This window comes from Glutamicibacter halophytocola (assembly GCF_001302565.1).
Taxonomy (GTDB): Bacteria; Actinomycetota; Actinomycetes; order Actinomycetales; family Micrococcaceae; genus Glutamicibacter; species Glutamicibacter halophytocola.
This window is the reverse complement of record NZ_CP012750.1, coordinates 3,143,197-3,197,830: the sequence shown is the minus strand read 5'-3', so window position 1 is coordinate 3,197,830 and position 54,634 is coordinate 3,143,197. Positions and strand designations below refer to the sequence as shown.

The 54,634-nt window shown below is 61.9% G+C and carries 55 protein-coding genes and 1 pseudogene (2 of these 56 running past the window's edge); 21 read left to right on the top strand and 35 right to left on the bottom strand.

The genetic code is table 11. The annotated features are described in order from the left end of the window. The 4 genes in view from AOZ07_RS14835 to AOZ07_RS14820 are tightly spaced (at most 60 nt apart) and all read right to left on the bottom strand, a layout consistent with a single transcriptional unit that may run on beyond the window. Positions 1–369, bottom strand: the 5' end (the start) of a protein-coding gene (locus tag AOZ07_RS14835) for an alcohol dehydrogenase catalytic domain-containing protein (protein ID WP_060702683.1). Its footprint begins 675 nt before the window's first position; only the first 369 of its 1,044 coding nucleotides appear in the window; it begins with the start codon at positions 367–369; its stop codon lies off the left edge, out of view. A 41-nt stretch (positions 370–410) separates the two neighbouring features. Continuing rightward, a complete protein-coding gene (locus AOZ07_RS14830; RefSeq protein WP_060702682.1) occupies positions 411–1,715 on the bottom strand; it encodes a four-carbon acid sugar kinase family protein in 1,305 nt (434 codons plus the stop codon). A 2-nt stretch (positions 1,716–1,717) separates the two neighbouring features. After that, positions 1,718–2,983, bottom strand: a complete 1,266-nt coding sequence (locus tag AOZ07_RS14825) for a RuBisCO large subunit C-terminal-like domain-containing protein (RefSeq protein WP_060702681.1) — start codon at positions 2,981–2,983, stop codon at positions 1,718–1,720. Positions 2,984–3,043: 60 nt separating this feature from the next. Continuing rightward, the gene (locus AOZ07_RS14820) at positions 3,044–4,108 is read right to left on the bottom strand and encodes a 2-keto-3-deoxygluconate permease (protein ID WP_207758454.1); all 1,065 of its coding nucleotides are present in this window, start codon (positions 4,106–4,108) and stop codon (positions 3,044–3,046) included. Positions 4,109–4,523: 415 nt separating this feature from the next. Between AOZ07_RS14820 and AOZ07_RS14815 the strand changes: the two genes are divergently transcribed. Next, a complete protein-coding gene (locus tag AOZ07_RS14815; protein ID WP_060702679.1) occupies positions 4,524–5,366 on the top strand; it encodes a GntR family transcriptional regulator in 843 nt (280 codons plus the stop codon). A 72-nt stretch (positions 5,367–5,438) separates the two neighbouring features. Here AOZ07_RS14815 and AOZ07_RS14810 read toward each other — a convergent pair whose 3' ends face one another. From AOZ07_RS14810 to AOZ07_RS14795, 4 genes are all read right to left on the bottom strand, one after another. Continuing rightward, positions 5,439–5,876, bottom strand: a complete 438-nt coding sequence (locus tag AOZ07_RS14810) for an SRPBCC family protein (protein ID WP_060702678.1) — start codon at positions 5,874–5,876, stop codon at positions 5,439–5,441. 9 nt (positions 5,877–5,885) lie between these two features. Further along, positions 5,886–6,866, bottom strand: coding sequence for a TIGR03086 family metal-binding protein (locus AOZ07_RS14805; protein WP_060702677.1), 981 nt, complete (start codon positions 6,864–6,866; stop codon positions 5,886–5,888). Further along, complete coding sequence (locus AOZ07_RS18960; protein WP_060702676.1) at positions 6,863–7,210, bottom strand: ArsR/SmtB family transcription factor; 348 nt, start codon at positions 7,208–7,210, stop codon at positions 6,863–6,865. The genes AOZ07_RS14805 and AOZ07_RS18960 overlap by 4 nt, the downstream gene beginning before the upstream one ends. Before the next feature lie 139 nt (positions 7,211–7,349). Continuing rightward, positions 7,350–8,300, bottom strand: a complete 951-nt coding sequence (locus AOZ07_RS14795) for a beta-ketoacyl-ACP synthase III (protein WP_060702675.1) — start codon at positions 8,298–8,300, stop codon at positions 7,350–7,352. Positions 8,301–8,572: 272 nt separating this feature from the next. On the opposite strand from AOZ07_RS14795, the gene AOZ07_RS14790 reads away from it, so the two are divergent. Both AOZ07_RS14790 and AOZ07_RS14785 read left to right on the top strand, forming a co-directional pair. Further along, on the top strand, positions 8,573–9,379 hold the full coding sequence (locus AOZ07_RS14790) for a metallophosphoesterase (protein WP_236995200.1): 807 nt from the start codon (positions 8,573–8,575) through the stop codon (positions 9,377–9,379). Between the two features lie 63 nt (positions 9,380–9,442). Further along, the gene (locus AOZ07_RS14785; RefSeq protein ID WP_060702673.1) at positions 9,443–10,003 is read left to right on the top strand and encodes a histidine phosphatase family protein; all 561 of its coding nucleotides are present in this window, start codon (positions 9,443–9,445) and stop codon (positions 10,001–10,003) included. Between the two features lie 64 nt (positions 10,004–10,067). Here AOZ07_RS14785 and AOZ07_RS14780 read toward each other — a convergent pair whose 3' ends face one another. The 4 genes from AOZ07_RS14780 to AOZ07_RS14765 form a co-directional block, all read right to left on the bottom strand. Then, positions 10,068–11,237, bottom strand: coding sequence for an acetyl-CoA C-acyltransferase (locus AOZ07_RS14780; RefSeq protein ID WP_060702672.1), 1,170 nt, complete (start codon positions 11,235–11,237; stop codon positions 10,068–10,070). Beyond that, positions 11,234–11,884 carry a CoA transferase subunit B gene (locus AOZ07_RS14775; protein ID WP_060702671.1) on the bottom strand — a complete coding sequence of 217 codons (651 nt, stop codon included), beginning with the start codon at positions 11,882–11,884 and terminating at the stop codon, positions 11,234–11,236. The genes AOZ07_RS14780 and AOZ07_RS14775 overlap by 4 nt, the downstream gene beginning before the upstream one ends. 2 nt (positions 11,885–11,886) lie before the next feature. After that, complete coding sequence (locus AOZ07_RS14770; protein WP_060702670.1) at positions 11,887–12,591, bottom strand: CoA transferase subunit A; 705 nt, start codon at positions 12,589–12,591, stop codon at positions 11,887–11,889. A 164-nt stretch (positions 12,592–12,755) separates the two neighbouring features. Then, positions 12,756–13,211, bottom strand: coding sequence for a VOC family protein (locus tag AOZ07_RS14765; protein WP_060703500.1), 456 nt, complete (start codon positions 13,209–13,211; stop codon positions 12,756–12,758). 68 nt (positions 13,212–13,279) lie between these two features. Here AOZ07_RS14765 and AOZ07_RS14760 point away from each other — a divergent pair, with 68 nt between their 5' ends. Together AOZ07_RS14760 and AOZ07_RS14755 are read left to right on the top strand one after the other, a co-directional pair. Beyond that, positions 13,280–14,071: an IclR family transcriptional regulator gene (locus AOZ07_RS14760; protein ID WP_060703499.1), complete on the top strand. Its 792-nt coding sequence runs from the start codon at positions 13,280–13,282 to the stop codon at positions 14,069–14,071. A 107-nt stretch (positions 14,072–14,178) separates the two neighbouring features. Further along, positions 14,179–15,279, top strand: a complete 1,101-nt coding sequence (locus tag AOZ07_RS14755) for an alanine racemase (RefSeq protein WP_098945517.1) — start codon at positions 14,179–14,181, stop codon at positions 15,277–15,279. Here the strand turns inward: AOZ07_RS14755 and AOZ07_RS14750 are convergent. Further along, entirely contained in the window at positions 15,276–16,973 is a 1,698-nt protein-coding gene (locus AOZ07_RS14750; RefSeq protein ID WP_060702669.1) for a nuclease-related domain-containing DEAD/DEAH box helicase, read from the bottom strand. The two genes, AOZ07_RS14755 and AOZ07_RS14750, sit on opposite strands and share 4 nt — an antisense overlap. A gap of 152 nt (positions 16,974–17,125) precedes the next feature. Here AOZ07_RS14750 and AOZ07_RS14745 point away from each other — a divergent pair. The 3 genes and pseudogenes from AOZ07_RS14745 to AOZ07_RS18280 all read left to right on the top strand — a co-directional run bounded on the left by AOZ07_RS14745 (position 17,126) and on the right by AOZ07_RS18280 (position 19,804). Then, a pseudogene (locus tag AOZ07_RS14745) lies at positions 17,126–18,815 on the top strand (long-chain-fatty-acid--CoA ligase). A gap of 262 nt (positions 18,816–19,077) precedes the next feature. Next, on the top strand, positions 19,078–19,434 hold the full coding sequence (locus AOZ07_RS14740; RefSeq protein WP_060702668.1) for a hypothetical protein: 357 nt from the start codon (positions 19,078–19,080) through the stop codon (positions 19,432–19,434). Positions 19,435–19,486: 52 nt separating this feature from the next. Further along, the gene (locus tag AOZ07_RS18280; protein WP_084793287.1) at positions 19,487–19,804 is read left to right on the top strand and encodes a helix-turn-helix transcriptional regulator; all 318 of its coding nucleotides are present in this window, start codon (positions 19,487–19,489) and stop codon (positions 19,802–19,804) included. A 68-nt stretch (positions 19,805–19,872) separates the two neighbouring features. On the opposite strand, the gene AOZ07_RS14735 is transcribed toward AOZ07_RS18280, so the two are convergent. The 5 genes from AOZ07_RS14735 to AOZ07_RS14715 all read right to left on the bottom strand — a co-directional run bounded on the left by AOZ07_RS14735 (position 19,873) and on the right by AOZ07_RS14715 (position 25,599). Further along, a complete protein-coding gene (locus AOZ07_RS14735; protein ID WP_060702667.1) occupies positions 19,873–21,468 on the bottom strand; it encodes a dipeptide ABC transporter ATP-binding protein in 1,596 nt (531 codons plus the stop codon). Next, complete coding sequence (locus AOZ07_RS14730) at positions 21,465–22,262, bottom strand: ABC transporter permease (protein WP_060702666.1); 798 nt, start codon at positions 22,260–22,262, stop codon at positions 21,465–21,467. Before AOZ07_RS14730 ends, AOZ07_RS14735 begins: the two co-directional genes overlap by 4 nt. Beyond that, complete coding sequence (locus AOZ07_RS14725; protein WP_060702665.1) at positions 22,259–23,191, bottom strand: ABC transporter permease; 933 nt, start codon at positions 23,189–23,191, stop codon at positions 22,259–22,261. The genes AOZ07_RS14730 and AOZ07_RS14725 overlap by 4 nt, the downstream gene beginning before the upstream one ends. A 6-nt stretch (positions 23,192–23,197) precedes the next feature. Beyond that, the gene (locus tag AOZ07_RS14720; RefSeq protein ID WP_075972513.1) at positions 23,198–24,859 is read right to left on the bottom strand and encodes an ABC transporter substrate-binding protein; all 1,662 of its coding nucleotides are present in this window, start codon (positions 24,857–24,859) and stop codon (positions 23,198–23,200) included. Positions 24,860–24,990: 131 nt separating this feature from the next. Continuing rightward, a complete protein-coding gene (locus AOZ07_RS14715) occupies positions 24,991–25,599 on the bottom strand; it encodes an NAD(P)-dependent oxidoreductase (protein WP_060702663.1) in 609 nt (202 codons plus the stop codon). 83 nt (positions 25,600–25,682) lie between these two features. On the opposite strand from AOZ07_RS14715, the gene AOZ07_RS14710 reads away from it, so the two are divergent. Beyond that, positions 25,683–26,051 carry a winged helix-turn-helix transcriptional regulator gene (locus tag AOZ07_RS14710; RefSeq protein ID WP_060702662.1) on the top strand — a complete coding sequence of 123 codons (369 nt, stop codon included), beginning with the start codon at positions 25,683–25,685 and terminating at the stop codon, positions 26,049–26,051. A gap of 107 nt (positions 26,052–26,158) precedes the next feature. Here the strand turns inward: AOZ07_RS14710 and AOZ07_RS14705 are convergent, their stop codons facing one another. Further along, the gene (locus tag AOZ07_RS14705) at positions 26,159–27,475 is read right to left on the bottom strand and encodes an MFS transporter (RefSeq protein WP_060702661.1); all 1,317 of its coding nucleotides are present in this window, start codon (positions 27,473–27,475) and stop codon (positions 26,159–26,161) included. 9 nt (positions 27,476–27,484) lie between these two features. Further along, positions 27,485–28,702, bottom strand: coding sequence for a M20 metallopeptidase family protein (locus AOZ07_RS14700; protein ID WP_060703497.1), 1,218 nt, complete (start codon positions 28,700–28,702; stop codon positions 27,485–27,487). Between the two features lie 144 nt (positions 28,703–28,846). Here AOZ07_RS14700 and AOZ07_RS14695 point away from each other — a divergent pair, with 144 nt between their 5' ends. Further along, the gene (locus AOZ07_RS14695; RefSeq protein WP_060702660.1) at positions 28,847–29,845 is read left to right on the top strand and encodes an Lrp/AsnC family transcriptional regulator; all 999 of its coding nucleotides are present in this window, start codon (positions 28,847–28,849) and stop codon (positions 29,843–29,845) included. On the opposite strand, the gene AOZ07_RS14690 is transcribed toward AOZ07_RS14695, so the two are convergent. Next, positions 29,842–30,330: a GNAT family N-acetyltransferase gene (locus AOZ07_RS14690; protein WP_060702659.1), complete on the bottom strand. Its 489-nt coding sequence runs from the start codon at positions 30,328–30,330 to the stop codon at positions 29,842–29,844. The two genes, AOZ07_RS14695 and AOZ07_RS14690, sit on opposite strands and share 4 nt — an antisense overlap. A gap of 116 nt (positions 30,331–30,446) precedes the next feature. Between AOZ07_RS14690 and AOZ07_RS14685 the strand changes: the two genes are divergently transcribed. Further along, complete coding sequence (locus AOZ07_RS14685) at positions 30,447–31,583, top strand: acyl-CoA dehydrogenase family protein (RefSeq protein ID WP_060702658.1); 1,137 nt, start codon at positions 30,447–30,449, stop codon at positions 31,581–31,583. Positions 31,584–31,590: 7 nt separating this feature from the next. Here the strand turns inward: AOZ07_RS14685 and AOZ07_RS14680 are convergent, their stop codons facing one another. Genes AOZ07_RS14680 through AOZ07_RS14660 form a run of 5 tightly spaced genes read right to left on the bottom strand, consistent with a single transcriptional unit; the run spans position 31,591 to position 35,247 of the window. After that, positions 31,591–32,295 (bottom strand): NUDIX hydrolase, encoded by a 705-nt coding sequence (locus tag AOZ07_RS14680; RefSeq protein ID WP_084793286.1) that lies wholly within the window; start codon positions 32,293–32,295, stop codon positions 31,591–31,593. 19 nt (positions 32,296–32,314) lie between these two features. Beyond that, positions 32,315–32,563: a ferredoxin gene (locus AOZ07_RS14675; protein ID WP_060702656.1), complete on the bottom strand. Its 249-nt coding sequence runs from the start codon at positions 32,561–32,563 to the stop codon at positions 32,315–32,317. Next, entirely contained in the window at positions 32,560–33,798 is a 1,239-nt protein-coding gene (locus tag AOZ07_RS14670; RefSeq protein WP_060702655.1) for an NADH-ubiquinone oxidoreductase-F iron-sulfur binding region domain-containing protein, read from the bottom strand. Before AOZ07_RS14670 ends, AOZ07_RS14675 begins: the two co-directional genes overlap by 4 nt. Then, complete coding sequence (locus AOZ07_RS14665) at positions 33,795–34,364, bottom strand: ferric reductase-like transmembrane domain-containing protein (protein WP_060702654.1); 570 nt, start codon at positions 34,362–34,364, stop codon at positions 33,795–33,797. The genes AOZ07_RS14670 and AOZ07_RS14665 overlap by 4 nt, the downstream gene beginning before the upstream one ends. Continuing rightward, positions 34,357–35,247, bottom strand: a complete 891-nt coding sequence (locus tag AOZ07_RS14660; RefSeq protein WP_060702653.1) for an FAD:protein FMN transferase — start codon at positions 35,245–35,247, stop codon at positions 34,357–34,359. The genes AOZ07_RS14665 and AOZ07_RS14660 overlap by 8 nt, the downstream gene beginning before the upstream one ends. On the opposite strand from AOZ07_RS14660, the gene AOZ07_RS14655 reads away from it, so the two are divergent. Together AOZ07_RS14655 and AOZ07_RS14650 are read left to right on the top strand one after the other, a co-directional pair. Further along, the gene (locus tag AOZ07_RS14655) at positions 35,227–35,823 is read left to right on the top strand and encodes a hypothetical protein (RefSeq protein WP_171918690.1); all 597 of its coding nucleotides are present in this window, start codon (positions 35,227–35,229) and stop codon (positions 35,821–35,823) included. The two genes, AOZ07_RS14660 and AOZ07_RS14655, sit on opposite strands and share 21 nt — an antisense overlap. Before the next feature lie 90 nt (positions 35,824–35,913). Further along, entirely contained in the window at positions 35,914–36,693 is a 780-nt protein-coding gene (locus AOZ07_RS14650) for a 3-hydroxybutyrate dehydrogenase (RefSeq protein ID WP_060702651.1), read from the top strand. A gap of 13 nt (positions 36,694–36,706) precedes the next feature. Here the strand turns inward: AOZ07_RS14650 and AOZ07_RS14645 are convergent, their stop codons facing one another. Beyond that, positions 36,707–37,768, bottom strand: coding sequence for a YeiH family protein (locus tag AOZ07_RS14645; RefSeq protein ID WP_060703496.1), 1,062 nt, complete (start codon positions 37,766–37,768; stop codon positions 36,707–36,709). Positions 37,769–37,840: 72 nt separating this feature from the next. On the opposite strand from AOZ07_RS14645, the gene AOZ07_RS14640 reads away from it, so the two are divergent. Beyond that, on the top strand, positions 37,841–38,770 hold the full coding sequence (locus tag AOZ07_RS14640; protein WP_060702650.1) for a LysR family transcriptional regulator: 930 nt from the start codon (positions 37,841–37,843) through the stop codon (positions 38,768–38,770). 113 nt (positions 38,771–38,883) lie between these two features. On the opposite strand, the gene AOZ07_RS14635 is transcribed toward AOZ07_RS14640, so the two are convergent. Beyond that, entirely contained in the window at positions 38,884–40,221 is a 1,338-nt protein-coding gene (locus AOZ07_RS14635) for an MFS transporter (RefSeq protein ID WP_060702649.1), read from the bottom strand. A gap of 153 nt (positions 40,222–40,374) precedes the next feature. Between AOZ07_RS14635 and AOZ07_RS14630 the strand changes: the two genes are divergently transcribed. From AOZ07_RS14630 to AOZ07_RS14620, 3 genes are read left to right on the top strand one after another with little or no spacing between them, the layout of a single operon-like run. Continuing rightward, complete coding sequence (locus AOZ07_RS14630; protein ID WP_060702648.1) at positions 40,375–41,247, top strand: shikimate dehydrogenase; 873 nt, start codon at positions 40,375–40,377, stop codon at positions 41,245–41,247. Continuing rightward, the gene (locus AOZ07_RS14625; RefSeq protein ID WP_060702647.1) at positions 41,247–43,100 is read left to right on the top strand and encodes a bifunctional sugar phosphate isomerase/epimerase/4-hydroxyphenylpyruvate dioxygenase family protein; all 1,854 of its coding nucleotides are present in this window, start codon (positions 41,247–41,249) and stop codon (positions 43,098–43,100) included. The genes AOZ07_RS14630 and AOZ07_RS14625 overlap by 1 nt, the downstream gene beginning before the upstream one ends. 17 nt (positions 43,101–43,117) lie before the next feature. Then, positions 43,118–43,888, top strand: a complete 771-nt coding sequence (locus AOZ07_RS14620) for an IclR family transcriptional regulator domain-containing protein (RefSeq protein WP_060702646.1) — start codon at positions 43,118–43,120, stop codon at positions 43,886–43,888. A gap of 15 nt (positions 43,889–43,903) precedes the next feature. Here the strand turns inward: AOZ07_RS14620 and AOZ07_RS14615 are convergent, their stop codons facing one another. From AOZ07_RS14615 to AOZ07_RS14605, 3 genes are all read right to left on the bottom strand, one after another. Next, positions 43,904–45,145 carry an aminotransferase-like domain-containing protein gene (locus AOZ07_RS14615; protein ID WP_060702645.1) on the bottom strand — a complete coding sequence of 414 codons (1,242 nt, stop codon included), beginning with the start codon at positions 45,143–45,145 and terminating at the stop codon, positions 43,904–43,906. Positions 45,146–45,286: 141 nt separating this feature from the next. Then, positions 45,287–46,144: a hypothetical protein gene (locus AOZ07_RS14610; protein WP_060702644.1), complete on the bottom strand. Its 858-nt coding sequence runs from the start codon at positions 46,142–46,144 to the stop codon at positions 45,287–45,289. Between the two features lie 11 nt (positions 46,145–46,155). Further along, the gene (locus tag AOZ07_RS14605) at positions 46,156–46,542 is read right to left on the bottom strand and encodes a helix-turn-helix domain-containing protein (protein ID WP_060702643.1); all 387 of its coding nucleotides are present in this window, start codon (positions 46,540–46,542) and stop codon (positions 46,156–46,158) included. Between the two features lie 379 nt (positions 46,543–46,921). Between AOZ07_RS14605 and AOZ07_RS14600 the strand changes: the two genes are divergently transcribed. The 3 genes from AOZ07_RS14600 to AOZ07_RS14590 all read left to right on the top strand — a co-directional run bounded on the left by AOZ07_RS14600 (position 46,922) and on the right by AOZ07_RS14590 (position 49,196). Beyond that, positions 46,922–48,097: an NAD(P)-dependent malic enzyme gene (locus AOZ07_RS14600; protein WP_060702642.1), complete on the top strand. Its 1,176-nt coding sequence runs from the start codon at positions 46,922–46,924 to the stop codon at positions 48,095–48,097. A gap of 165 nt (positions 48,098–48,262) precedes the next feature. Continuing rightward, on the top strand, positions 48,263–48,727 hold the full coding sequence (locus AOZ07_RS14595; RefSeq protein ID WP_060702641.1) for a hypothetical protein: 465 nt from the start codon (positions 48,263–48,265) through the stop codon (positions 48,725–48,727). Between the two features lie 40 nt (positions 48,728–48,767). After that, positions 48,768–49,196: a DUF4262 domain-containing protein gene (locus AOZ07_RS14590; protein ID WP_060702640.1), complete on the top strand. Its 429-nt coding sequence runs from the start codon at positions 48,768–48,770 to the stop codon at positions 49,194–49,196. An 85-nt stretch (positions 49,197–49,281) separates the two neighbouring features. Here AOZ07_RS14590 and AOZ07_RS14585 read toward each other — a convergent pair whose 3' ends face one another. Continuing rightward, positions 49,282–50,829, bottom strand: coding sequence for an amino acid permease (locus AOZ07_RS14585; RefSeq protein ID WP_084793284.1), 1,548 nt, complete (start codon positions 50,827–50,829; stop codon positions 49,282–49,284). Positions 50,830–50,962: 133 nt separating this feature from the next. On the opposite strand from AOZ07_RS14585, the gene AOZ07_RS14580 reads away from it, so the two are divergent. Further along, a complete protein-coding gene (locus AOZ07_RS14580; RefSeq protein ID WP_060702638.1) occupies positions 50,963–51,808 on the top strand; it encodes an HpcH/HpaI aldolase/citrate lyase family protein in 846 nt (281 codons plus the stop codon). Between the two features lie 107 nt (positions 51,809–51,915). Here AOZ07_RS14580 and AOZ07_RS14575 read toward each other — a convergent pair whose 3' ends face one another. The 3 genes from AOZ07_RS14575 to AOZ07_RS14565 all read right to left on the bottom strand — a co-directional run. Beyond that, positions 51,916–53,391: an alanine/glycine:cation symporter family protein gene (locus AOZ07_RS14575; RefSeq protein WP_060702637.1), complete on the bottom strand. Its 1,476-nt coding sequence runs from the start codon at positions 53,389–53,391 to the stop codon at positions 51,916–51,918. Positions 53,392–53,567: 176 nt separating this feature from the next. Then, entirely contained in the window at positions 53,568–53,690 is a 123-nt protein-coding gene (gene ykgO, locus AOZ07_RS14570) for a type B 50S ribosomal protein L36 (RefSeq protein WP_060702636.1), read from the bottom strand. 1 nt (position 53,691) lies between these two features. Beyond that, on the bottom strand, positions 53,692–54,634 hold the 3' portion of the coding sequence (locus tag AOZ07_RS14565) for a GTP-binding protein (protein ID WP_060702635.1). Its footprint extends 134 nt past the window's final position; 943 of the gene's 1,077 nt are visible here — the last part of the coding sequence; its start codon lies off the right edge, out of view; it ends in the stop codon at positions 53,692–53,694.

Below are 54,634 nucleotides of genomic sequence, written 5' to 3'. Positions count from 1 at the left end.
GAAGACGCCATTAAAGTGCATGCCCAGGATCTTGGTCTTTTCACAGGTGTGGGCGCTGGAAGTACGGCAGGCGAAGCACTGGCCGCAGGCCAGGTGGCTCTCCAGGGCCACCCGGTCGCCAACCTTCAGGTTGCTGACTCCACTGCCGACTTCCACCACGGTTCCCGCGCCTTCATGGCCCAGAACCACCGGCAGGTCCAGGTTGAAGGCCTGGGCCGAGGGGGTCCACTCGTAGAGCTCGCGGTCGGTTCCGCACAGGGATGCGGCGCCGATTTCGAGTACCACCATACCGGGCAGGGCCTTGGGGTGTTCGGCGTTGGCGGTGAAGGTGGCTCCGCGTTCGGCGGAGGTCTTGAGGATTGCGCGCATGGCTGGTCCTTTCCAGTAATGATGCGAAGAGCTGTTGTTTTCTAGTGCCCGGTGAGCTGGGCAAAGCGTTGAAGTATGTCCATTGGCCCCACCTGGCCGCCCTTGAGCAGCATGTTGCACCCTGCGACCCTCGAAGGGCCGTGGGATTGCACAATGGGCCCGGCAGTGACAAATTGCCCCGCCACGCGAAGCTGCTTGACACCCATGGCGATCAGTGCGTGGCTTGAGGTGTCGCCGCCGAACACCGCGATGTCCCGGGTGAGCTGCGCTTGGGCCATCTGCGCGGCCAGATCCCCGATCAGGGCACCGAGATGGCCCGGATCGACCGCGGCGGACGCGGCAAATCGTGGATCAGCCGAACCCCTGGTGGAATGCACCACCACGTGCTGGCCACTGCGCAGGGCCTGCGCGACCTGTGCCGACAGCTGCTGGCGCAATGCTTCATCGGAGCCGTGCAGCAATTCTGCGGGCAGTGGAATTTCCACCCAGCCATGGCTGGCCGCCTCGGCGATCTGCTGGGCCGTAGTGCTGGAGGCGGAGGCGCTGACTGCCAGCACCGGGAGCTGCGGATGGGTGATGACCGTAGTGCCTGCAGGGCTGGTGGCGCTGCCCGGATTGCGGGTCAGCGCGGCCATGATGCCGCCGGAGCCAACCACCACCGCGGGTTGCCGCGCGGTGCCTTCGGCCAGCAGTTCTTCAGCCGCCGCATCCAGATGGGCTTCGGTGCAGGCATCGACGACGAAGGCCTCGTGGCCCGGGGTTTGGCGTGCGGCTTTCCACTGCCGGGCAAAGTCCCCGGTCTCATGGGCGGGAAGCGCGATGAGTGCAGGCTCGTTGCCGGAGGAGAGCTGCTGGGCCAGGATGGCCGAGAGCCCGCTGTCATCCATGGGTGTTGCCGGATGCTTGGACATCACCGGGTGCAGGTCCAAGCGGTACACCTGATCCTTGTAGCTGGCAAAGTGGTGGCCGAAAGCGGTGTAGCGTCCGAAAGCGGGCTGGGCCGGCACAACCGGCACCGGGCCATGGCCTTCGAAACGCTCATGGAGCAACTCGATGCCGCGCCCGATGCTGCCGACAGCGGGGGAGCTGTCAAAGGTGGAGCACACCTTGTAGAGCAGCACTTCTGGAGACCAGCCGGCAATTTTTGCCACATCGCGGCGTACCAGGGCATCAAATTCCTGGCCGCCCAGGGAGCGTGCCGGTCCGGCAACGCCGAGGACCTGGACATCTTCGGGCAGCGGCGCATCCCCGATGACCAGGGCTGCATTGATGCCGTTGGCGTGGGCCTGGGCGAGCACATCCGCGGCGCCGGTGAGGTCGTCTGCGACAAATCCAATGCGTGGCATGATCAGCTGTCCTTCATGAATTTCTTGACCGCGTGCAACAAGTCGGTGTCGCCGCTATCGGAGTATTCCGCGGCGGCCTGTCTCAGCTCGGTGCCATTGACCGCTGCCTCCCAGGCCTGGCGCAGGCTGCGCACTCCTGCACCTGGACCATCGGGGTGGGCTGCGACGCCGCCCCCGGCGAGCATCATCAGGTCGGTGGAGCCGATGGCCTGGAAGGTCGGGGCTGGCGTAGCTACATTCTGCCCTGAAGAGAGCACCGGCACTACCGCTTCGGTGCTGCCCAGCGGGGCCAGCAGGCTGCGAATATTGGCCGATACTTCTTCATCGGTTTCGTAGAACTTGCTTCCCAGTCCGCTGGCATGCAGCTGGTCTGCACCGGCCAGGCGGGCCAGCTGTTGCCACACCTTGTAGTCGACACCGAGTCCCGGATGGCGCATGGAGGCAGCCAGGCCGGCGCGGTGTCCATGAATGGCGACCTCGCTGAATTCGCGCAGCATGGCCAGGGCAGGAAGGCCCATCACGGGGATATTGAGCATCACGCAGGTACCGCCAGCCTTGACCACCAGGTCGTGGCGCCGGCGCAGGCCGGCGAGGTCTCCGGTGATGTTGAAGGCATACATCGTGTGGTGCCCGGTGACTTCCCGGGCAGCAATGATTTCCTCCATGGCCACGGCTACTCGGCGCTCCAAAGGAAGGTAGGCCGGGTCGGTCATCAGCTCATCGTCCTTGATCAGGTCGATGGAAGCCAGCGCGAGTTCGCGAACCACGAGGCGGAATTCGTCTTCCGACAAGCCGACGTTGGGCTTGATGATGGTGCCAACCATCGCGCCTTCAACTCCGCCCATGAGCTTGCGGGTTCCGGCAATGCCGAATGCGGGCCCCTGATGGGCCGCGATGAAGTCCTCTGGCAATTCAATATCCTGCAAGCGGCAGGCATAGAGCTCACCGAGCTCAAAGAGATTGCCCGCCACGGTGGTTTGCAGGGTCGCCAGATCGGTGCCGATATTCTCCATCGGGAAATCGACGGTGGCCAGGGCCGCGCGCACCTGCTCAGGGGTAGTGCGCGAGGGCAGCGATGGCTTGCGACGCCCGAGTTCCTGGATCCTGGTCACGTGAGCTGCGTGCCGGATGCGAATTCTTTCGGACTCGCCCGGCACAGGAAGGAACGTGCCGCTGGATTGTTCGCCGGCAAGAAGCGCGGCGGCCTTCTCAGGCTCGATGCTTGATTCGATGTAATAGGTGCAGCGCACAATCCGATGGTCGCGCATGGGGTACTCCAGACATAAATGTTGTTCTAGTGAAATCGTGGGGTCGGCCCGGGAAGAGACTTAGCTGGAAACAGCTGCAGGGGCTTGATTTTTCTTGGAGAGCCGTTCGTAGTATTCGAGCTCCCACTGTGGAGAGACCCCTCGTCGTTGCTGCCATTTGGCCACCAGTGCTACCGCAAAGGGGATCAGGATGGAGGTGGTCACGACGGCGGCGGCAATCTGTGCGGTGGCCACCGACTCGATAGCTTGGTAGGCCGGATCTGCCAGTGCCAACGCGGCAGGTGTGGCGATGGCGTTTCCTGCGGTGGTTCCTTCGGCCATGCCGGCAATGAGGTTGCGAGTTTTACGTGGACGGCGATGCAGCGCATGGAAGCACCAGAGCACCAGCATCGAGGCCGGGCCGGAGATGAGCACGGTGGCCAGGCCCAGCAAGATGCCCTGCATGCCGCTGGTGACCAATGTGGAAAAATCAATGCTTCGTCCAACAACAAAACCAAGGAACGGGATGAGCAGGGACTCGCCGACGCTCAGGAATTCACGGGCGGTTCGCGAAAGGTTTCCAAGGATGAAGCCCAGAGCCAGCGGCAGCACCAGGCCGATGAGATCCTGTAGCGGGAAGCTGGCTAGGCCTGCAGTGCCCAAGGCGATCATGGTGATGAAGGGACCGTCGTTCAGGGCGATGACAGCCACCGTTGCGCGGTCGGTCTTGTTGCCGTACTGGCCGGTCAACGCGGCGAAGAGCGCGCCGTTGGAATTGGTCATGGCTGCGATGATGGCCAGAGGAGTCAATCCCAACAGGGAGCCCCCTGGAGCCAAGAAGGCGACTGCCAGTCCGGCGGCGATGCCGATGCCGACTTTGCCGATGAGAATCGCAACGCCCTTTTCCAAGGTGGGACCGGTGGTGCGGACATCCAGCTGGGAACCGAGGCAAAAGAAAAAGAGACCCAACAGAGCCGCAGTGCCGTCGCGGAATAGCGCGGTGGTGAAGCTGCCTACCTCAAGAACCTGCGGGAAAAAAGTATTGATGGTGGCCCCGAGGAACAGCGGGATGAGCATGAGCGCACCGGGGATCACGGACATCTTTGTCAGCCAATCCTGCTTGCTGCTCTGATTGCTAATAGCCATGAGCTTAGTCTTTCTGCCGAATTGCCCCTGTGCTCTCGTCGCGGGGGCTTGCTTTAGGGAGAAGCTGAAATTCGTCATTCAGATGCGCTGGAGCTTTCCACCGCATCGGCTGTCCTGGCTGGCGTTGGCGAGAAGGACAAGGAAAGAATCTCTTGCTTCAAGTTGTCCGTACTTTTTGTACGTACAACAAGTTATAGTTAATACCAGGATGTGATCCGAGTCAAGCGAAATTTGTGACCTGGACAATATTTTCCTCATGTCCCAAGTCATCCTCCGGTGGCGGTTGCGGCGCCTTGAGCCCTTGCCAACACCGAAGGTGCGAGGGCGGAGACTAGACTGAAACGAAATAGATGCCAGTGATCTGGCATGAGGCCAAGGTGCTGTACTGGCGGTTGCCAGTGAAACGAGGAGGGGCATGAACTTCGCGCCGCAGGAGAGTTTGCTGAGCCGTTCTTCTGGCCAGCCGCTTCACGCGCAGATCCGGGACATCCTGCATCAGCACATCGTCGATCAAAGCCTGGTCGCCGGCACGCCGTTGCCTACCGAAGAGGAGCTGCAGAAAAACTTCGGGGTCTCACGCAGCGTGGTACGCCAAGCGCTCGCCGGGCTCGCTGAAGAGGGGCTGATTCATCGGCAACGTGGCAGGGGCAGCGTCGTTGCGGCCGCACCTGTGTTGCGCCGGCATATCCAGCAGGCCGGTGGCTTGGACCAGCAAGCTGCGGCCAGCGGCCAAAGGATGGCCACCCACATTCATTCCATTCAGCGTTGCACTCCTCCGAGGGAAGCGGCTAAGGCCTTGGGCGTTGCCGACGCTTGGCAGATCGAGCGTGTGCGGTCCCTGGATTCAGTGGCTGTAGCTTTCATGCGGACGTGGGTTCCCTATGGGGCATTTAGCGATTTCTCCGCTGATCTCCTGGAGAACGCTTCCCTGCTGTCGGTGATGCGCGAGCGTGGATTCGAGCCGGTGGGCGGTCCGCGCAGCGTCCAAGCAGTTGCATCAGACCGGATGCTGGCCGGAGTGCTTCAAGCATCGGTGGGCGAACCGCTGCTTCTGCTTCGTGGGGTAACCCGGGACGCCAGCGGCATGGGGCTTGAATGGTTCAATGTCTGGCATAGCCCGAATACCATCTTTGACGTGGACGCCCAAGTTGCCCCGGCGCCATCGATGACTGCTGGCCGGATCTCCCGGTTGCGCCAGTTGGCCAGTGAGCTGGAAGCGGAACTTTCGCAGATTGATGTCGAAACGGGCGGCCAGTAGCAATCCTCAAAAGCCATAGACAGGGGGAATGGGTATCGGAGAATTCTCCGATACCCATTCCCTTGTGGCTTGTTATCGAGTTTCCAGGATCTTCTTCAAGGCTCGCAGATCAGCCATATTGGCACGGCGCATCATGGGTTCCATCAGCGGGGCGACGAGCTTGCTGAAACCCGCGGGCTGTCCATCATTGCGCAGCTGGACCCGGGTTGCCGTTGGGCCCACTGCTTCGAATCGATAAGTGGTGCGCATGGGAAACGGGCCCTGGGCGGTGGCCATGACCAGTTCCTCGTCCTCCAGCATCGACGTGACTTCGTAGGTGTAAGAGAGGTCCCGGCCGAGGAAGCGGGCTTCAAAGGCGGTGCGGGAACCGACCCCAAAATCGTTCTGGTCCAGCCGGCGCACCGAGCGGATATTCCGATACCACGCCGGTGCGTTCAACGGATTCATCGTGTAGCCGGCCACCATGGACAGCGGCCGGTCGATCACGATGCTGGTGGAGACATCAACCATCAGCGGTCCTCAGGCCCCTGCTGGAACGCGGCCGGTGAAGGCAATCAAGCGATCCAGGCTGCTGGCGGATTCGGCAATGACGGCTTCTTCCGCGAAGGAGCCTGAAGCACGCTGTTCTGGACCGATGGTCTTGCGGGCCAGGCCGAGAACGTACTCGGCATGGCCCGGATGGATCTCAAAGCCCTGCCCCGTGGCCTGGGCGAAGTCCCACCCGTGAACCAACAATTCGAGATTCAGGATGCTGGCGACAACTTTTGCCGGCATTGCAGTAAAACCGAGATCGACTTCGCCTTCCAGGCCATGAGCCGCGAAGGCTTCCAGGGTCGGCTGTGCCAAGTTGGCGATGCGAACTTCGGCAGCGAGCGCAGGGTCGTCAGAAATCGCTGCGCCCAAGCCCTTGCCGATCGAGGAGATCGAACCAGCAAGGTGATCCAGCAGCTGGCTCACCGAGAACTCGGCGCAGGGGGTGGGGCTGCCAAGGTCTGCTTCTGAAATGCTGTTCAGGGCAAATTGCAATGCCGCCAATGATCCCTCGGCAGAAATGATCGGGTCCTGGGGTTCGGGAACGGCGTTCCACTCGTCGATCACTGGCTCGCCGGACTGGGCAAAGCTCGTGAGGCGATCCAGGAAGTGGTTCCATCCCTCTGCATGGCCCGAAGACTGTTCTGCGTTCAGGCCTTCATGGCGCAAGGTGACTGCGGTGCCATTCTCCCAGGGTTCCAAGGTGATGAAGACCGTTGAGTCGCCCGGCGGAACGGCGTCGGAGCCTTCCCAGCCCCATGTGAACACCAGGCGCTTGCCAGGCTCGATTTCGGTGAAGGTGCCCGTGGCCTGATGGCCTGGTCCCATGGTGAAGCGGAAGCTCCCGCCCATTCGAAGATCAACGCGGTTGGCAACGGTTTGCCAGCGGCGAAGGCGTTCGGGGTTGGTGACAAGGTCAAAGGCGGTGTCGGCGTCAACTGGGAGGAGGACGGTTCGTTCAAAGCTCATGGCGTTTCTCCTGGTGGCTTCTGTGGCGAATTCGGCAGTGTGCCGAGCGCTGCCAAATCGGCGGCTTCGGCGACAAGCAGATCAAGTTCGGTGTTCCAAAACGAGTCAAGGAGGACCTTGAGCTTCGCGATGCCTGCCGGGTTCAGCGAGTAGTAGCGGCTGCGTCCATCCTTGCGCGCTTGCAGCAGTCCCACGTCAATCAAAAGCAGCAGGTGTTGTGAGATGGCGGAACGGGAGACCGTGAAATTTGCCGCCAGTTCCGTCACCGTGCGTTCTCCGGAACCCAGCAACTGAATCAAGCGCCTTCGCGTTGGTTCGGATGCGACTTCCAGCAGATCAAGCATAAAAGATACGTTAGCAGTGACTAACGCATTTGGGCAAGGGGATTGCGGGAATGATCTTGGATCTCCCGTGAAACGCTGTTAAAGCACTAGTGGGCGCCCTGGCAAGAATGCCGGGGCGCCCACTAGTGGTGGTCAATGCTTACGGGATGGTGATGATCTGGCCGGCGTAAGCCAGGCCGCCACCGAAGGCAAAGAGCAAAGCCTTGGAACCTGAAGGCAGTGGCTCATCCGAGGCCATCATCTTCGACAGGGCCAGCGGAACCGATGCTGCCGAGGTGTTGCCCGAATAGACCACGTCGGTGGCCACGCGTGCGTTCGGAGCGCCGATCTTCTCAGCCAGCGGCTCGATGATGCGAAGGTTGGCCTGGTGCAGGACAATCGCGTCCAGCTCTTCTGGCTTCATGCCTGCGCGGTCGATAATTTGCGAAGCAATCTTTGGAAGCTGCGTAACGGTCCAGCGGTAAACGCTTTGGCCATTCTGCGCGAACTTCATGTTGTTTTCAGTTTCAATGCGAACAGCGTCTGACAGCGATGGAACCGAGCCCCACACGACCGGCGAGATTCCGTTATCCTCCGAAGCGGTGATGATGAATGCTCCAGCCCCATCAGCGGTCAAAACGCACGTGGTGCGATCGCTGAAGTCGGTGTAATCGGTGAGCATTTCCGAGCCGATGACCAGTGCATTCTTCGCGGAGCCTGCGGCGATGGCTCCCTGGGCGATGCCGACTGCATGGGCGAAGCCCGAGCAAGCCACGTTGACATCCATGGTGGCAGGACCCTGCTCCATATTCAGTGCGCTGGCAACGCGGGCAGCCATATTAGGCGAGCGGTCAGTTGCGGTGCAGGTAGCAACAACAATCAGATCGATATCAGCTGCCGTGATGTCCGCCGAATTGCCCAAAGCCATCTCTGCGGCTTTGATGGCCATGGAGTCCACGGTCTCAACACCGGTGCCCCAGCGGCGTTCCTCGATACCGACGCGGCGAGTAATCCATTCGTCGCTGGTTTCCACCAGCTTTTCCAGCTCGGTGTTTGGGACGATGCGCTCTGGCTGGAAGTGGCCAAAGGCGACGACTTTGCTGCCCGTCATGGATGTAGCTCCTAGGTGGATTCAAATCTGCTCTTCTAAGGGTAGTCGTTTTGGGTGCTACTCGCTGTTCATATACCGCAGATCGCATGTATTGCGGGGAATATCCCATGATTTCGGCAAATTTTGTTCGGTAATCGAAAAACAGGGATTCGCTAGGACTTCACATCTCGTCGGTTCCTTGTTCACCTAATCGTCAGAACCAAAAAGTTCAATGGAGTGAACGGCAGCAGGACGCGGGGGAGGGATCGATGAAGCCACTGACAATCATTCATATGAGCGACACCCATCTTTGCCCTGAAGGCCGGTTGCTTCATGGAAACATTGATTCCTGGCGGCGAACTCGCCATGCCCTGCGGGCCACGCAGCACTTTTCGCCAGACGCAATCGTCGTGACCGGAGACATCGCCGACCGAGGCGCTCCGATCCACCCGGCGGCCGCGGCGATGCTCAATGACATCCAAGAGGAGCTTGGCTGCCCGGTGATCAGTGTTCCGGGCAATCACGATCCACTAGGAAGCGTCGGCACGGAATTCAATACCCAGCGGTTATCGACCGGCCCCTACCCGGCCAATACCGTGCATGAAGTGCTGGGATTGCGGATTATCGGGTTGGACAGCGGCGGATTCCAGCTGGCGCAAGGCGAAGTGGACCAGGCCCAGCTGTCGTGGTTGCAGTCATTGCTCACCGCGCCGGCACCACTTGGTTCGGTGCTGCTATTGCACCACCCGCCGGTGGCAGCCGCGAGTCCAGCGAGAGCCGGGCGTGGATTAAAGGATCCGATGGCTTTGGCCGCGATCACCGCCGGCACCGATATCAGGGCCATCCTCTGCGGGCATTACCACCAGGCGGCAACGAGCCAGCTGATCAATACCCCGGTGTTCATGGCGCCAGCAGTTTCCTACAACATGAATCCTTTTGCCCCAGATGAAATTCTCGCGGAATCCGGATCAGGATTTGGGGTACTTCAAATAGGGCAAGAAGCAGTGAATTGGTTCGTTGCCTACAGCGACCACCTTATGACCGGGCCGCAGGACGCGGCGCCAACCCCGTCGGCGGGCGGCCAGCGGGCCGCCAACTGATATTGGCAAGAACTTCGCACTCAAGATCAGGATCTGGAAGTGCACGCAAGAAAGAAGAAGACGATGAGTGAACAGAAAATTGTATTGATCCGCCATGGCCAGACCGAGTGGAACAAGGCAGGGAGGCTGCACGGACGCAGCGACCTGCCGATGAACGACACCGGAGTGCGCCAAGCGCGGCAGCTGGCAGCCGACCTCGCGATGCAGGGGCCGTGGGCTGCGGTCTATTCCTCCCCGCTGTTCCGGGCGCTGCAGACTGCGCAAATTATCGCCAACGGCGTCGGCACCCGTGCCCTGCACGAAAACCCGGAGCTCATGGAACAGGACTTCGGCGATTGGGAAGGCAAGCTGGTAGGACACCCGGCCGATGAACAGCGCCAAGTGCACATTGGATCTGGCGAAACCGAGCAGCACCTCGTTGAACGCGCGATCAACGCCCTGTTCAAGATCAGCCAGCAGCACCCAGGGGAAAACGTGCTGGTGGTGAGCCATGGAGCGCTGATCAGCTCGGTGCTCAGCGCATTGACCTCGGAAGCCGATCCGCGGGTGGCCAACGGGACCTGCCGTGAACTGGACGCGCGGTTGCTGACCACCTACGTGTCCCGCGAACCGCTCTGGCACTAGAAGCCCAGCTGCGAACAGAAGGCTGCCGGCGATAATTCGCCGGCAGCCTTCTGGGTTGTTCGAGCTACAGCGAGCGAAGCACCACGGCGGTGCCCTGTCCGCCGCCACCGCAGATGCCGATGGCGCCCAGCGAGCCTGCCGGCAATTCCTGCAGCTGGCGGGCCAGCGTTCCGATAATGCGTGCGCCTGAAGCGCCGATAGGGTGGCCCAAGGCGGTGGCCCCGCCATGCTGGTTCACGATCTTTTCGTCCAAGCCCAGAACCTTGGCCGACTGGACTACCACCGCGGCGAAAGCCTCGTTGATTTCAACGGCCTTCAAGTCTGCAGCTTGGGCGCCAGCCTTCTGCAGCGCGGCGGCGATGGCGTTTGATGGCTGTTCGTGCAAGGTGCGGTCCGGTCCGGCGACAAAAGCATGTGAAACGACTTCAGCCATCGGGCTCAGGCCCAGCCGCGCAATGGCAGCGTCGCTGGCCAGCACCACGGCCGCCGCGCCGTCGGTGATTTGCGAGGAGTTGCCTGCGGTAATGCTGCCGTCTTTCGAGAACGCCGGGCGCAAGGTGGACAGCGTTTCAACTGTGGTTGATTCGCGAATGCCGTCATCCTCGGAATAGGTGGTTTCGCCCTTGCGCGTCGTGATGGTGAACGGGGCGATCTCCCCGGCGGCGAAGTCCCGGGAGGCAGCGGCGCGCTGATGCGACGCGGCGGCCACCTTGTCCTGCTCTTCACGGGTTAATGACAGGTTGGCGTTGTGCTCTTCGGTGGAAGCGCCCATCGAGCGCTTTTCTGCGGCATCGGTCAAGCCGTCGTATTCCAGGGTGTCGATCAATTCAATGGCACCGTACTTGGTTCCTGCACGGGCTCGCTGAACGTGAGGTGCCAGGGACATGGATTCCTGGCCGATGGCCAGAACGATATCGGCTTCGCCATTGTTGATGAGGCGAGTGCCGGCAACCACAGCTTCGGCTCCGGAAAGGCAGACTGCGTTGACCGCGATGGCCGGAACATTCAGCGGAATGCCCGCGCCGACGGCCGACTGGCGAGCGGGGTTCTGGCCTGCTCCGCCTTGAAGCACCTGTCCAACGATGACCTGCTCGACTTCGCTGGGGTCAACACCGGCACGCTCCAGCGCCGACTTGGCGGCGTGGGCGCCCAGCTCGGTGGCTGGAACGCTGGCGAAGACGCCATTGAATTTCACAAAGGGGGTGCGGGCGTAGCCCACGATTTTGACGCTCATGCTTTCGGGTCCTCCAGGATGCCGACGGCAAATTCTGCTGCCGTGATCTCTTTAATGGTTTCTGGGCTTTCGCCCGGGGCTACGGCGCGCAAGGTCATTCGCCCTTGCTCGATGTCGAAAACCGCGCGGTCGGTGATGATGCGGTCTACCACGCCAACACCGGTCAGGGGCAAGTCGCAGGATTCCACAATCTTGCTCGTTCCATCTTTGGCGGTGTGGTCGGTCAAGACAATGACACGGGGCGTGCCGGCAACCAGGTCCATGGCACCGCCCATGCCCTTGACGAGCTTGCCCGGGATGGTCCAGTTGGCGAGGTCGCCGTTTGCGGCTACCTGCAATGCACCGAGGATGGCTGTTTGCACGTGGCCGCCTCGAATCATGCCGAAGGATGTTGCCGAGTCGAAGAAGCTTCCACCGGGCAGGATGGTGACTGTCTGCTTGCCGGCGTTGATCAGGTCGGCATCTTCTTCGCCCTCATAGGGGAAGGGGCCCATGCCAAGCAGGCCGTTCTCGCTTTGGAGCTTCACCGAGACGCCCTCGGGAAGGTGATTGGCCACCAGGGTGGGGATGCCGATGCCGAGGTTGACGTATTGCCCGTCGGTCAGTTCGCTGGCGGCAATCGCCGCCATTTCATCACGAGTCCACATGCCTAGGCCTCCTGCCTGCTGCGCACGGTGCGCTGTTCAATGTCCTTGACCTGATCGGCCTGCACCAGGGTCTGCACGAAAATGCCCGGGGTCTCGACCAGGGATGGATCAAGATAGTCATCGAGGATGTGCTCGGCTTCGGCAAACGTATGGCGTCCGGACATGGCAACCAATGGGTTGAAGTTCCGGGAGGTCATCCGATAGCGCAGGTTGCCCTCGGAGTCGGATTGGTAGGCCTTGACCAGCGCGATGTCCGCGAAGATTCCGCGTTCCAGGATCGCTGGCTTGCCGTTGAACTCCATGACTTCCTTGCCTTCGGCCACTGGAGTGCCCACGCCGGTTGGCGTGAAGAAGGCTGGAATGCCTACACCGCCAGCTCGTAAGCGTTCCGCGAGGGTGCCTTGGGGGCAGAATTCCACATCAAGATCCCCGTCGAGGAACTGCTGAGCGAATAGCTTGTTTTCTCCCACGTAGGAGGCCAGGACCTTGGAGACCTGCCGGTTTTCCAAGAGGATGCCCAGGCCCTTTCCATCCACGCCCATATTGTTGGACACGATGGTCAAGTTGGTGGCTTTGGAGTCCCGCAAGGCGGTGATCAGCCTGTTGGGTATTCCCGAGAGGCCAAAGCCTCCCACGGCGATGGTCATGCCATCCCTAACGACGGCGGCTAGTTCAGCGGCCGCGTCTTCTCGAAACTTCGTTGTCATCGATATCTCCCTGCGTCCACTATGTGGAGTGCGGATGTGTCTACTTCCAAAGTTACGTAGTCGCAGATGAGCATTCAATAGCGATCAGGACATTGCCTGCGTATTGATCGGATGGTGAGGAAAAACGGATTCTCTGTCCATAATATGAACGCTTGTGCTGGGAGCTAGACGACATCGAATTCGTTGCCTTCGGGATCAGCCATGCACACTGCAAAATGGTCCATTTCGGGCAGGTCCATCACCTCTCGGATGGTGGCGCCGAGGTCCGCCAACCGCTGCGCCTCGTGGGTTACCCGCTCCTTGCGCGTCTCGAATTCGACGCTGCGTCCGCCGCCGACGAGGAGATCAACATGCAGCCGGTTCTTGATGCTTTTGGCCTCGGGCACCTGCTGGAACCACCAGCGCGGACCGTTGCCTTGCGGGTCGACCAGCGACTCGGGCAGGTCGCCAACCCCGGGGCCCAATTCATCGTCCGGAACGCCCATGGCTTGCCAATGCTCGCGCCAGGTTGCGTGGGGCTCCGGAGGCGCCTCGGGAATGTAGCGCATTGCCTGGGACCAGAATTCCACCATGGTCCGCGGGTCGGTGCAGTCAATGACTAGTTGCCATGAATTCTCCATGCCCCACAGTATGCGCCCCTGCTCCGGCAAATACAGGGCAATGGACAAACATCGTCCATAATATGGCCATGAGCAATTTACCGGCAGGTGCGCAGGTTGTCGGCCGGCTGGCTGCCGTGCTGCGAACCGTGAGCACCTCGATGCCCGCTGGCATTACGACCACCGAGGCGGCCCGCGCCACCTCATTGGCCCGGCCCACCGTGCACCGGCTGCTCTCGGCATTGGTTACCGAAGGATTCTGCGATCACGATCATCGCACCGGCAAATGGCTGCTGGGACCGGAGCTGTACCTCATGGGAGCCGTAGCCGCCGAACGCTACGACATCAGCGAGCTGGCGCGCGAGCACGTCACGGCGCTGGCCGAACAGACCGGAGAGAGCGCCTTCCTCTCCGCGCGGCGCTCCGATGAAACCGTCTGCCTGCTCCGCCAGGACGGAGCCTTCCCGATCCGGTCCTTTGTGCTCTATGAAGGCCGGCGCTTCCCGCTGGGAGTGGCTTCAGCGGGGATGGCAATTTTGGCTTTCCTGCCCGAAGAAAGCATGAAGCGCTACCTGGCCGGCAGCAGCCTGGAAGCCGAATACGGGCCAGCCCACAGCGCCAGGGAACTGCGCAAGAAGATCGCTGAAACCAGGAAACTCGGCTATTCGGTCAATCCGGGACTGATCGTCGAGGGAAGCTGGGGAATGGGCGCGGCGGTCTTCGACAGCTCAGGGCAGCCGGCCTGGGCCTTGAGCCTGACCGGCATCCATACGCGATTCGAGGCCGAACGGAGAAAAGAACTCGGTGAGCTGTTGCTGCATCATGCCCATGAGCTGTCCACCAAGCTGGCTGCGCGTACCGGTCCAGCCCAGCGCCAGTGAGCACTTGGCGTGTTGATAGGTACCTGCGGTAATCTCTCTGTTCGGCGGATTCAACTTCGGGCAGGACCGTCACCGCGATGCACAACAAGCACTAAGGAACGGTAGACGTGGCCACAATCCCGGCTGGAACCAGTACGCCGCACATCATGATCGATGTGGAGCAGCTGGAGAAGAACATCGAAAAAATGGCCCATCGGGTCGCCAGCCAAGGCCTGAAATTGCGTCCTCATGCTAAAACGCACAAGATGCTCGAAGTCGCCGGACGCCAGCTGGAGGCAGGGGCGGTCGGGCTCACCGTGGCCACCGTGGGCGAAGCACTGAGTTTTGCCCTGCAAGGCGTGGCCAAGATCTTCATCGCCTATCCGCTATGGGTCGATGAGTCCCAGGCGCAACGGATCCAGGAATTGATGAAGCGCGCCAAGCTCAGCATTGGCACCGATTCGGTGCAGGCCGTGGAACAAATGGCGCGGATGCTCGGGCCGCAAGCAGCAAAGATCCGCCTCATGATCGAAATCGACAGCGGCCATCATCGCAGTGGCGTCAGCCCGCACGATGCGCTGGCTATCGCCGAGGCCGCGCGTGCCGCAGGCATGCGCGTGCATGGAGTCTTCACCTTCCCGGGGCACAGCTACAACCCTGACGGCATCGACTGCGCCGTCAACGACGAGCACAAGGCGCTGGCCGAAGCGACCAGGATTCTGCGCGAGGCCGGGTTCACCATCAAGCGGATCAGCGGCGGATCAACTCCCACCGCGGCGCTCAGTGATAATTCGGTGCTGACCGAGGTGCGCCCGGGGGTCTATGTTTTCGGCGACGCGCAGCAGTATGAGCTCGGCCGCACCGGCTTCGACGAGATCGCCTTGACCGTGGCCGCGACCGTGGTCAGCCGCCATGAAGGCAATGAGCAGATTCCGCGCCGCCTTGTGCTGGATGCCGGAAGCAAAATACTTGGCAGCGATCGTCCCGCATGGGCTACCGGCTATGGCCGCATTGCCCAGTGCCTTGACGCGCGGATCAGCGCGCTCTCGGAACATCACGCCACGGTGCTGTGGCCTGAAAACCTCGAGCTGCCAGCGCACGGCACGCAGCTGCAGGTGATCCCGAATCACGTGTGCCAGGCGGTGAACCTGGTTGATTCGGTGCTAGCGGTGCATCCCGATGGAAGTTCTGAGCTGTGGGATGTGGCTGCTCGCGGGCTGAATTTCTAGCCTGCCAGGGCTTCTGGCGCGGTCCAGTCGGTGGCATCCTTCAGGGAAATCTGCAGGTTCGCTCCGCTAGCTTCATCCACCAGCTGGCGGTCGCCAACCACCACTAGGAGGCTGCGCGCCCGGGAGAATCCGACATATAGTTGCTCGGTGGCTCGGTTCATGTCGTTGAAGCCATTAACGCAAAGAATGACCACGCTTCTCTCCAGCCCCTTGAACCCAAGCACATGGCCGTAGAATTCCTCCTCGCGAGCATGGAACGCTGGCCAATACTCCGTATCGATCGTTCCGTTGTCATAGTGGTCCTGGTGGATGGGGTGCCGCCGATTGGTGGTCAGCAAGGCAATCTGGTTGTTGGCCCAGCCTTCATCGATCAACCGGTCAACACAATCCGATGCGATGTCCACGGCGTCTTGGGTTGGGCAGTGCACAAACCGAACGGGCAGTCCTTCGCCGCCGCGCAGCTTGACGTTGCTGCCGATGATTTCCTTGAATGTCCGGGCGATGCTCCGGGTGTTGCGCAGGTTGTCATCGACATGGATGGGCACCAGCGGAGTGCCATCGCCGATGTTTTCACCACTCCACCGCTGATAAACGTCTTGCCGGTTGTCCATGAACGCATAGACCTGGCCGTTAAGCGGATCCTTGGTGCAGGAAAGCAGCGCTTCCCACCAGCCCGGAGCAAAATCCTGGGCTTCATCAACGATCACGGCGTCAAACTTCTGCGACTGCGGCAATGATGGTCCCAGCTCCCTGAGCAGCTGGGGCATGGCGACATCGAAATACTCCTGGCCGGTGCCGTCCGGGACCCCGACCGAGCGGGCGTACTCATGGAATTCGCCGGTATGCGAGGGCTTGTTCTGCCGCCACAGATCCACCTGCGACTTGAGATAATGGCCCAGGCCCTTGTTGTAGCAGAACAAGCCGACGCGCAGCCCCTCTTTAGCCAGCTGCCGTGCCTTCTCCAGGGCCATCCACGTTTTTCCGCTGCCTGCACCGCCGATAAAACTCACGCGATTCAAGGAGCGGGTTGAAGAGAGCAAGATCGCTTGCCTGCTGGTGAGGGTTTCTTGCAGGTCTTCGTTGCTCAGTGCATCGCCATGACCGAAGGAATCATTGGTCTCGCCCAATGGGCCGGTGTCCCCTGTGAGGTGCTTGACCATGCGCTGGGCAAACTCGGGACTCAGCCCAGCTAGACCGCCGCCGTGGTCCTCGATGGCGCGGCGCAGCAATGAATCCAGATCCGCCAGCTGGGCACGGTCGATGATGAGTTCACGCGGCACGCCTACAGAGCTGTAATGGCTCGGCCAATCGGTATAGGGAAAGCACACCACATCGGCCATCTTGCTGGTGATCGGGGTTCCCATCAAGGGGGCGAGGGCCTGCTTGAACGCATGGGCGGCGCTTTGCACCTGGGCCATGGGGCTTTGGATGCGATGCTTGCCCTTGCCATCGGATTGGTACCAGGTGCCCTCTTCCACCGTGAGCCGCCCGCCCTTGACTTCGATGACCGCAATGCCAACGTGCGGCCACAACACCAGAAGGTCGATCTCATGTTCCGCACGCTGATTGCGCAACTGTACCGAATGGAAGAGCAGCACCTCATCGGGCAAGGCGCGGCGAAGGATTTCGAAGACTTTCTGTTCTGCTGCAGTCTTCTCGGTAAATTCAGGGTCTTGCGGATAACAGCGTGCCATGGATGCCTCCGGGGCGTGAGCGCGGGTGCTACTCTACTTGGCTCGCAGTCTAGTTGGTGCACCGGACAATTTTGCTGCGTTTTGGCCGGGGGCATGTCCTTGGCGCCCAGTAGAATCGCTTTGCTACCGGCGCGTAGGGCATGATGGGAGCTATGGAGAACAGCGCTGCGCCCGCCTGGGTGGCCAATTACCAGCCCGGCGTCCCTGCAAGTATTGACCTGCCTACCGAAGCGCTCAGCCGCATGTTCGAACGCTCGGTGGCTGAAGCAGGCCAGAGCCCGGCTACAGAATTCTTTGGGCGGCGCACCAGCTATGCGAAGCTCGGCGAACAGGTGGAGCAGGCGGCCGAAGGGCTGCGCAAGCTCGGGGTGCGTGCCGGGGACCGGGTGGCCCTGATCCTGCCCAACTGCCCGCAGCATGTGGTGGCTTTCTACGCTGTCCTGCGGCTGGGGGGCCGTGGTGGTGGAGCACAATCCGCTGTACACCGCCCGAGAGCTGCGCCACCAATTCGAAGACCACCAGGCGCGCGTGGCCATTGCCTGGGACAAGGTCGTGGGCACCTTGCAGGAATTCCCCAAGGACGTGCAGCTGGACGCAGTCATAGCAGTCAACCTGCTGGATGCCTTCCCGCCACTGAAGAAGATGGCGCTGAACCTTCCGGTGAAGAAGCTGCGCGAGACCAAGGCCTCGCTGACCACCGGCACCTCGGGAACCACGGCGTGGAAAGACTTGCTCGGAGGCGGCCGGCTTGATGCCAACCACCCGCACCCCGACGTGGATGACTTGGCCGTCATCCAGTACACCTCCGGCACCACGGGCCACCCCAAGGGCGCCATGCTCACCCACTTCAACCTGTATTCCAATGCCCTGCAGGGCGAGGCCTGGATGCTCGGCGCCAAGGAGCGCGAGGAAATCCTCTACGCGATCCTGCCGATGTTCCATGCCTTCGGCATGACCCTTTACCTGACCTTCGGCGTGAAGAAGCAGGGCCTGCTGGTGCTGTTCCCGAAGTTCGATGCCCAGATGATCCTGGACGCGTGGAGAAAGTCGCCCGCCACGGTGTACTGCGCCGTCCCGCCGATCTACGAACGCACCGCGCTGGCCGCCAAGGAACGCGGCATGTCGCTCAAGAGCGCCAAGTACTGCATTTCCGGGGCCATGAACCTGCCAGAGCATGTCGTGGAACTGTGGGAATCCATGTCCGGCGGGCTGCTGGTCGAAGGGTATGGCATGACCGAATCCTCCCCGGTGGCGCTGGGCAATCCCTTCCACCCCAGCCGGCGCACCGGAACCATCGGCGTGCCTTTCCCCTCGACCTTGATGAAGGTTGTCGAGGTGGATGATCCGTCCAAGGAGGTAGCCCAAGGCGAGGCCGGTGAACTGCTGATCAAGGGTCCCCAGGTGTTCCAGGGCTATTGGAACAACCCCGAAGAGACCGCCAAGGTGAAAACCGGCGATGGCTGGTTGCGTTCGGGCGATGTGGTCACCGTTGACGAGGACGGATTCACCCAGGTCGTGGACCGGGCCAAGGAACTGATCATCACCGGCGGTTTCAACGTCTCGCCGACCGAAGTGGAAATCGCGTTGCGCCAGCACGCCGACGTGGTTGACGCCGCGGCCTTCGGCAAGCCGCTGGCCCGCGGCGGAGAGATGGTGGTTGCCGCGGTGCAGCTGGAACCGGGCGTTGAACTCAACGAGGACGGGCTGCGTGCCCATTGCCGCGAGCTGCTCGCCGCCTACAAGGTGCCCAAGCGCGTGGTCCAGGTCGAAGAGCTGCCGCGTTCATTGCTCGGCAAGATCCTGCGCAAGCAGGTCAAGGACGAGCTGATCGAAAAGATCTAGGGTTCAGTCGACTTCGGTGTCATGCCCCGGCGTCCGCGCAATTCGTGCTGGGCGTCGGGGCATTTGCCGTTTTCAGTCGTCGACTTTTGACGTGCGCCAAGAGGGATTTCCAGAACTCGCGTAGGGGAGCTGCTCGTAGGGGAAACTATTAGCTAGCTTCGGTTTCATGAAATCTCGAAGCGGTGCGGACTCGCGATGCAGCCACCCAGAAAATGCGCCATACAGGTGGGTCTTCAGTTACGACGCCGCAAATAAACGCGTCATGGAGCTGGATGGCTGGCTCAATAGCCTCGATTTCTTCGCCCGAAACCATTGTCTCGGAGAAATTGATGGGCTATTCGAGGACGCAGCAGCTGGGAAATTACTACATGTTGGAAATGCTAAAACACCACTGAAGCCGGTGCGGATGGACCCTGATCTATATGAACTTCGGTTGCAGGTTCTGCAAAGAAAACTACGTTTCTATCACGGTGAACCTTCAAGCTACCCCTCAGTTCTAGTTAGATTGCACAAGCGCATCAAGCGGACCTGGCACGACGGGCAGGCATCGCTGGCGGTCTCGCGGCGGGATCAGGAAGAGCAAATGGGCTTTGCGGTCTCAAGGTACCGGTTCACCTGAAGAAGCAACTTAAAAGTTGCGCAGCGTTAGGAGCGGAATTATCATTTCAGCCATGGCAAATAAAACCAGCTGGCCCCATTTGTCGAATTCCGAAGCAATACGACAACGTGCGAAGAGCTTGTCCCAGTCTCATCGGCAGATGATTTCTGATCTCGTTGACATCCGTGTTGAGCGTGGCATGACGCAGGATGAAGTCGCCATAATACTTGGAGTGACACGCCAAAGGGTATCGAGAATGGAACAGTACGATTCAAATCCGCGCCTGGAAACGATCAGGCGATACGCCAATGCAGTCGGCGCGCGAATCGAATCCAGGGTGACCATTGATGAATCGCATGAAAACCAGCATGGCGCCAAAATTGCCGGCTGACATCGATGATGATCCAGCCCCGCGAAACTCATAAATTTTGTCAACTGTGCCAGCGGGAACTTTAGGACTCAGCGCAGCCGGGGCATCGCCGAGAGCAGCATCCGGGTGTATTCCTGCTGCGGCGAGGCGAAGATCGACGCAGTGTCGCCCTGCTCGATGATTTTGCCCTGGTGCATGACCGCCACGGTATCGCTCATATGCTCGATGACCGACAGATCGTGGCTGATGAACAGGTAGCTGGTTCCGGTCTCGCGCTGAATCCGATCCAGCAGATCCAAAACGGTGGCCTGGATGGAAACATCCAACGCCGACACCGGCTCGTCCAAAACCAGCACCGAAGGCCGTGGCGCCAGGGCGCGAGCGATGGCCAGGCGCTGGCGCTGTCCGCCGGAGAGCTCGCGAGGAGAGCGCGGAAGCAGGCTGGTGGAAAGTTCCACTTGTTCCAGCAATCCAGCCACCTCGTTGCGGTAGCCAGCGGTCCGCTTGGTCTTGCCGCCGCTGAGCGCATCGGCCAGCAGCTGGCCGACGGAATAGCGCGGATCAAAGGAGCCCAAGGGGTTCTGGTAGATCGCGCCCATCTGCTCGCGTAGCTTTCGGCGTTGCCCCTCGGCCAGGGGCGCGAAGCGCTCGCCGAGCAGGTCAACGGTGCCGGAATCCGGTTTCTGCAAACCCAGCACCATGCGCGCGGTGGTGGTTTTCCCGGACCCGGATTCACCCACTATGCCCAGGGTTTTCCCCCGCGGCAATTCGAAGCTCACCGCGTCCACAGCCGCGTGCTTTCCAAAGCTCTTCGACAGGTTATTGGCCGAGAGGGCCGGCGGGCCGGCAATAATTTTCGGGGCAAGTACTGGCGGCAGCACAGCGCCAGCTGCAGAAAGCGGCGCGAAGCGCGGGACGCCCGAGGGCACCGCTTGCAGGAGCTTGCGGGTGTAGTCGTGCTGTGGGTGATTCAAGACCTGTTCGGCCGGTCCAGCTTCGACGATTTCGCCGTGGCGCATCACCGCGATGTCATCGGCCAGGTGGGCCACCTGCGCCAGATCATGGCTGATCATCAGCACGCCGCGGCCCTGCTCCTTGAGCTTGCGCAGCTGCGAAAGGACCAGTGCCGTCAGTGCCGAATCCAGCGCGGTGGTTGCCTCATCGGCGATCACCACCTGCGGGTTGCCGGCCAGCGCCTGGGCAATGAGGGCGCGCTGGCGCATGCCGCCGGAAAGCTCGGGGGAGCGCTGCTTGGCGCGCAGCCCGGGCTCGGGCATGCCTACCGACGTGAGCACCTCGTGCACCCGCTGCTCACGCTCTGGCTTGGACAGCGAGCCATGATCCTTGAGCCCGTCAGCGATTTCCCGGCCCACCGGTCGCAGCGGGTCCAAGGCCATCAGCGCATCTTGCAGAATCATCGAAATCGAATTGCCGCGGATCTTCTGCCACGCCCGGTCATCCAGGCCCAGCGCGTCCCGCCCGCAAATGGTAAGCTCGCCGGCGCTGACACTCCCGCCGGAAAGGCCCAAAAGGCTGCGCGCTGTCACGGATTTGCCGGATCCGGATTCGCCGACCAGCGCCAGCACCCGGCCAGCGCGGATAGCCAGGGAGATGTTCTTCACCGCGGGTGCTCCGTTGAAGCTGACCGACAGGTCCTTGACGGTGATGAGCTCCTGTTCACTCATAGCGACTTCACCTTTCCGCCCAGGGCGCGGCCGATCAGGGTTGCGGACACCGCGACGGCCACGATGGCAAGGCCTGGGAAGAGGCTCATCCACCAGGCAAGGTGCAGGTAGGTGCGGCCGGCCGAGAGCATGGCACCCCATTCCGGAGCGGGCGGGGCGGCGCCCAGGCCGAGGAAGGAGAGGGCCGCGGCCCAAATGACGGCCTGGCCGATGCCCAGGGTCACCAGCGCCAGCAGCGGCTTGAGCGCATTGGGCACCAGATGGTTGCGGACCTTGAGCCAGCTGCCGCGGCCGAGCACGGTGGCGGCCTCCAGCATTTCGGAGTTCTTCAGGCTGCGGATTTGGCTGCGCACCAGCCGGGCATAGCCGGGAGCCGTGGATAGGCCGACGGCCACGATGGCCGGGCCCACGCCCGGACCGGTGAAGGCAATGATCAGCAGTGCCATCAGCAAGGAGGGAATGGCATAGAGCGCTTCGAGCACGCGCAGGATGATGTCATCGATCAAGCGCGGGGAGAGCGCGGCAACGGTGCCCAGGATGATGGCCAGCCCCATGCCCAGGGCCGTGGCGGCCAGGCCGATGGATAGCGAGTCCGAGGCGCCATGGATGACGCGGGTGTAGATATCGCGGCCCGATTCGTCGGTGCCGAAGAAGTTCGCCGCCCCTGGTTTCTGGAAGGCTTGCACCGGGTTGATGGCCAGCGGATCCCCGGGAGCCAGGACCGAGGGCGCCAGGGCCATCAGCAGCCAGAGGCCGATGACGATGGCGGAGAGGATTTTTGCGGTGCGGCTCATCGCTGATCACCCGCCGGGTTGATGAGCCGTTCGAGCCCTTCGGCCAAGGCCATGACCACGATGTAGACCAGCGCGGAGAACAAGGCGATGCCGGTAACCATCGGAATATCGCGGGCCAAGACCGCGGAGAGCAGGGAGCGGCCAAGGCCCGGGCGGGCGAAAATTGCTTCGACCACCACGGCTCCGGAGAGCAGCGAAGAAAACGCCCAGCCGGTCAGGCCCAGCGCAGGCAGGGCCGCATGGCGCAGGCCATGGCGCCAGAAGAGCTTGAGCCGGCTTTCGCCGCGGGCCCGGGCGGCCAGGGCGAACTGGCTGCCCATCGCCTCGCCCAGGGAATCGCGCATCAATTGGGTGAGGAATCCAGCCAGCGGCAGCGCCAGGGTCAGCACCGGGAGCACCAGGCCTTGGGCGGAGCCGTTGTCCACGGCAGGCAGCCAGCCCAATGCGGAGGAGAAGAGCATGATCAGCACCGCGCCGAGCCAGAAATGCGGGACGGCGGCGGCGATGATTTCCATCAGGCTGCCCAGCTGGCTGGCAAAGCGGCTGGACCGGGTGGCTGCCGCGGCGAAGCACAGGGCCATCAGCCAGGCGGCGGCCAGGGCCAGCAGCGAGAGCCACAGGGTATTGGGCAGAACCTCGCCCATGACCTGGGCGACCGGCTGTTTCAGGGAGTAGGAGGTGCCGAAGTCCAGCACCAGCAGCTTGCCCAGATACAGCAGGTATTGCGCGAAGAGCGGCTGGTCCAACGCGTACTCTGCCCGGGCGGCGGCCAGGGCTTCGGCCGAAGCCTGGGAGCCCGGTCCGCCCATGATTGCTTCGGCCGGGTCGCCGGGGATCAGCCGGATGGCGATGAAGATGGCCGTGGCCACCAGCCATAGCACCACCAGGGCGCCGCCGATCTTGCGCCCAGCCCAAGCAACCGTGCCCATCAGGGGCTACTGGTCCAGGAAGGTGTCGAAGTAGATCGGGGAGGACACCGCCGTGGTGGTTCCGACGCCGTGCACGTTCTTGCCGTAGAGGAAATGATTCTGCTGGTCATACAGCGGCAGCACGTAGTAGCCCTCGAGCACGATCTTCTGCGCCTGCTCGTAGAGCGAGGCGCGCTGCGCGCCATCCTCGGTCTCTTCGGCCTTGTTCAGCAGCTGGTCGAGCTTCTTGTTCTTCACCTGGGCGTTATTGGCGAAGTAGCCCGAAGGGGCAGGAACCGTGGAGTCGGAGTGGTAGAGCACGCGCAGCACCGAGGGGCCGACCTTGGTGTATGGAGCGGAGACCAGGTTGTACTCGTGCTTGGCTAGCGCGCCATACCAGCTGGACAGATCCAGCAGGTCGATCTTCACCTCGAAGCCCACGGCCTTGGCCTGGGCCTGGAACTGCTCGAAGAGGGACTGCTCGGCCGGGACCGACTGGTTGGTGGAGACCGGGAAGGCCAAGCTCAAGCGCTTGCCATTCTTCACGCGGTAGCCCTGGGCATCGCGTTCGCTCCAGCCGGCATCATCGAGCAGCTGGTTGGCCTTGGCGGTATCGGTGGTGAACAGCGATTCGTCCGAGTATCCCAGTGGCTCCACGGAGGATAGCAGCGAATTGCTGCGCTGGGCGGTGCCGAAGAACAACGCGGAGACTCCGGTGTTCGCATCGACCGCGCGGATGAAGGCTTCGCGGACTCGCTGGTCGTCAAATGGCGCCTTGGAGCTGTTGAGCTCGATGCGGTTCGAGGCACCGGGGCGCGGCGCATCGAGGTGGCCCAATCCGGCATCGGAGGCCGAGGCAATGGTGTCAGGCTGGGCGTTATCGATCACGTCGACTTCGCCGGATTGCAACGCCGCATAGCGGGTGGCGGCTTCCGGGATGAAACGCCAGGTAATGCCATCCAGGTAGGCGGTGCTGCTGGTGCGCTTTTCATCAGCGACCGGCAGGACATAGCCATCGTTGCGGACCAGGTTCACGGCCTTCTGATGCTCCCAGGATTCGACCTTGAACGGTCCGGTGCCCACCGGGGCAGCGCAGTTCGTGGCCTGGTCGCGTTCCAGGGCCTTGGGGGATTCGATGGCGGTCCACGGCATCGCTAGGGATTCGAGCAGCGCGTTATCCGGAGCGGACAGCTTGAGGACTGCGGTCAGCTCATCTTTGGCCTCAACACTGACCACTTTGCCCACGGCGAGGTATCCGGTGGAGGAAGCGGTATTGGGGTCCTTGAGGTGCTTGACGTTGGCCTTGATGGCGTTCGCGGTGAGCTTGGTCCCATCGGTGAACTTGATGCCCTCGCGCAGCTTGATGGTGCGGGTCAATCCGTCCTTGGAGACTTCCGTGCTCTCGGCCAGCCATGGGATGATCTCGCCGTTGGCATCCTTGGTGAACAGGGATTCCAGATATTGGCTGGCCACCAGTGCCTGCGGGTAGTTGCCGCCAACGTGCGGGTCCAGGCAGCTTGGCTCTGCGTCCCCCGAGGCATAGACCATGGTGCCGCCGGTGACCGGTTCTTTGCCTTGCGCCGTGGAATCGGAGCTGCCCGTTGAAGAGCAGCCGGCCAAGAGGGCGCCGATTAATGGCAGTGCGAAGGCGCCGGCCAGAATACGCGAAGAGCGCGAGTTGCGTTGCATGGGAAGTAACTTACCTCGGGGTGCTAGTGGAATGACCACTCCAACTTTAGCCATGTACGTTGCATTCGTCAGATCGGCGCCCTGCGGCGCGGATCCGACGAATGCACTGCACGGCTTCGGGCGTCGGGTATCTACTTTTCGCTGGCTACGGTCAGCCGGCGGTTTTCGTGTGCCGGGGTTTCGATTTCGTCGAGGATTGCCACCGCGAAGTCCTGGCTGGAAACGAAGTCGCCGGCTGGCGAATCGGTGCCCTTGGCGTAGCTTCCGGTGCGGCGGCCCGGTGCGATGACCGGGGCTGGTGCAACGACGGTCCAGGTGATTCCGGAGACGGAGGTGAACATGTCGTAGACGGCAGCTGCGGTAAGCGCTTCGGCTTTGTACGCCTCGGGGAAATCCGGGCTGTCGACCAGGCGGACACCGTTGATTTCGGTGGCGCCCGCGCCGCCAACGACGATCAGGCGCGCTGGGGTGAGGGTTTCGGTGATTTCCTCGAAAGCGTCCAGGTATTCCTGGTGGTCTCCGCCGGTGCGCGATGGCGGAACGGAGATGACGATGACGTCATTGTTCTTGCCGAGTTCGCGGTAGGTTGCAGCGTCGTCCAGTTCGGCTGCGACGGCGGTGGTGCCGGCGACTTCGGTGCCGGAGCGGGTTACCGCGGTGACTTCGTGGCCGCGGGAAATGGCTTCGGCAACAACTTCAGTGCCGACCATGCCGGTGGCTCCGTAGACTGCGATCTTCATGGTGATTCTCCTGTTGATTGGTTGTCGTACAACACGATGATATCCTTTAGATACTGACTACTACAACGAAACTAGGTTTCCTAATGGATAGCCATGAGTCATTCAATGTCTTCGTGCAGAACTGTCCTTCACGTGAAATTATGCAGCGCCTCGGGGATAAATGGACACCGCTGGTCCTGCTTGGCCTAGCTGGCGGGCCGCAACGTTTCTCCGAGTTACGCCAGCGCATCGGCAGCGTCACTCCAAAAGTGCTCACCAGCACCCTGCGCACCCTTGAGCGCGACGGGCTGGTGCAGCGCACCGTCTTCGCCCAGGTCCCGGTCCGCGTGGACTATGAGCTCACCGAGGTTGGCCACAGCCTGCTGGGCCCCATGGAAACGCTGCGCAAGTGGTCCGAGAACCATGCATCCAAGGTGCTCAAAGCCCGCGACGAGTTCGACGCCCGCGGCTAGCGGCCAGCTGCACGGGCGGGGAACGCAGCGAAACGGCCGAGCGGATGCGGTTCCGCTCGGCCGTTGCGCGGCTGGTTCAGCGCTGGTGAGCCAGCTGCGGGATTTTCCTAGCTGGACAGGTCCTTGCCGCGGGTTTCCTTCAGGGTCAGGATGGTGATCACCGTGAACAGCAGCATGGCGATGGCGTAGAACCCGAAGTAGCTGCGGCCGGCATCGCCGAACCAGGTTTCGAACCCGGCCTGCAGGTAGGCCGCCGTGCCGCCGAAGGCCGCAACGCAGATCGCGTATGGCACCGCGACGCCAATGGTGCGCACCGAGGTGGGGAAGAGCTCGGCGTAGACCGCCGGGCCGATGGATGCGAATCCTCCGATGAACACCAGCATCAGCGACATGGACACCGCCAGCTGGAGGGCTGAATCCTGCAGCAGGGCGCTGGCCGGGAAGTAGCAGGCGATCGCACCGGCGGAGCTGATCAGCAGCACCGGGCGCCGCCCGATCTTATCCGAGAGCCGGCCCCACAGCGGCAGTACCAGGATGAAGACGATATTCGCGGCCACACCGGCCCACAGAGCGCCCTTGGCATCCACGCCCAGCACGTTGATGGCATAGGCCGGGGTGGAGACGCCCCAGACGTAGTAGACCACGGTCAGGCCCACAGTCAGGCCGATGACCTGCAATGCCTGGCGCCAATGCCGGGCCATGTCCGCCAGCAGCCGCGGCTTGCCGGCCTGCGTGCTTCCCGGGTTCTGCTGGCCGCTTTCAAAGACGGCCGATTCCTCCATGCGCGAGCGCATGAGCAGGGCGACAAAGCCGAACAGCGCGCCGAGGGCGAAGGGGATGCGCCAGCCGAAGCCCTGCATCTGCTCCACCGTGAGCACGGTGGAGAGCACCGCGCCGAGCAGCGTTCCGAACAGGATGCCGGTGGTGCCCGAAACGTAGATCAGCGAGGACCACAGGCCGCGGCGCTCGGCCGGAGCCATTTCCGAAAGGTAGGTCTGCGCGCTGGGCAGCTCGCCGCCGTGGGCCAGGCCCTGCACCAGGCGGGCGGTCACCAGCAGGGCCGAGGCGCCGGCGCCGATGGTGGCGTAGCTCGGGGTCAGCGCGATGGCCAGGGAGCCGAGCGAAGCCAGGGCCACCGACAGGGTCATCGAGGCCTTGCGGCCGAACTTGTCGCCGATCATGCCGAAGAGGAAACCGCCGACTGGGCGGGCGACGAATCCGACGGCGAAGATGGCCAGGGTCATCAAGAAGGCGCTGGAGGGATCGGCAGGGCTGAACAGCTGAGTGGAGATGAACGAGGCGAAGGTCGCATAGACCGCCCAGTCATACCATTCGACGGCGTTGCCGGCACCGGTGCCGAAGAGGGTGCGGGCCACGCTGCGATGCCCGGCCGCGGGCTTGGCGGCATTGGTGGTGGTTGTCATGGCGGATCCTTAGTTCGAAGCGGCGAGGTTCAGGCGGTCGATGGCCAGCCGTGCGTAGGTGGCGGCGCCGTCGGGCAGCACGGCATCGTCGAAGATGGCGTAGGGGGAGTGGTTGTAGGCGGCCTGCTCGTGGTCGGAGCCTTCGGGCACCGCGGAGAGGAACAGGAAGGAGCCGGGCACCTGCTCCAGCACCCGGGAGAAGTCCTCGGAACCGGCCAGCGGGTTGGCCAGCACCTGGTGGCGCTGCTGCCCGAAAAGCTCCTGCACGCTGGACTGGGCGAAGGAGGTCTCGGCGGCATCTGAAACGGTCAGCGGGTATTCCTCGATGTATTCGGCGGTGGCCCACAGCCCGTGGGCGGCGGCGATGGATTCGACCAGGGTGGGGATCGAGGCCTTGAGCTTCCGCTTGGCGGCCGCCGAGAAGGAGCGGATGGTGGCCTCCAGATGGGCGCTCTCCGGGATCACATTGCGCTTGGTGCCCGCCCGCAGCACCCCGACGGTGAGCACCACCGGGTCGAAGACATCGAATTGGCGGGTCACCATGGCCTGCAGTGCCGTGACGATCTCTGCGGCCACCGGCACCGGGTCCTTGGCCGCGTAGGGGGCCGAGCCGTGGCCGCCTGCGCCGTGGATGGTCACGACCAGGGCATCCGAGGAGCTCATGGTGGCCCCGGCTCTCGAAAGGAAGGTGCCGCCCTGGGCCATGGCGCTCATGACGTGCAGTCCGTAGGCGGCCTGCGGGTGGCTTCCGGAGGCCTGGAGCACCCCTTCGCGCAGCATCACGCCGGCTCCGTCGAAGCCTTCCTCGCCGGGCTGGAACATGAACAGCACGTCGCCGGGCAGCTGGTCGCGGCGGGCGGCGAGCAGCTGGGCGCCGCCGACCAGCATTGCGGTGTGCAGGTCGTGGCCACAGGCATGCATGGCCCCGTCGATCTGCGAAGCGAAGGGTACGCCGGTCTTCTCCTGCACCGGCAGGCCATCCATGTCCCCGCGCAGCAGCACGGTGGGCCGCGGGCCTGAACCCTGCGCGGCGGTGCCGCGCAGCACTGCGGTCACCGAGGTGGTGTCGGTGCCGGTGGTGATTTCCAGGCCCAGGCCTTCCAGGGCGGCCAGCACCTTTTCCTGGGTGCGCGGCAGGTCGAGCCCGATCTCCGGTTCCTGGTGGAGGCGGTGGCGCAGGTCGGTGATGTCCGGGGCCAAGGCGCTCGCGTCATCGCGAAGCGATATGGTCAGATCTGCGGATGAGGCGGTGCCTGTCATCGTGGTCCCTTCGTTGCTGAGGTGGTCTACCCAGCGTGATGTGATCCACTTCACCGCATGCCGTAAACTTAGAAAATAGTTAATTGGCATGCCAAAACCGAAGGATCGTGCATGGAACTGCCCCAGGCGGACCTGGAGATGGTGCACGCGCTGCAGATCTTCCCGCGCGTTTCCTGGGCCCAACTCGGCCCCATCCTGGATCAGCACCCCACCACGCTGGCCGCGCGGTGGGAGCGCCTGCACAGCGAAGGCAAGGTCTGGGTCACCGGGCACCAGGGGTCCATCGCGGCCAGCGGGACCGTCGCCTTTGTCAGCATCCAGTGCTATCCGCAGGCCCGCAACGAGGTTTTGGCCCGCATGTGCGCCATCCCGGAGGTGGGCAATGTGGAGGAATCGACGCGCTCATGGGATGCCCGGCTGACCGTGCTGACCGGGGACTGGGCGCAGCTGACCGGGCAGATCCTGCCGCTGGTCCGCGAAGACCCGGGGATCGCCCGGCTCCATGTCTCGGTGATGACCGGGCTCTACGCCACCGGCAGCAACTGGCGCCTCGATGTCCTCTCCCCGGCCCAGCAGCAGCGGCTGCGCGAGCTGAATCCGGTCAACGCGGCCCCGGCCGGCTCCCCGGTGCCCCAGCAGAACCAGCTGCGCCGGCTGCTTTCCGTGGACGGGCGGATGCCCGCCGCGCAGATCGCCGCGGAGCTGGGCATCCACCCGAGCACCGCGGCCCGCCACCTGCGCCAGCTGCTGGACTCCAGGGCGGTGCTGCTGCGCTGCGAGCTGGCCCAGAACTACTCGGGGCATCCGGTCTTCTGCCATTGGCATGCGCGCATTCCCCCGACGCAGCTTGAGGCCGCGGTGCGGCAGCTGCGTTCCCTGCGCACCCTGCGGCTGTGCGCGACGATCACCGGGGATTCGAATTTCACCTTCGCCCTGTGGCTGCGCAACCCGGGGGAGATTGCCGAGGTGGAGCGCGTCCTGCAGCAGGTGGCCCCGGGGATGCAGATCATCGATTCCGATGTGGGGGTGCGCACGCATAAGCGCATGGGATGGATGCTGCGGGCGGACACCACGGCCACCGGGCAGGTCATCACCCACAAGGCCGGCTAGGCCAGCTCCTTGAACATGAGGTGCAGGCCCACCATGCCGTGCACCCGGTGGTTATAGGCACCGGGCACGGTGCCCAGGATCCTGAATCCCAGCGATTGCCACAGGTGCACCGCGGCGTAATTCGTTTCAACCACGGCGTTGAACTGGATGCCGCGATACTGCTGTTCCCTGGCCCAGGCGATCACATGCTCGCCCAGCAGCCGGCCGGCGCCGAGGTTCCGGTAGCCGGGGTCCACCAGGAAGGACGCCGTGGCAAGATGCGCCCCACGCCCGGGCCTATTGGGCCCCATCTTGGCCGAACCGATAATTCTCCCGCCATCCACCGCGACCACGCTCTGCCCCGGCAGGCATTCCATCCACCAGGGTTCGGCCTCGTCCATGCTCTGGTCCTCGGGGAAGGCGTAGCTCTGCCCATCGGCCATGATTTCGCGGTAGAACGGGTAGATGGCCGGCCAGTCGTCGGCGGTGGCTGTTCGGATCTGCATACCGGCCAGCCTAGTTGCTGGCGGTGATGATGCGGGGCAAGCGGCGGAACTTGAGTTGTAGCGCGGGTCACATAGACTGTGCTCACATGGAGCAATAACGGGCAAAGGAGCCGGTGGTGTTTGAAATAAGCGAAGACCAGAAGTCGCTGATCGGCATGGTCCACGATTTCGCGGAAACGAAGATCGCACCGATGGCCCAAAAATGGGATGAGGAACAGCATTTCCCCATTGATGTGCTCGCCCAAGCCGGCCAACTGGGCATGGGAGGCATCTACGCCTCGGAGGAGCACGGCGGCTCGGCGCTCACCCGCAGCGACGCGGTACTCGTCTTTGAAGAGCTGGCCAAGGCGGACCCCACGCTGGCCGCCTACATATCCATTCACAACATGGTGGTGTGGATGGTGGACAGCTTCGGCAATGAAAAGCAGCGGGCCGCCTGGCTGCCGGAATTGATCAGCATGGAACAGCTGGGCTCCTATTGCCTGACCGAACCGGGCATCGGCTCCGACGCCGCGGCACTGAGCACCCGCGCCCGCAGGGATGGCGACGAATATGTGCTCAGCGGCGTCAAGCAATTCATCTCCGGGGCCGGAAGCTCGGGACTGTATATCGTCATGGCCCGCACCGCCGATACCGGAGCCCGGGGGATCAGCGCATTCCTGGTCCCCGCCGATCTGCCGGGACTGGGCTTTGGCGCCAATGAAAAGAAGATGGGGTGGAAAGCCCAGCCCACCCGCCAGGTCATCATGGAAGGCGTGCGCATTCCCGCCGAAAACCTGCTGGGCGAGGAAGGCCAGGGATTCTCCATGGCCATGAAGGCGCTCAATGGCGGACGGCTGAATATTGCCGCCTGCTCGCTGGGCGGCGGCCAGCTGGCTTTGGACAAATCGGCCGCCTACCTCAAGGAGCGCCAGGCCTTCGGCGGGCCCCTGGCCAAGCAGGAAGCCCTGGTTTTCAAGCTGGCCGACATGGACATGGAGCTGGAAGCGGCCCGTTCTTTGCTGCGCCGCGCGGCCAGTGCCCTGGATGCAAAGAGCCCGGATACGGTGCGGCTTTGTGCCATGGCCAAAAAGGTCGCCACCGATGCCGGTTTCAACGTCGCCAACAGCGCCATCCAGCTGCACGGAGGCTACGGCTACCTGGCGGACTACGGCATGGAGAAGATCTTCCGCGACCTGCGGGTGCATCAGATCCTGGAAGGAACCAACGAGATCATGTCGCTGATCGTGGGACGGATCCTGCTGGAAGACTGAGCGGCGATCAGGATCGCGGAGCGCTGATTTCGGTGGAGCGCACCGGGTGCGACGAGTGCGAATCGCGCGGATCGGGGTGCACCGCCTTGATGACCGGTCGGCTGGAGGCTATCTGCTCGATGGTGCCCAGCGCCATGGCATCAAGCAAGGTGCGCTGGGTTGGCCGCATCATCTTCAGCTCGCCGCGTTCCAGCGCCGCGAAAAGCTCCTCGGGCTTGGCCCAATGGGATCGCACAGCCTCGGTGGTTTGGTGCGCCGGCTCCTGGCCCGCGGCCAGTGCCGCGACAAAAAAGTAGGTGTCAAAGCGGCGCGGGAAGCCGGTGGGAGTCACCCAGTTGGCCCACGGGAAAAGCTGCCCGGGCTCAAGGGACAGCCCGGTTTCCTCATGCACCTCGCGCAGGGCGGCTGCCAGGATTTCCCCGGCTTTTTGCGGGGCTGCCGCTTCGCCTTCGTCCCACACGGCAGTGCCGGCCCACTGCTTGCAGTGTGCGCTGATGATCGTCTCGCCAAGATGTCCGCTGGCTGCCGTTGCGCTGTCCTTGGGGTCAACGCGGCCTCCTGGATACACGACCATGCCCGCCGCGAAGTCCATGGTGGACACCCGATGCTGGATAAAGACCTCGAAGCCGCCATTGTTTTCGCGCAGCATCAGCACGCTGGCCGCACGGCGGATAGGAACCTCGGGCACGGTCTGGGGACTTGATTCGCTCATGTCCACCAGTATGGCGTGATCAGCGTTGGCCGTCCAAGGCGCTGTCGCCCTCTTGCAAGGACAGTGCCGACAGCGGGCACATTTTCACCGCCTCGCGAGCAGCCTCCAGCTGGTCGGCCTGCACCCGGACCTTGCCATGATCGGTGCCCTGGCCTTCCCGCGGCAGAGGATAACCCCACGGGTCGCTGTCCAGGGAATCGGCCATCAGCTCAAGGCACAGCCCCCGTCCCTGGCACCGAGTCCAATTGATGTTCAGTTCTGCGCTCATCGCTGCTCCTGGGTGGTGTGAAGGCAGGTGCCAGAGCGGTGCGCTGCGACCTCGTCGCCAAAAACCTGCAATGCGCTGATGGCCAAGCGCGCCGAGGCATCTGGATGATGGCACGAGCCCCGGCCGGTCACGAGTGCACCGAGCCGGCGAATCTGTTCGGGCAGTTGCGCATTGGCGCGGCGCTGCGCGAGCGCTTGAAAATCGCGGGCCAAGGTCGGCAGCCCATGAAGGCAAGGCCCGCACTGGCGGGCCGAAGAGCGTGCCAGATAATCAATGATCTGCGAGGTCCGCTCCAAGGGGCAGGCATCGTGGCGCAACACTTCGATGACTCCGGCCCCGGCCGCCAGGGCCACCGGGCGGCGGTGAACATCGTTGGTGGCGGCTAGTTGGATCCTTGGATCCTTGGTCCATTGACCGTGATAGCCACCGACAAGAACAGCCTGTATATTCGCCGCGGAGATCTGCAGTTGTTCAAGAACCAGCGAAAGATCGCTCGAACCGTGGACCTCGTGAACCTGGTAGCGGCCCTGGTCATGAATAGTCAGCAAGCGGCTGCCCGGATCCGCAGCGGTGCCCGCAGTCTGGAACCATGCCGCGGAATATCTGGCGATCAGAGCCAAATGGGCCAACGTTTCCACGTTGACCAGCAAGGTCGGCGCTCCAGCTAAACCGGCGTCGCTCAAATGCCCTGCAGGATGCCGCGGCAGCGAAGGGCCGCCTTCGAGCGAAGAAATCACGGCGGTGGCTTGCCCTGCCAGGAAATGCGAATCCGTGGCGTGCAATGCCACAGAGTTCTCGCCGCGTTCGGCCAGTGCTTCAAGCAAGCGGGGATGCACGCCGGATTTCGCCGCGAGCCAGCTGTGGCTGGCCCCTAGGATTCGTGCAGTGAGAAGCAGCCCGTCGAGCACCAGATGGGGCGCATGGACCAGCAGCAGCTGGTCCTTGCAGCTCAGCGGTTCGCCTTCTGAACCATTGCCGATGACAACGGGCGCTCGCCGGGTGCGAGCGGCGGAGCGCTGTACCGCAGCAATCTTGCGCGCGGTGGGGAAAGCGCCGCCACCGCGGCCAGCCAAGCCGGAGGCGTCCCATTCGGCCAAGATCTGCTGGTCAGAAGTGGTCGGGGGCAGCGGGCCAAAGCATTCAAGATGCTCAGTCCACCGCGCGTCGGGACCTGCCGCGAGCAACCGCGGTTCTTCAAGGACACCGCGGTGCATGGTGGGGATGGTGGTGGTCATGGCTTTGCTCCTTCACGGGCCAGTCGGCGGGCGGATGCATGATCCGCATAGTTAGCTGTCAGCCGCCAGATGCCGGCGGTGGCGACAAGCGCGATCGAAACGACGGTGATGACGCGGTACCAAACGGCGCCGGCGTCTGAACCGTTGCCCAGCCCGTGGGCCACGGCAATCGGCCACAACAGGTAGGAAGCGAGGTGGATGCCTCGAAACATCGGCTGGCTCAGGCGCTGGCGCAGTAACCCGGTCAGTGACACCGCAAGCATCAGCAACAGCCCGACAGTTCCTAGTCCTTGCCAGAATGGCCGGTATTCGCCGAAGAACGGGATGAGCAGGTCGATCAGGTGTACCCGGGCGTAGGAATCAGCGAGAAGGGCAATGACGTGCAGCGCGGCAAAGAGCACTGACAAAAGCGAAAAACTTCGGTGGAGCAGGCTTTGGGTGTAGCGGGATAGGGCACCGAAGGACCTTCCCGAACGGGCCATGATCCCCAGCAGCAGCGAACCGGTCAATAGGCACAGGCTGATGATGCCGCTGGTGCGCGCGATGGACCAGAATAACTCATCCATTCTCGCTCACGCTCCCTGGCTTGCGGGCCGGTGCAGGCCAGCGGGAGGTGCCCTGCACCGTGCCATCAAGGCCGACCAGGCGGGCAGGAAGGTTCATGGATTCCAGCCATTGCAGTGCTTTGGCTCCGCGCACGATGCCCGCGGTCGTATAGGTATTGGCTTGCAGGCAGGTTGACGCGGCGACAGTGATGCTGGAATGAACCCGGTGCGCTGGCAGCCCGAAGGCCGGATCAAGAATGTGGTGCATGGCCAGTCCCCGGTGGCTCCAGCGGCGCTTGCGCGTACTGGAGGTGGCCATGGCAAAACCGGAATGCAACGAGACCTGTTGCCATGGATCGGCATCGGTGTCCCGAACGAGCACCTGCCAGGGTTCCTTGGCGTTGCCGGCGGTAGCAATGTCTCCGCCGAGGCTGACCAGCGCCGCGGTATCCAATTCCTCTGCCACCCGTGCAGCAGCCAGATCAGCGGCCATGGCTTTGGCCGTGGCCCCCAAGTCCAGCGCGGTGCCGGCGGGCAGCGTGAGCTTCGTGCCGTTCAGCTGGATCAGGGGCCACAAGATCGGGCGCAGGGGGCCTTGGGTGATGCTCACGCCCTTGGCGGTTATTGCAGGCAGCCGGGCGAAATCGCGATCGTAGCCCAGATTGGCCAATTCGCCGCCCAACAGCGGATCAACGTCTCCGTCGCTGTCGCGCGCTGCTTTCAGGGCGCCGTCAATGAGCAGAGCCAGTGTGGGGGAGATGCTGGTGTTGTTGGCGCCAGTTCGAGCCAGCTGCATCACCTCGGAATCGGGACGGAACCTGCTGCTGGCCAATTCGACCTCGGCAAGGACCGAATCAACAATTGCCTTGGCGGGCTTGAGCAGATGAGCAGTTTCTACCGTCATCGCCGCGCTCAAACCCCAGATTTTCCAGGTAGTTTTGCCACTCATGGCTATGACCCCGAGGATCTTGCACTGATTGAGCCACGGGTGCCCGGGGAGACCGGTGAGGAGCCATTGGCGCTTGAGTCCAGGGAATCCGTAGTGGACTCGGAACTTGACCCGGAACCGGCGTTTGAATCCGTGTCGGTTTCCGGAGTTTGCGTCGTCTCCTGGCTTTGCGTCGTTGAGCTCTTCGCACTGCTGTTATCGGTGGTTGACACAGTCGTTGGTGATTGCGTCGACGCCTCATCCTGCGTCGTGGTGAGGACTGCGCCACTGCCGATCACCGCGACGCTCGAGGCGGCGACGGCGGCAGCGATTCGTCTGGACGCTCGACGTTGCTGGTTGAGGGGGTTCATGGTGGCCTTTTCGCATTTCGATGGGTATCTGCAATTTGATAGTCCCAAGGCATTCTTTGACCATGCCCTGCCATTTGTAGCAACTGTCTTTGAATATTTGCGCGATTGGCACGGGCTGGGATCGCCAAGCCGTGCATTAGTGCACATTGACCTGCGGAATCTGCACAGCGCGAATCGTTGACCCGGGTTGGAAATTGGCCATAGCTTGGCAGTGGGCTTCCGAGAATCGGGCCCTTGCCGCAACGGTGCGCACGAAGGGATATCACGGGCCATGACCCAGGAAACAGAACTGCCGGCCACCAGCAATGACGGCTTGCGAGGCCGGCGCGCATTGGTCACCGGGGGTGCCAGCGGAATTGGATTCGCCTGCGCGCAAGCACTGGCCCAGGCAGGTGCCGCAGTCACGATCGCGGACAGGGATGAGCAGGCGGCCCGCGAGGCTGCGGCCCGTTTGGGAGGGAGCGCCTGGGCGGTGGATCTTTCGCAGACCGAGTCCCTTGAGCAGTGCAGCGTCGAGACCGACATCCTGGTCAACAACGCTGGCATCCAGAGGGTGGCAGCCATCGATGAATTTGATCCCGGGGCGTGGCGGCTGATCCACCGGCTCATGCTGGAAGCGCCATTTCTGCTCATCCGTGCCGCCCTTCCCGGCATGCGCGAACGCGGCTTCGGCCGGATCATCAATATCTCCTCGATCCACGGCTTGCGCGCCAGCGCCTTCAAGAGCGCCTACGTTTCGGCCAAGCACGGGCTGGAAGGCCTGTCCAAGGTCACCGCGCTGGAGGGTGCTGAGCATGGAATCACAAGCAATTGCATCAACCCGGGATATGTCCGTACGGCATTGGTGGAACAGCAGATTGCTGATCAGGCCAAGCTGCACCAGATCCCCGAATCGCAGGTAGTGCAGAAGATCCTGCTGACCGAGGCTGCTATCAAGCGGCTGGTTGAGCCAGAAGAAGTCGCCTCCCTCGTGGCCTGGCTCAGCTCATCATCGGCGGGCATGGTCACCGGTGCCTCGTACACCATGGATGGAGGCTGGAGCGCGCGGTAGCCACCGCCGGGCACTATGCAGGAGGGAAAAGAACTGTTCCGCTGGCGGCCACGGCTGCGATGATCAGCGTTGCAACCAGTCCCAAGAGCAATGCCTTGATCCCGGAGGTGAAGATGCTGCGCAGGTGGACCCCGAGCCCCAGGGCAAACATGGCCGCAGACAAGAGCAGGGTTTGCACGGTGGAAGCGCCGTCGATGAACACCTCGGGGAGATCCATGGTGGTGCGCACCAGCATGGTGGCCAGGAAACCAATGATGAACAAGGGCACCAGCGGCGGATTCTTGTCGCCGCGAACGCTGTGCTTGCGCCGCATATAGATTCCGACTCCGGCAACCACCGGAGCGAGCAGGAGAACCCTGGCCAGTTTCACGGTGACGGCCACGGCCAAGGCGGCTGCCGACACCGAGCCAGCGCCGGCCACAACCTGTGCCACCTCATGGGTTGAAGCGCCCACGAGCATGCCGATGCCGCGTTCATCCAAACCCAAAAGCAGGCCCAGCGCGGGCATGGCCGGAATCATCAGGGTTCCGAAAAGCACCACCAGGCCAACTGCTGTGGCTACTTGATGCTCCTTGGCCTTGATTGTTCCTTCAGCCCCAGCCACAGCTGCCGCGCCGCAGATGGAAAAACCGATGGCGATCAGCAGCCGTTGTTCCAGGTCCAGGCCCATCAGCTTGCCGATCCAGGCGGTGAGCAGGAACGTGATGGCCACCGATGAAACCACCACCAGCAGCACGCCGGGGCCAAGAGCAAGGATGGATTCCAAGGACAATTGGAATCCCAGAAAGACGATTCCCCACCGCAGCAGCTTCTTTGCCGAAAGGGCTACTCCGGAATCAGCAACATGGGGCACTGGCGCCAGGTTGCGCCACAGGGCGCCAAGCACAATGGCGATGAGCAACGCGCTCACGGAACGGGTGAAATGGCTGGCGAGCATGCACAGCGCGCCGACGGCCAGGCACAACAGCACGCCAGGGACCGGGCCGGAGAGCAGCCGGGTGGCCAGCGGCGTTCTGCTGGCCAGGCCGTCATCGGAAGCAGAAGCCGTGCTGGTGGATCCCGAGAGGTGGTTCATGCTCACCATTCTTCGCCGATGCGCTATCTGGCGGTATTCACCTCCTGGCTATCGCGGGCATATGATCATGATATGGATAGCGATTCGCCAGCAGGGCAGAGCATGTCTCATTGGCTGCAATTCTCATCATTGGAGTTGCTGGTTGGCATTGCCGATCACGGGAGCCTCAGCGCAGGTGCCCGGGCGGCCGGCATGGCGCAATCCAACGCCTCGCGGGCGCTGAAAACCCTCGAGCGCCGATTGGGATATGCGCTGGTGACCAGGAAAACCAGCGGATCAACCCTGACCGCAGAAGGAGTCTTGACCGTCCAGTGGGCACGCGAGGCGCTCGCCGGGTTGAACGCATTTTCCGCCGGTGTGCGCTCGCTGGCCGAGCATGGCAACAAGGAGCTGGAATTCGGGGCCAGCATGACGGTGGCAGAATACCTGGCCCCGTCATGGATCGGGCAGCTGCACGAGAAGCTGCCCAGCGTCATTCCGCGGATGAGAATCATGAATTCCCACGACGTGATCCAGGCGGTGGAACAGGAGCAGCTCAGCTTTGGATTTGTTGAAACGCCACAGCTGCCCTCGTCGCTCAGGAGCCGTGAAGTGTTTCGCGATGAAATGCTGGTCGTGGTTTCGCCTGCCCACCCTTGGGCCGGCCGGAAGGACCCGGTGACCTTGGAAGAGCTGCAGGAAACCGCGCTTATCGAGCGCGAGGAAGGCTCGGGGACCCGGGCCTTTTTGAACTCCTTGTCCGCCGTTGAGCGGGCCAAGCCGATTGCGGAATTCAATAGCAATGCGACCATCTGCCAGCTGGTCGCCGGAGGCATGGGGCCGGCAGTGCTCAGCCAGCTGGCGGTGGAGAACCAGCTCAAGCAGGGGGCGTTGGTCGAAGTTCCGTTTGCCGGCCCGGCGCTGATGCGCGAGCTGCGTGCCATTTGGCGTGAAGAGCGTGCGCTGAACGCCAATGAACGGATGCTCCTTGGCATCGCCATTAATCAGTTGCCCAGGTCTTGAGATCCAGGCGGTCCCGGGTCGCACTCTTGTGTCCTCTTAAAAGCGACATCCCGGCACGTTTGGCTTTCCTTGAAAAAGTCAGGCCAAACGTGCCGGGATGCTTGCGATGGCGGCTAGGAGACCTTCTCGACGGCGTGGCCCAGCTGCTTGGTCGGAACACGATAGGTTTCGCGTGCGGTCAGTGCCGAGAGCGAAGCAATGACAGCGATCACCGCGGTGAACAGGCTGATCTGGACCCAGCCGTTGGCTTCAAGCCCGCCCAGGGCGGCCACGATGGACGGGGCAAAACCGGCCATGAGGAAGCCAAGCTGGGTGCCGATGGCCAAGCCGGAGAAGCGCACCTGCGAGGAGAACATTTCCGCGTAGAAGCTGGGCCACACGGCGTTCGCCGCGGCGTAGGCGCAGGAGAAGACCAGGACCGACAGGGTGAACTGCAGCAACGCGTTGCTCGATTCCATGGACCGCAGATAGAACGGCATGATGGCCGCCGAGCCCAGGGCGCCGTAGATGAAGACCGGCTTGCGGCCGATCTTGTCAGCCAGCATGCCGAAGAGCGGCTGCGAGATCAATGCGCCGATGTTGCCGGCAACAACAAGCCACAGGGTGATCGACTCATCCATGTTTCCAATGACCTTGCCGTAGGAGATGGCCAGGGTTCCGTACACCGTGGAGACGGCGGCGATGAATGCGCACAGCACTACGCGCAGCACGTCCTTCCAGTGGAAGCGCAGCAGGACTGCCAGCGGCAGCTTGGCAATCTCATTGTTCTTCTTGGCTTCTTCGAACTCCGGGGTTTCGTGCAGCGAACGGCGGATGAAGAAGGTGACAACCACGACGACTGCCGAGAGCCAGAACGGGATGCGCCAGCCGATGCCGAACTTGATCTCATCCGGAAGGGCAACCACTGGAATGAAGATCATCGCGGCAAGAATCTGGCCGCCTTGGGTGCCGGTGAGCGTCCATGAGGTGAAGAAGCTGCGGCGGTGATCCGGGGCGTGCTCCAGCGACATCGATGAGGCTCCGGCCTGCTCGCCGGCCGCCGAGAGTCCCTGGCATAGCCGGGCGAGGACCAGCAGGATCGGGGCGAGCCAGCCTACCTGCTCGAAGGTGGGCAGGCAGCCGATGAGGAAGGTGGATGCGCCCATCAGGATCAGGGTGAACATCAGGACTTTTTGCCGGCCGATGCGGTCGCCAAAGTGCCCCACGAAGATGGCTCCCACCGGGCGGGCCACGTAGGCGAAGCCGAAGGTGGCCAGCGACATGACCGCGGCGTTGGTGTCGGTATCGGGGAAGAAGATATGCGGAAAGATCAGGGCCGCGGCTGAGCCGAAGATGAAGAAATCGTAGTATTCAACAGCGCTGCCCATGAAGCTGGCGACGGCCGCCTTGACCGGCGTTCGTCCTGCGCTGGCCGTGCCGGCAGATGCGTCGGAGTTGTGTGGCGATGGCATCGGGTGACTCCTCGTCGAGTGTTTTGAAGGTGAGGATCCGCTCTAGATGTTCGCTATGCGTACACTTGTTCGGAATGTGTTCATTGGATTACAGTAGATGTAAATCACAACTCAGGCAACACCTGACGTCATCAAGAAGAGCTGCGGGAGAACATGAGTACACGTGCTGAGTCTTATCTGGTCGGTCTGATCGGTGACGGCGTCATGCCATCGCTGACCCCGCCGATGCACGAACGCGCCGCCGAGGTGCACGGGCTGCGCTACCTGTATCGGCCGATTGACCTCACCGAACTGGAACTTCCGGCAAGCGGCATCGGGGAATTGCTCCAAGCAGGAGCCAAGCTGGGATTTAACGCCTTCAATGTAACCCATCCTTGCAAACAACTTGTTCTGGACCATCTGGATGACATCTCGCCAACGGCGAGGGCCATTGGCGCGGTGAACACCGTGGTGATCCAGGACGGGAAATTCATCGGGCACAACACCGACGCTTCCGGATTCTCCCGCGGCCTGGCCGAGGGGCTCCCCGGAGCCAAGAAGAAGAAAGTGCTGCAGCTGGGCGCTGGCGGCGCCGGCGCCGCGGTGGCCTACGCCTTGCTGGCTTCCGGGACCGAGCAGCTGCATATCGTTGATCTCGACGAGGATCGGGTCAACCACAGGGTCCAAGAGCTGCGCAAGAACTTCCCGCAAGCCCTGGTCCATGCCGCAACGCCTGCCCAGGTTCCGCAGCTTCTGGGCGAGGTCGATGGATTATTGAATGCCACCCCGATCGGCATGCATCACCATCCCGGTCTTCCGCTGGATATCGCAGCACTGGAATCGCGGCACTGGGTCGCGGATTGCATCTACCGCCCGGTGAACACCGAACTGATCGTTGCTGCCCGCAACCTCGGATGCCAAGTCCTGGACGGCGGATACATGGCCGTTGGCCAAGCGGTGGACGCCTTCGAAATCATCACCGGCATCAGGCCGGAAACACAGCAGGTGCGTGGCCACTTGCTGGAACTGCTGGAAAAAGGACTGTAATGCGCACCTCTATCGCTACGGTATGCCTGTCGGGAACCCTGGAAGAAAAACTTCTGGCCTGCGCCAAAGCCGGCTTTGACGGCATCGAGATCTTTGAGCAGGATCTGTTGGTGAGCCCGATGTCGCCCGAGGAAGTCAAGGCCATGGCGCACCGGCTGGGGCTGACCCTGGATTTGTTCCAGCCCTTCCGCGATTTTGAAGGGGTCACCGAAGAACAGCTGCAGGCCAATCTGCACCGCGCTGAAGCCAAGTTCCAGCTCATGCAGCGGCTGGGCATGGACCTGATGCTGCTGTGCTCCAATGTCGGCACCGCCACCATCAACGACGATGGCCTGTTTGTGGATCAAATCCGGCAGCTTTCAGATCTTGCCGCCCGGTACGATGTGCGCATTGCCTATGAAGCGTTGGCTTGGGGCAAGTATGTTGATACCTACCAGCATTCGTGGGAGATCGTGAAGCGGGTAGACCGCGCCAACGTGGGATTGTGCATCGACAGCTTCCACATCCTCTCGCGCGGCGATGATCCCTCGGAAATTGCCGCAATTCCCGGAGAGAAGATCTTCTTTGTCCAGCTGGCCGATGCACCGGTGCTCTCCATGGACATCCTTTCCTGGTCCCGCCACTATCGGCTCTTTCCGGGACAGGGCGGCTTCGCGCTGGACCAGTTCCTGGCAGAACTCGTGCGCTCAGGCTATGACGGCATCATTTCCTTGGAAATCTTCAATGATGTTTTCCGCCAATCCAACGTGGAGCGCACCGCGATCGACGGGCTGCGGTCCTTGCAGTGGCTGCAGTCCACGACGGCCCAGCTGTTGGGATCGACCGGGGAGCACTACGCCTTGGACCTCAAGGTCCTGCCCGGAGAGCAAGACGCCACCGGATTCGACTTTGCCGAGATCCGGACCGAGGACCCAGAGCGCGTGGCCGGGATGCTGGCACAACTCGGTTTCAGCTTCAGCGGGCAGCACCGCCGCAAGCCGGTGCAGCTGTGGAGCTCCGGCGAGGCGAAGATCATCATCAATTCGCAACGAAGCCGAGGAGTGGAAGCCGCCGTCTCCGGCTTCGGCGTGCTGGTGCCGGACCCGGTGGCCAGCGGCGAACGCGGTGGAGCCCTGCTCGCGACGCGAGTACCCCGCCAGCAAACCAACAATGAACAAGACCTGCCTGGCTTCGTGGCGCCCGATAGCACCGAAGTATTCTTCAGCTCGCCGGCCAATACCCGGAATTGGGTTTTGGAATTCGAAGATGCCGGGCCCGCGGCATCCGCTGTGCCCAGCGGGCCGATCCTGGGCATCGACCACATCAACATCGCCCAGCCATGGCAATGCTTCGACGAATCAGTGCTGTTCTACAGCAGCGTCCTGAACCTCAAAGCCCGTCCCGGAACAGAGGTCCCCAGCCCGATGGGACTGGTGCGTTCACAGGTTCTGTCCACGGCGGATTCCGCTGTCCGGCTGGCGCTGAACATTGTGCCGCAGGGACTGGAAAGCATCATCGAGCGCAATCACGAGTACCCGGAGCACGTGGCGCTGCGGGCCGATGACATCATCGAGGTGGCACGCAATGCCCGCGCACGCGGCATGGAGTTCCTGCAGGTTCCCGACAACTATTACGAGGACCTGGCGGCCCGCTTCGACCTTGACGCGCAATTGCTCGATACCCTCAAGGAGCTGCACCTGTTGTATGACCGCGATGAGGCCGGAGAGTTCTTGCATTTCTACACCAAGACCCTCGGCAACATGTTCTTGGAGGTAGTTGAACGGCGTTCTGGCTACGATGGGTATGGGGCGCCCAATGCGCCGGTCAGGCTTGCCTCTCAATTCGAGAGCAATCGCTGGAGCAGAAACTTGTAAAGCTGGGAGAGCAAACAGTGGCAGAGCGGCCGGATTATTTCGTTAAGTCAGCGGAAAAGACCTTGGCCGTGCTGCTGGCATTTTCGGCAGGCAATTCCGAGCTGACGGTGTCCCAGGTTGCTGCGGCGACGGATCAAACCAGGGCCTCGGCGCGCCGATTCCTGCTCACCCTCGTTGACCTCGGGTATCTGCAGGCCCATGGCAATGCCTACCGGATGACTCCACGGGTCCTAGATGTCGGTGCTGCCTACCTGTCGGGGCTGACCCTTCCGCAGGCGGCCGTGGGCCACTTGCAGTCATTGGCCCGCGAGCTGGAAGAGACTGCGTCCTTGTGCGTGCTCGAAGGCCAGGACATTTTGTACGTGGAACGTGTCGCCGCCCCACGACTGCATGCGTTGAATGTGTCCATTGGCAACAGGCTTCCGGCCTGGGTGACCTCTATGGGCCGTGTGCTCATCGCCTACCTGGAGCCCGCCGAGCAGGAGGCCTTCCTGCAGCGCGTTGAACTGCAGAAGTACACCGAGCACACGGTATCGAGCATCGAAGAACTGAAAAAGGAATTGGCGACGGTGCGCCAGCAGGAATGGTCCCTGGTCAACCAGGAACTGGACGAAGGGCTGCGCGGCTTGGCAGTTCCGGTGATCCGTGGCGGCAAGCTGCTGGGCGCCTTGAACATCTCGGTGCAGACCAGCCGGAATAATCCCGCATATATCCAGGATCAGCTCCTGCCCAAGCTCCAAGGCGCCGCCAAAGCCATCGCCGATGACTTTGGCGGACGCCTGGGCTAAGCAGCCAGCAGCAACCTAGGCGCCGTTGGACTCGATTGCGGTCGCCAGCAATCCCGACAGGCGCTGGACGCCTTCGCCGATGGTTGCCTCGTCGACGGAGCAGAAGGCCAACCGGAGCTTGTTATCGGCCTGTCCGCCGGGGCTGAAAGCCGCGCCGGGGATGAAAATGACCCCAGCCTTCACCCCGAGCTGCAGCAGCTTGTAGGTGTCGATTCCCGCCGGCAGCGTCAGCCAGATGAAGAAGCCGCCTTCGGGCCGCGTGTAGCTGACCTCAGCGGGCAGGTACGCCGCCAGCGCTTCGAGCATCGCGTCGCGGCGAGAGCGGTAGAGGTCGTTGTACTTGGCGATCTGCCCCTTCCAATCATGCTCGTTAAGGTAGGCGCTGATGATCATCTGGTTCAGGGTGGGCGGGCACAGTGCTACCGCTTCGCCGGCCAAATAGAAACGGCGGAAGAGATGCGTGGGTACAGCCGCCCAGCCGATGCGCAATCCAGGGGCGAAGATCTTGGAGAAGGAGCCCATGTAGATGACATTTTCCGGATCCAGGCTGCGCAGGGTCGGTGCTGCCTGGCCCTCATAGCGGAGCATTCCGTAGGGATTGTCTTCCAGGATCAGGATGCCTTCTTCGCGGCAGATATCCACGATTTCCTGGCGTCGCTGCGCCGCCAGCGTGATGCCCGACGGATTATTGAAGTTCGGGATGGTGTAGAGGAATTTGATGCGCTCTCCGGCCGCGCGAAGCTGCCTGATGCGCTCGCGCAAGGCTCCGGGAATAAGCCCGTTTTCATCGGTGCCCACTGGCTGTGCAGTGACTTGGTAGGCTTCGAAAGTGTTCAGCGCGCCCACATAGGTGGGGTCTTCGCACAGCACGGTATCGCCGGGGTTGCAGAACACCTTGCAGGCCATGTCCTGCGCGGATTGGGATCCGTTGGTGACCACGACATCTTCTACCTTGACGTTGTTGATTCCCTCGGCTGCCATGACATCGATGATTTGCTCGCGCAATTCCACGGTGCCCAGGCCGGAACCGTATTGCAAGGCCTCGGGCCCATGCTCGGTAATGATGCGCCGGCTGATTTCACCGATTTTTTCCAGGGGAAGCAATTGCAAGTACGGGTTGCCGCCGGCCAAGGAGACCAGCGACGGATCCAAGGAGAGCTCGAAGACATCGCGGACGGCGGACTGCTTGATGCCGGACGCGCGGTCGGAGAGCAGCGCCTCATGGGCGGTGGCGAGGGATTGCGGTGCGGTGGTCATGGTCCTCCTTGGCCAAGGCTCCAGGCGTTGCCGGAGCGTGCTCCTCGCGTTCTGGCTCCGCGTGAAGGCATGTTTTCAAATAGAATACTTTGGTATTCCAACAGGAAATCCAGTGCTTGGCAAGAACCAATGTTCCCAGCCTCAGAACCTCATGCCCCGTTTCCTCGATTTACGCTCTTCAACACTGAGCTGGGCCAGTGCGCCATTGATCCGCCGATGCAGGTTCTCGGCCAAGGTCCGGGGTTTGCTAGATGCCGGCCAGCTGTCCCTTGCGAGCACTGCCAAGAGATCCACGCAATCGACGGCGGCCCGTTGGCAACCATCTTGAGCGTGGCCGAGCGCTTCATTGATGATCAGCACCGCGGCCTCCAAGGTGCTGTCGGTGGATTGCGTGGAGCGCTGGGAACTGGGCATATACCGCTCAGCAGTCACCAAATCCTGAATCTCCGATAGTTTCTTTGGCATCCTGGCTATGGCGCGGTAGGCGCGGTTGTGCACGCCCATGACCTGCAAGGGGCCCAGTCCACCCAAGAGCAGCGTAATGATGGCGAAGGCCGCGATCTTCGGCGCCCCCGCCTTGGCAAGGAGAATTCCGGCAGCGATTGCTATGGCAGCGACGAGCATTGCCAGGAGGAAGATGCCCCATGCTCCAAAGCGGGGCTTCTTCGGCTCCGGGTTCAGCGTCTTCTCCGCGGCAATTTGAGCGAGTTGTCCGCGGATCTGCGGAATATTGGGAACACCCAGCTCCCGCTGGGACAGCACTTGTTCCTTGCGCCAAGCGCGCAGGCGTTTGCGGCTTTGCCAAACGTGGAAAATTTGCCATGCAGCCAACAGCGGTATGGCGAGCAGGAAGAAAATCAGCACCGCTGATTTCAGGGGCAGCCCCTGCTGATGAAGCCCGTAGCACCCTGCCCAAGCGATCAGCGAATAGCCGGGGAACCGAATGAGCAGCCGATCCCACCAAGCTATTTGTTGTGGAGCGCCCGCAGTTCTACTCATCCTGTTGGCACTTAGCTGTTATCGGCTCGGGAATCCAGCCAAGCCTGGATGGCGCTGGGGCGAATCCGGCGGTGCGTTCCGCGATATTCCACTGGAATGGTTCCTGCATCGGCGAGCTTGCGCAGGTAGCTGTTGGAAATGCCAGCCATCTGGGCCGCCTGGGAGGTGTTAAGAAGCAACTCCGGGGTGCCGATGCTGACCGATTCCCCATCGGCAAAGCGCGAGAGCACCTCGATCAGCGCTTCGTGCGCTTCCTCTGGCAGCTGCAGTGCCGTCCCGTTCACAAATATTGTGGTGTCATTCGATTCATCCAGGGCGCGCCGCAACCGTGCTGTCGTCTTGTCGTCGAGCGCTTCGAACGTACGGACCCTGCCCAGAGCTGAAGTCGGTGATGCCATGAGGTTTATTTTGCCCGAGATGGAGGATAACCGCACATAATGCTGGTGATCTGGGTGCATTGCTACGGAGGTCATATTGTCCCGAATAGTAGAAAAGGGGTTGATTTGCGACAAACTTTTCCCGTATGGTGGAAATTGTAGGTCTAAAGAAAGTACTGACCAGCCATCTTCCGGCACACCACGAGGGAGTCTTCAGCCTTACCCGGCGGAGCCCATCTGGGAACTGTGTACATGGAAGCCTGATGCCCTCCTTAATTGCGTGCGGGTCAAGCTCCATTGCGGTCGGATGAATGGTCATGCGCGTTCCTACGCTCTGCCACCCAATTCGTGGGTACTGCGTTTTCGTCATTCAGAACTTTCTTGAAAGAAGAGCTATTCAATGTCTGTTGAATCCACCAAAGACCTGTCCACCATCACCGACGCAGAAGTATTTGACGCCCACATTGGCGGCAAGCTCTCTGTCCAGTCGCAGATGCCTCTGAACACCAAGCGCGATCTGTCGATTGCGTACACCCCCGGAGTAGCCAAGGTTTCCCAAGCGATCGCCGATGATCCAGCCAAGCACTCCACGCACACCTGGGCCTCACGCCTGGTAGCCGTAGTTTCGGACGGAACTGCGGTCCTGGGCCTGGGTAACATCGGGGCAGCAGCGTCGCTGCCCGTGATGGAAGGCAAGTGCGCACTGTTCAAGGAGTTTGGCGGGCTGGATTCCATCCCGCTGGTGCTGGACACGACCGATGTTGATGAAATCGTTGAGACGATTGTGCGATTGCGCCCAAGCTTTGGCGCGGTAAACCTTGAAGATATCTCAGCGCCGCGATGCTTTGAAATTGAGCAGAAGCTGATCGAAGCCCTGGATATCCCAGTGATGCACGATGATCAGCATGGCACCGCGGTTGTGGTGCTGGCAGCGCTGATTGGTGCTGCACGCCAGACCAAGCGCGATATCAGCTCGCTGAAGGTTGTAGTTTCCGGCGCAGGATCGGCCGGGGTTGCCGTCACGAACTTGTTGCTCAAGGCCGGCGTCGCCGATGTGATCGTGCTCGACTCGCGGGGAACCATCAACCGCGAGCGTGATGATTTGAACCCGATCAAGGCTGAACTTGCCGGCCGCACCAACCGTGACGACGTCATGGGCGGTCTGGCTGAGGCACTGGACGGAGCTGACGTGGTTGTTGGCTTGTCTTCGTCGAAGTTTGACGAGGCAGCCGTGGCAAAGATGAACAAGGACGCGATCATCTTTGCGCTGTCCAACCCAACTCCTGAGATCATGCCGGAGGATGCGAAGAAGTTCGCTGCGGTGGTTGCTACCGGACGTAGCGACTTCCCCAACCAGATCAACAATGTTCTGGCTTTCCCAGGCATCTTCCGCGGCGCTTTGGACTCGGGTGCCACGAAGATCACCGAAGGCATGAAGATCGCTGCTGCTCACGCTATTGCTGATCTGGTCGGCGAGGATCTTGGAGAAGATTACATCGTGCCTTCTGCCCTCGATGAGCGTGTGATGCCAGCTGTGGCTGCTGCCGTGGCTGCTGAGGCGCAGTCCGCGCAGTAGCTTCCGGCGCACCGCTTGGCGGTGTTGCACTGAACGCGCTGCCTGCAACCAATTGTGGTTGCAGGCAGCGCGTTCTTTGTTTTCCACACTTCGCTGAATCCGAGACGCTGATGAGCTGATTTGCCGTGAGACTAGCCCATAGCAAAGCATCTTAGGAGGAATGCCGTGGAAGACTTCGAGAACATGGAGTTCTGGATCAAGTGGACTCTATCTGCTGAGGATCGAATTGCTCTGAGCCTCAACGCTGAAATCGAGCAAAATGGCTATGCTCTGACCGCTTTTCGCTTGCCGCATTCCCAGCGAGTCATCGGGACAACGCTGGGATTGAGCTGGCTGGGCCATCCTGAAATTGCCAGCACGACCGGCACAGTGGAAGAGGTGCTCGCGCTCTTGCGGCACTTGGCGGAACAGGTGACCGCCCATCAGCAGTCCTTCGACGTAGGGCGGGGTGAAACGCCCTTTTTCAAGGAACTGAATTTCCGCGAATTGGACTTGGACCTGAACTTTTTGGGCTTTTTCGATGAGGCGCTTCAGGGCCTGGATCCGGAATGGATCCTTTGCGAGGCACCGGTGAACGCCGGTTCGACAAATGCCAATGAGCAGGACCAGGATTTCCGCAGCGCCGCCTAGCGGCTTTCGGCAGTCGCGGGCCACGGAGAGGAGACGGACCATGTGCGATATCTGTGACGGAATGAGCATCGAAGAAGCTGATGCGAGAACCGATCAATGCATCCGGGATTACGGGCGGCAGGTGCTGTTCGTGGAGCCTGGCCGATATGACCAGCCCTTCGCGTACACCATCGGGCTAAGCCTCGTAGGACATCCGGAATTCCTGGTTCGGGGGTTGGGCAACCAGGACAGCGTGCAAATGCTGAACGGGCTCTCCGGAGCAGTGCTGGAGCACAACGAAGTGTTCGCCCATGGTCATACATGCCGCTGGGATGAGGATACGATCTTGTATTTCGCGAAGATCTCGTCCCGGATTGGCCATGAGGCACCGTGGGCCTACAGCCGCTACGGCGAGAGCATGAGCCTGCTGGAAGTACTTTTTCTTGGCAGGGACCTTCCCTACAGCTACCTGTCGCGGCGCATTAACTAAAGAGCCATCCGGAGAGCAGAAAACCGGGGCGATCCTCATATTGATGGATCGCCCCGGTTCGCCGGCGTACAGATGCAGGCAGCTCTTAGCCTTGCTTGGAAGCCAGGTAGGCAGCCGCCTCGCGCTTCTCTTCGGCTACACGTGCCTCATGCGCTTGGCGCAGCTTGTGGTGCTGGGGATTGTTGCGCAGCAACAGGTATCCAATGCCTACCATGACAAACCAGATAGGCGTCGCGATCAAGCCCGCCAAGGTGTCTGCATCGCGGGTGAACGCCCAAAGCAGGAACACGAAGAACGCCATCACCACGTACGGCATGAAGGTGCCGCCAGGCATTCTGAACACCGACAGATCGTGTGCTTCTGGGCGGCGCTTGCGATACACCAGGTAGCTCACCAGAATGATCGTCCAGACGAACATGAAGCACAGCGAGGAAATCGTCGTAACAATCGAGAATCCGGTCGACTTATCCAGGCCGAATATCAGCAGGACAATCGAGCTGAGCAGCACCACTCCGGAGAGGAATAGCGCGTTGCGGGGAACCTGTCGGCTCGTGAGCTTGCTGAAGATCTTTGGTGCATTGCCCTCAGTGGACAGTCCGAAGACCATGCGCGAAGTCGAGTAGATGCCCGAATTGGCCGACGAGGTGGCTGACGTGAGCACAACGGCGTTGACCAGATGGGCAGCTGCTCCCAAGCCGGCGAGCGAGAACAGCATCACGAACGGCGACTCGTCAGCGGTGAAGCGATTCCAGGGGACGACGGCCATCAAGATGGCCAGCGAGCCGACATAGAACAACAGGATGCGGACCGGGATGGCGTTGATGGCCTTCGGAAGGTTGTGCTCCGGGTTCTTGGTTTCGGCAGCAGCCGTGCCCACGAGCTCGATGCCGACAAAGGCGAATACGGCAATCTGGAAGCCCATGACAAAGCCCATGACTCCGCCGCCAAAGAAGCCGCCCTCGACGTTGAACAAGTTCAGGAATGATGCCTTGGCGCCGTCATGTTCGAAGCCGGTGAAAATCAGGATCAGCCCAATGACAATCAAGAGCACGATGGCGACAATCTTGATCAGCGCGAACCAGAACTCGGTCTCGCCAAATCCGCGCACTGACGGCAGATTAAGCAGGACCAGCAGCACAATGACGGCCAAGGCCGGAATCCACAGCGGGATGAGCGGAAGCCAATAGGTGACATACACCGAGGCGATCACGATGACATCGGCAACGCCGGTCACGATCCAGCAGAACCAGTAGGTCCAGCCGGTGAAGAAGGAGGCCCAAGGGCCAAGGATATCCCCGGCAAAATCGGAGAAGTTGCGGTAATCGGTCCGGCTAAGCAGCAATTCGCCCATAGCTCGCATCACGAAGTAGAGCATGAATCCGATGACCATGTAGACCAGGATGACCGATGGTCCTGCAACAGAGATGGTTTTTCCCGAGCCCATGAACAGGCCAGTGCCAATGGCACCGCCGATGGCTAAGAGCTGGATATGTCGATTGGACAATGCCCTTTTCAGCTCGGGTCCAGTCTCTGCGGGGGTAATTGTTTCTTTTGTTTCCACGCAGGGTCCTTTGTCGTGCGGCTTCCACTGAAGCGTAAAACTCGATGGTGATCGGTCATAAAAGACCGCCATCGTGTGACATTACCGGAAATGGGCCGGCAACTTGTAATTGCTCTCACACTGGGAGTCGATTCCAGCCGATTTGAGGCAAATAGTGTACATGCCTAGTGGAAGCACCATGGCACGAGTGAGTAGTCTGGGAACTATGGCATTTCGAAATCGTCGAGCAGCGGCTCTCCCAGCAAAACTGTCCCGTTCCTGGCTTTTGGTGAACGCAGCAAAAGAGGAGGACTTCGCGCCGGCTCTTGCCTGTGAAGCGGACTCGGTCATCTTCGATATGGAAGCTGCCGTTCCGGATGACAAGAAGCTTGAAGCCCGCGACAATGTCGTCCGCGCGCTGTCCAATGGCATGACCGCATGGGTGCGTGTTAATGGCATTGATACCGACTTCTGGGCTGACGATCTCGCAGCACTCTCCGAAGCTCCGGGCCTTCGCGGAATCATGCTCGCCATGACCGAGCAGCCAGAGCAGGTGACCTACAGCGCCATGCGCCTGCGCGCAGGCACTCCGGTCCTTGCCTTGATTGAAACCGCACTGGGCATCGAGAATGCGACGTCCATCGCTTCAGCCCCAGGCACCTTCCGCCTGGCCTTCGGTGTCAACGACTTCCGCAAGGACACCGGTGTCTCCGACGACCCGCTGGCCCTGGCCTATGCCCGGGGCAAGCTGGTCATCGCCTCCCGCGTCGGAAAGCTGCCCGGCGCCATTGACGGCCCGCCGCCAGCTGGTTCCGATGCTGCCAAGGTCACCGAGGAAACCCGGGTCACTGCATCCATGGGCATGACCGGCAAGCTCTCGCTCTCACCAGATCACGTTGATGGCATCAATGCCGCCCTGGCTCCCAGCGAGGACGAGCTGTCCTGGGCAATGGAACTGCTCGAAGCCCACGCGGCTGGCGCCTCGGTGGGCGACGGCTCGTACTTGCCGCGCCTGGCCCGTGCACAGAAGATCGCGGATTTGGCAGACTCCTACGGCCTGTGGAACGCGTAGCCGCAGCGCGGTAGATACCGCACTGCGCTGAACATAGAAATCATCCCAGCGAAACCCCGAATCAAGGGTCTCGCTGGGATGATTCTTATGAGGGGTGCGCCGAAGTCCTAGCGCCTGTGGGACGAACCCACGACATCGCCGGACTTCCATTCGCTCCAGCCATCGCGGTCTCTCATGAAGTCCTCGATCTGGGCCTTGCCGGCTTCCAGCTGGGGATCATTCTTCAGGTACCAGCGGGTTTCGCGGGCGATCAGGCCGGACATGATCAGCAGGCCGATCAGGTTCGGAAGGGCCATCAAGCCATTCATCATGTCGGAGAAGTTCCATACCGCGGTCAGCTCGGTGGTGCAACCTACGTAGACGATCAGCGAGAACAGCACGCGGAATGGCATGACTGCCTTGCGGCCGATCAGGCGCTCGATATTGCGTTCACCGTAGTAGCACCAGCCCAGGATGGTCGAGAAGGCGAACATCACCAGTCCGATGGTGACAATCCAGTGGCCCCACTGGCCGGGCAGGCCGTGGGTGAAGGCTTCGCCGGTCATTAGCGCGGCCGAAACCTGCTCGCCGGTGGCTTCATCAATCTTGTTCCAGGTGCCGGTGGTGATGATGACCAGGCCGGTGCAGGTGACAACGATGATGGTGTCGATGAAGGTCTGGGTCATCGATACCAGGCCCTGGCGAACCGGGTGGGTGGTCCGTGCTGCGGCAGCTGCGATAGCTGCCGAACCCATGCCGGATTCGTTGGAGAAGATACCGCGAGCCACACCGTACTGAACGGCGATGATAATGGCCGAGCCGGTGAAGCCGCCAACTGCCGAGGTGCCGGTGAAGGCATCGGAGAAGATCTCGGCGAAGGCTGCCGGAATGCCAGCGACGTTGGAGACCAGGATGAAGATCGAGGCTGCAACGTAGAAAACGATCATGACTGGCACAAAGCCTGCGGTGACCTTGCCGATGGACTTGATGCCGCCAACAAGCACGGCCAAGGACAGGACGGTCAAGACGAGTCCGGTAACCCAAGGCGTGACGCCGAAGGAGTTGTCCAGGTTGGCCGCGATGGAATTGCCCTGGGTCATGTTTCCGATGCCGAAGCTGGCCAGGGTGGCGGCGATGGCAAAGAACAGGGCAAGGAACTTGCCCAGCGGGCCGCGGATACCGCGTTGCAGGTAGTACTGCGGGCCGCCGGATTTTTCGCCGGCCGCGTCGGTGCCGCGATAGCGGACTCCGAGGAATGCTTCAGAGTACTTCGAAGCCATGCCCAGCAGGCCGGTGACCCACATCCAGAACAGGGCGCCGGGGCCGCCGATGCCAATAGCGGTGGCAACACCGACAATGTTGCCTGTTCCCACGGTGGCCGCCAGTGCAGTGGTCAGTGCTTGGAACTGGGAGACGTCGCCTTCAGCGCCGTCGTCCTTGCGCTTGAGCAGCCCGAGGCGAAGGGAAGCTGCAAGCTTGGCGAATTGCAGTCCGCCGAGCCTGATGGTCAGGTACAGGCCGGTGCCCAGCAATAGCGGGATGAGGCAAAAAGGCCCCCAAATAAATGAGGAAATATCTCCGAAGAGTGTTCCCAACGCTTCCATAAGCTCAACAATCCTTTGCGCGAGTGGGTGATGACACGAAAGCCCAAGCTTTCATAGCTCACATCCTAAGGCAGGGTGCGACCCATGTCACTGAATGCGCAGGTGGGTGGCGTGATTCACGCGTTGGGCGGTCTTCCTGCCAGCAAGTTGCATGGCCTTGCTGGCAGGACAGGCGGCTATCCTTGGCGGGCCTTGAGCCGAGGATTTTTCTTGTTGATGACAAACACGCGTCCGCGGCGGCGGACAACTTGGGAACCTGGCTCGTTTTTCAGCGAGCGCAGTGAGTTGCGAACCTTCATTTCATTCACCTCCTTGCAGATCAGGGTTGTTGCCTGGAGCTGGAGCAGTTGTTAACAGGTCTTGCAGCTCGTCCTCGGTGACCTGGCAGTTCTCGAAGATCTTGGCGATCTGTCCGGCTTCATGTTCCGAGTCGTAGAGCATCAGTTCAGAGGCGGCAATTTCTGTCGACCATGAACCCGTATTTTCCATCCAGATGCGTGGCCCGGCGCCGCCAATAGCCACTCGCTCACTGAGCGCGCTGGCCACCCAAAGCCGGCCCCGAAGGCAAGTGCAGGACGCGGCAAGTTCGGAGAGCGCTTCGCGGAATCGCTGCGGGTGCAACGGGCGTTCAGCATGCAAGTGAAGGGGAGCCCTGCCAGAAGGGGCGAGGTGGCGGGCCATCGGAACGTGGCCTGCACGGGTTCGCCATTGGACGGCCTCATAGCTGAAGGATCCGAGTTCGCTGCCATGGCGGCACAAAGCGGCATGCGGGGCCAGATGCTGGGCGAGCTCCAACCCGGCGATGAAGTCCTTTCCGCCATCGCGGCGGGGGCTGTCAGGCGCTTCAAGAAGCTGAGTCTGCATCCCTTCCACCGGAATCAGGGTGTCAGCTTGCATGAGCTCGGTGAAGAAATACTCGCCGGGGGTCCGCTGGTCTTGCTGCATGGAGCTGAAACCCGATTCCCAGAGCGTGTGCCGATCCCACATCTGGTCTTCGAGTTCGACAGGATCCAAGGACAGGACATTGCTGCCCACGCTGATGCCTGCCAGCTCCAGCTTTTCGGCAAGGGTTTCAAGCACGGAACCACTGTGCCAAGTTGCTGGCAGGCCCAGGAGCATTGTGGCGTCGGCATGTCGTGGCGCCAGCCGCTGGATGGCAGGGAAAATCTCGTATTTGACCGCGCAGCCGATGCACGGATGCTCGAGAACCGCCTCGCCGTATTCTGCGGAGGCATTTCCTGAG

Coding starts and splice junctions, on each gene's coding strand:
- AOZ07_RS14675 (WP_060702656.1), bottom strand. CDS start 32,563: ATGAGCGCAGAACTGAACATCAATTGGACTCGGTGCCAGGGACGGGGG.
- AOZ07_RS14740 (WP_060702668.1), top strand. CDS start 19,078: ATGGAGCTGGATGGCTGGCTCAATAGCCTCGATTTCTTCGCCCGAAAC.
- AOZ07_RS14610 (WP_060702644.1), bottom strand. CDS start 46,144: ATGAGTAGAACTGCGGGCGCTCCACAACAAATAGCTTGGTGGGATCGG.
- AOZ07_RS14580 (WP_060702638.1), top strand. CDS start 50,963: ATGGCATTTCGAAATCGTCGAGCAGCGGCTCTCCCAGCAAAACTGTCC.
- AOZ07_RS14775 (WP_060702671.1), bottom strand. CDS start 11,884: ATGTGGACTCGTGATGAAATGGCGGCGATTGCCGCCAGCGAACTGACC.
- AOZ07_RS14640 (WP_060702650.1), top strand. CDS start 37,841: ATGGATAGCGATTCGCCAGCAGGGCAGAGCATGTCTCATTGGCTGCAA.
- AOZ07_RS14710 (WP_060702662.1), top strand. CDS start 25,683: ATGGATAGCCATGAGTCATTCAATGTCTTCGTGCAGAACTGTCCTTCA.
- AOZ07_RS14695 (WP_060702660.1), top strand. CDS start 28,847: ATGGAACTGCCCCAGGCGGACCTGGAGATGGTGCACGCGCTGCAGATC.
- AOZ07_RS14635 (WP_060702649.1), bottom strand. CDS start 40,221: ATGCCATCGCCACACAACTCCGACGCATCTGCCGGCACGGCCAGCGCA.
- AOZ07_RS14585 (WP_084793284.1), bottom strand. CDS start 50,829: ATGGCGGTCTTTTATGACCGATCACCATCGAGTTTTACGCTTCAGTGG.
- AOZ07_RS14760 (WP_060703499.1), top strand. CDS start 13,280: ATGAGCAATTTACCGGCAGGTGCGCAGGTTGTCGGCCGGCTGGCTGCC.
- AOZ07_RS14765 (WP_060703500.1), bottom strand. CDS start 13,211: ATGGAGAATTCATGGCAACTAGTCATTGACTGCACCGACCCGCGGACC.
- AOZ07_RS14795 (WP_060702675.1), bottom strand. CDS start 8,300: ATGACGGGCAGCAAAGTCGTCGCCTTTGGCCACTTCCAGCCAGAGCGC.
- AOZ07_RS14680 (WP_084793286.1), bottom strand. CDS start 32,295: ATGAGCGAATCAAGTCCCCAGACCGTGCCCGAGGTTCCTATCCGCCGT.
- AOZ07_RS14665 (WP_060702654.1), bottom strand. CDS start 34,364: ATGGATGAGTTATTCTGGTCCATCGCGCGCACCAGCGGCATCATCAGC.
- AOZ07_RS14590 (WP_060702640.1), top strand. CDS start 48,768: ATGTGCGATATCTGTGACGGAATGAGCATCGAAGAAGCTGATGCGAGA.
- AOZ07_RS14725 (WP_060702665.1), bottom strand. CDS start 23,191: ATGGGCACGGTTGCTTGGGCTGGGCGCAAGATCGGCGGCGCCCTGGTG.
- AOZ07_RS14790 (WP_236995200.1), top strand. CDS start 8,573: ATGAGCGACACCCATCTTTGCCCTGAAGGCCGGTTGCTTCATGGAAAC.
- AOZ07_RS14655 (WP_171918690.1), top strand. CDS start 35,227: ATGAGCAGTTTCTACCGTCATCGCCGCGCTCAAACCCCAGATTTTCCA.
- AOZ07_RS14650 (WP_060702651.1), top strand. CDS start 35,914: ATGACCCAGGAAACAGAACTGCCGGCCACCAGCAATGACGGCTTGCGA.
- AOZ07_RS14575 (WP_060702637.1), bottom strand. CDS start 53,391: ATGGAAGCGTTGGGAACACTCTTCGGAGATATTTCCTCATTTATTTGG.
- AOZ07_RS14615 (WP_060702645.1), bottom strand. CDS start 45,145: ATGACCACCGCACCGCAATCCCTCGCCACCGCCCATGAGGCGCTGCTC.
- AOZ07_RS14830 (WP_060702682.1), bottom strand. CDS start 1,715: ATGCCACGCATTGGATTTGTCGCAGACGACCTCACCGGCGCCGCGGAT.
- AOZ07_RS14820 (WP_207758454.1), bottom strand. CDS start 4,108: ATGGCTATTAGCAATCAGAGCAGCAAGCAGGATTGGCTGACAAAGATG.
- AOZ07_RS14625 (WP_060702647.1), top strand. CDS start 41,247: ATGCGCACCTCTATCGCTACGGTATGCCTGTCGGGAACCCTGGAAGAA.
- AOZ07_RS14720 (WP_075972513.1), bottom strand. CDS start 24,859: ATGCAACGCAACTCGCGCTCTTCGCGTATTCTGGCCGGCGCCTTCGCA.
- AOZ07_RS14645 (WP_060703496.1), bottom strand. CDS start 37,768: ATGAACCACCTCTCGGGATCCACCAGCACGGCTTCTGCTTCCGATGAC.
- AOZ07_RS14770 (WP_060702670.1), bottom strand. CDS start 12,591: ATGACAACGAAGTTTCGAGAAGACGCGGCCGCTGAACTAGCCGCCGTC.
- AOZ07_RS14785 (WP_060702673.1), top strand. CDS start 9,443: ATGAGTGAACAGAAAATTGTATTGATCCGCCATGGCCAGACCGAGTGG.
- AOZ07_RS14670 (WP_060702655.1), bottom strand. CDS start 33,798: ATGACCACCACCATCCCCACCATGCACCGCGGTGTCCTTGAAGAACCG.
- AOZ07_RS14810 (WP_060702678.1), bottom strand. CDS start 5,876: ATGGTTGATGTCTCCACCAGCATCGTGATCGACCGGCCGCTGTCCATG.
- AOZ07_RS14705 (WP_060702661.1), bottom strand. CDS start 27,475: ATGACAACCACCACCAATGCCGCCAAGCCCGCGGCCGGGCATCGCAGC.
- AOZ07_RS14730 (WP_060702666.1), bottom strand. CDS start 22,262: ATGAGCCGCACCGCAAAAATCCTCTCCGCCATCGTCATCGGCCTCTGG.
- AOZ07_RS14660 (WP_060702653.1), bottom strand. CDS start 35,247: ATGACGGTAGAAACTGCTCATCTGCTCAAGCCCGCCAAGGCAATTGTT.
- AOZ07_RS14690 (WP_060702659.1), bottom strand. CDS start 30,330: ATGCAGATCCGAACAGCCACCGCCGACGACTGGCCGGCCATCTACCCG.
- AOZ07_RS14805 (WP_060702677.1), bottom strand. CDS start 6,866: ATGAGCTTTGAACGAACCGTCCTCCTCCCAGTTGACGCCGACACCGCC.
- AOZ07_RS14600 (WP_060702642.1), top strand. CDS start 46,922: ATGTCTGTTGAATCCACCAAAGACCTGTCCACCATCACCGACGCAGAA.
- AOZ07_RS14735 (WP_060702667.1), bottom strand. CDS start 21,468: ATGAGTGAACAGGAGCTCATCACCGTCAAGGACCTGTCGGTCAGCTTC.
- AOZ07_RS14605 (WP_060702643.1), bottom strand. CDS start 46,542: ATGGCATCACCGACTTCAGCTCTGGGCAGGGTCCGTACGTTCGAAGCG.
- AOZ07_RS18960 (WP_060702676.1), bottom strand. CDS start 7,210: ATGCTTGATCTGCTGGAAGTCGCATCCGAACCAACGCGAAGGCGCTTG.
- AOZ07_RS14750 (WP_060702669.1), bottom strand. CDS start 16,973: ATGGCACGCTGTTATCCGCAAGACCCTGAATTTACCGAGAAGACTGCA.
- AOZ07_RS14780 (WP_060702672.1), bottom strand. CDS start 11,237: ATGAGCGTCAAAATCGTGGGCTACGCCCGCACCCCCTTTGTGAAATTC.
- AOZ07_RS14715 (WP_060702663.1), bottom strand. CDS start 25,599: ATGAAGATCGCAGTCTACGGAGCCACCGGCATGGTCGGCACTGAAGTT.
- AOZ07_RS18280 (WP_084793287.1), top strand. CDS start 19,487: ATGGCAAATAAAACCAGCTGGCCCCATTTGTCGAATTCCGAAGCAATA.
- AOZ07_RS14815 (WP_060702679.1), top strand. CDS start 4,524: ATGAACTTCGCGCCGCAGGAGAGTTTGCTGAGCCGTTCTTCTGGCCAG.
- ykgO (WP_060702636.1), bottom strand. CDS start 53,690: ATGAAGGTTCGCAACTCACTGCGCTCGCTGAAAAACGAGCCAGGTTCC.
- AOZ07_RS14630 (WP_060702648.1), top strand. CDS start 40,375: ATGAGTACACGTGCTGAGTCTTATCTGGTCGGTCTGATCGGTGACGGC.
- AOZ07_RS14825 (WP_060702681.1), bottom strand. CDS start 2,983: ATGCGCGACCATCGGATTGTGCGCTGCACCTATTACATCGAATCAAGC.